This window comes from Nocardioides sp. AE5, from assembly GCF_031844485.1.
Classification (GTDB): domain Bacteria; phylum Actinomycetota; class Actinomycetes; order Propionibacteriales; family Nocardioidaceae; genus Nocardioides.
This window is the reverse complement of the sequence record NZ_JAUZVI010000013.1, coordinates 55083-109157: the sequence shown is the minus strand read 5'-3', so window position 1 is coordinate 109157 and position 54075 is coordinate 55083. Positions and strand designations below refer to the sequence as shown.

Here is a 54075-nt window from a genome sequence, read left to right as displayed (position 1 = left end):
GAGAGCACGAAGCGGTCCCGCGCCACCCAGTCGACGTCGGCCGGGTCGTGGCGCATCACCTTCTGGAAGAGCAGGTACGCCGCGGGGGCCAGGCTCATCGCCGTCCCGGGGTGGCCGTTGCCGACCTTCTGCACCGCATCCATGGCCAGGACACGGGCCGTGTCCACCGCCTTCCGGTCCAGTTCGGTCCAGTCAAGGGGGGTGGATTCGGGACTCACGTGAGGATCCTCTCGTTGCTGGCAGCGGCGGCAACGATGAGCCTACTGTCCGGTGGAGATAGACTTGACGTCGGCTCACCTGGAGCCGTACTCCAAGATCCAACTCCTGCCACTCGAGGTTTTCGTGACGTACGTCGGACATTCGACGCCTGCCCCCTCCCGGGACGGTGAGACGTCACTTCCCGAGCGTGCCGAGGGCCGGGCAGGGATCCGCGACGTTGTCGCCGCCTATGTCGGGCTGACCAAGCCCCGGGTGATCGAACTGCTGCTGCTCACCACGGTGCCGGTGATGTTCTTCGCCGCCCGCGGTGTCCCCGACCTGTGGCTCGTGGTCGCCACGGTCGTCGGTGGAACCCTCTCCGCGGGGTCCGCCTCGGCGTACAACTGTGTCTACGACCGCGACATCGACGAGCAGATGCGCCGCACCCGGCGCCGGGCGCTCCCGCGGCACATCGTCTCGCCGGCAGCTGCCCTGCTCTTCGCTACCGTCCTGGCCATCACCTCGACGCTGGTCCTGGGCTTCTTCGTGAACTGGCTCTCGGCGGGCCTCTCGCTGGGCGCCAACGCGTTCTACGTCTTCGTCTACACGATGCTGCTCAAGCGGCGGACCACCCAGAACATCGTCTGGGGTGGCCTGGCCGGGTGCTTCCCGGCGTTGATCGGCTGGACGGCGGTCACCAACGAACTGGCCTGGACGCCGGTGATCCTCTTCCTGGTGGTCTTCTTCTGGACGCCACCGCACACGTGGGCACTGGCCCTGCGCTATCGCGAGGACTACGCCAACGTCGACGTGCCGATGCTGCCCGTGGTCAAGCCGGCCGCCGAGGTCGGACGCCAGATCGTGCTCTATTCCTGGGTGATGGTGGCGACCTCGTTGCTGCTGTGGCCGGTCGCCGACACGGGCCTCTTCTACCCGATCTGCGCGGCGGTGCTCGGTGCGGTCTTCCTGGTCGAGGCGCACCGGATGTGGTCGCGGGCCAAGCAGAGTGACGTCCTCGCCGACATCAAGCCGATGCGGCTCTTCCACAACTCGAACCTCTACCTGAGCCTGCTCTTCGTCGCGGTCGCGGTCGACCCCCTGATCACGTTCGGCGGCTGAGACCCGCTGCCCAGGCGAGGAGCCGGCCGGTGTGCTGCGCGTGCGATTCGTGTGCGCGCACGGCGAACAGGACCCGGGCCATGCCGGCTGCGATCAGCCCGGCGCCGAGCATGTGCACCGCCACCAGCAGCACCGGGAGTTCGTTGAGGTACTGCACCCAGCCGACGGCACCCTGGGCGAGTTCCAGCGCCAGCAGTGCGCTGGTGACGACCGTGAGCCAGCGGTCGCCGGCCCGCACGGCCAGGACGAGGAGCACCACGGTGGCCACCACCAGGACGGCGACCGAGCCGGCATGCAGCAGGGAGGCCACTTCGGGGTCGAGGCCGTTGCGTCGCGCGTCCTCGTCGCCGGCATGCGGCCCGGCTCCGGTGACCACGGTGCCCAGGTAGAGCACCGCCCAGCCGGAGACGAAGACGACCATCGCCACGAGCCGCGAGGCTGCCGGGGCCTCCGCACGGGTCGGGCTGCGCAGGTGGTCCAGCAGGGCCAGGCAGAACATGATGATGACCATCGAGGAGAGGAAGTGCAGCGAGACGACCCACGGGTTGAGGTCGGTCAGCACGGTGATGCCGCCGATGACGGCCTGGATCGGGATGTAGAGGCCGATCAGGAACGAGAGGCGGATGGCAATCCGGTCCCGTGACGCCAGCGCGGCCAGGAAGCAGGCAATGGCGACGGCGGCCAGCACGAAGGTGAGCAGCCGGTTCCCGAACTCGATGGCACCGTGCCAACCGAGCTCGCCGTGGGGGCGGTACGACTCCTCGGTGCACTGGGGCCAGGTCGGACAGCCGAGCCCCGAGCCGGTGAGCCGGACCGCGGCTCCGGTGACCACGATCCCGATGTTCGCCAAGATGTTGCCGACGGCCAGGGGCCACAGCCACTTCGCCAGGCCGGATGGAATGGTCACTCCCACGTGAAGCTCCTGCTGGCCAGGGCGGCGGCGAGCACCGCCCACGTCGTGAGCACCACGAAGGCCGTGGCGCTCGTCGTACCGTCGATCAGTCCGTCACGCATCACGTCACCCAGCGCGGCCGACGGGAGGAACGCCAGGTAGTCCCCGGCTGCGCCGTAGCTGGACCGGGGGAGCACGATCCCGCCGCCCATCATCAGCAGCAGGTAGACGAGGTTCGCCGCGGCCAGGGTGGCCTCGGCGCGTAGCGCACCGGCCAGGGCGAGGCCGAGGGCGGCGAAGGCGAGGGTGCCGAGCAGGGCACCGGCCAGGGCAAGGAGGATGCCGGCGACACCGCCGCCGGGATTCCAACCGAGCAGGACGGCCACGGTGCAGATCACGATCCCCTGGAGGACCTGCACCCCGAGCAGGGCCAGCACCTTGCCGAACAGCAGCCCCAGCCGGGGCAGGGGCGAGGCGCCGAGCCGCTTGAGCAGGCCGTAGCGCCGCTCGAAGCCGGTGGCGATGGCCAGGGAGGTGAACGACGTGGACATCACGGCCAGCGCCAGCACACCCGGGGTGAGCACGTCGACCGCCGTCGCGTCGAAGTCCAGGCCCACCCGCTCGGCCGCGAGCACGCCACCGACCAGCGCCAGGACCGGGATCACGACCGCGAGCAGCAACTGTTCGCCGTTGCGCAGCAGCAGGCGCGCCTCCAGCGAGGCCTGGGCAAGGACTTGCCGGGCGAACGGCGCTGATCCGGGGGCGGGGGTGAGGGGGAGTGGGGTCACGGCGTGAACTCCCGACCGGTGAGTTGCAGGAAGACGTCCTCCAGGGAGCGCTGGGCGAGCACCATCGATTCGGGTAGCACGTGGTGCTCCTCGCACCACCGCGCCACGGTGGCCAGGGTGGAGGAATCGGCGCGCCCGGTGATCAGCAGGCTCTGGCCGTTCAACTCCTGGACCTCGGTCCCCTCACCGAGCGCGTGCTGGAGTGCGACCGGCGAGCCGGGTGGAAACGGCTCGGTCACCACCAGGCGGATCGTGGCCTGCTCCCGGGCGCGGGTCAGTTCGAACGGCGTACCGCTGGCGACCAGGCGTCCCCGGTCGATCACGTGGACCTGGTCGGAGAGGCGTTCGGCCTCGTCCATGTGGTGGGTGGTGAGCACGATGGTGACGCCCGCTTCCCGCAGTTCCTCGAGCAGTTCCCAGGTGGTACGCCGTGCGGCGGGGTCCATCCCGGCGGTCGGCTCGTCGACGAAGACCAGTTCCGGCCGCCCGACGATCGCCATGGCCAGGCCGAGTCGCTGCTGCTGGCCCCCGGAGAGGCGGCGGTACGGCGTACGCCCGCAGTCGCCGAGGCCGAGCCGCTCCACCAGTGGCTCGATCGGCATCGGGTGGGCGTGCAAGGAGGCGATGTGGCGCAGCATCTCGACCGCGCGTACGCCGGACCAGGCGCCACCGGACTGCAGCATGACGCCGATCCGCGGCAACATCTGGCTCCGTTGGGCATGGGGATCGAGGCCCAGGACGCGGACCGTGCCCTGCTGGGCCCGCCGGAACCCCTCGCAGGTCTCGAGCGTGGTGGTCTTGCCGGCACCGTTGGGGCCGAGCACTGAGGTGATGGTGCCGCGCTCGACGATCAGCGAGAGGTCGTCGACGGCGGTCTTCGCGCCGTACTGCATGACGAGGCCCTCGATCTCGACGGCAGCAGGAGAGGAGGGCACCGGGACAGTCTAGGAAGCCGTCTCTGCGATGGAGCAGGCAGGACCCGCAAAACCCGTCGCGCAGTGTCGGTGGTGGCGGGTAACGTCGACCACGCGCATCCCGGACCGATGATTTCCGCGGCGAGCGCTGGTCCATCTCCCCGGATCAATCCTTCCCACCCACCAGGAGCGCGCATGACTTCCCAGATGGCCCCCGGGCCCGCCATCGAGGCCGAAGGCCTCGTCAAGCATTTCGGGGAGACCGTCGCCGTCGACGGGGTCAGCTTCTCGGTGCCCGCCGGGACGGTGCTGGGCATGCTCGGCCCCAACGGAGCCGGCAAGACGACAACCGTGCGGATGATGACCACCCTGACCACGCCGACAGCTGGCACCGCCCGGGTTGCCGGCCACGACGTGGTCACCCATCCCCGCCTGGTCCGCAGCAGCATGGGCCTGACCGGTCAGGCGGCCACCGTGGACGAGCTGCTGACCGGTCGGGAGAACATCCGGCTGATCGGCGGCCTCTACGGACTCTCCTCTGCCTACCTCCGCAAGGCGGGCGACGACCTGCTGGAACGCTTCTCGCTGACCGATGCGGGCGACCGGATCGTGAAGACCTATTCGGGAGGCATGCGCCGACGACTCGACCTTGCGGTCAGCCTGATCGCGACCCCGCCGGTCCTCTTCCTCGACGAGCCCACCACCGGGCTGGACCCCCGGTCGCGTGTCGAGCTCTGGGACGTGTTGCGGGAACTGGTCAGGGACGGGACCACCCTGCTGCTGACCACGCAATACCTGGAGGAGGCTGATCAGCTGGCCGACCGGATCGTGGTGATCGACAAGGGGAGGGTGATTGCCGAGGGCACGCCGCTGCAACTCAAGGACCAGTCGGGACGAGCCGCCGTGGTGGTGACCGTCTCCAACGCCAGCGACCTGCCCGAGGCGGAACGCCTGCTGCGCAGCCAGGTCGCCGAGGTGCACGTGGAGGAACCTGCGCGCCAACTGACCGCGGCCGCTGAAGGCCTGGCCGACATGACCCGGATCGCGTCCGTCTTCGCGGAGAGCAGCATCGAACTGGATGACCTCGGCCTGAAGCGGCCGAGCCTTGACGACGTCTTCCTGAGCCTGACCGGGCACCGGGCAGAGGAACCCACCGCCCCGACCGAGGAGGAGGTCGCCGGATGACCACCCGAGACCTGGCCCGTCCCGAGATCCGCGACACCGGACTGCTGCGACAGTCCCTGGTGATCGTGCGACGCAACCTGATCCACATCAAGCGGATGCCCGAGATGCTGATGGACGTCACCATCCAGCCGGTGATGTTCGTGATGCTCTTCGCCTTCGTCTTCGGCGGTTCGATCGCCACCAATGCACCCTCCGGCTACCGGGAGTGGCTCCTGGCCGGGATCATGGGCCAGACCGTGGCGTTCGCCTCCTTCATCGTCGCCGTCGGCCTGACCGCGGACATCGAGAAGGGCATCGTGGACCGGATGCGCTCCCTGCCGATCAACCCCGCTGCCGTGCTGGTCGGCCGGAGCATCTCCAGCCTGCTCCACTCCAGCATCGGCATCGTGGTGATGTCGCTGACCGGTCTCCTGATCGGCTGGCGGATCCGTGGCAACGTGCTCGACGCGATGCTGGCCTATGTGCTCCTGCTGATGTGGGGCTTCGCGATGATCTGGATCGGGATCTGGGTCGGCTCGAAGATGCGTTCCGTCGAGGCGGTGAACGGTGTGATGTTCACCACGATGTTCCCGATCACCTTCCTGGCCAACACCTTCGCGCCGACCGAGCACATGCCGGCCTGGCTGCGCACGATCGCGGAATGGAACCCGATCTCGTCCCTGGTCCAGGCGGTGCGCGAACTGTGGGGGAATGCCGGGCCGGTGGGCAACGACGCGGCCCTGCCGTTGCACCATCCGGTGCTGACCACGCTGATCTGGACCACCGCGATCACCCTGGTCGTCGCGCCGCTGGCGATCCGGACCTTCCGGAACCGCACCCAGGACTGAATCCCGGTCCAGTGAGGGTTAGGTGACCCTTGCTTGAAGCGGCCCGAGCATTAACGTCACACTTGTGTTGTGGAATTGATCCGTGGCGCCGTCGTGTCCCCCGAGGGGGACGCTCCGACCCGTGCCCGCGTGGTCCGGATGATCCTGGAGAACGGACCGTCCACCGCTGCTGACCTGGCTGCCCGGCTCGAGTTGACGCCAGCCGCAGTCCGCCGCCACCTGGACCACCTGGTCGAGGAGGGAAGCGTCGAGTCGCGCGAGCAGCGCGTCTACGGCTCGCGGCGCCGGGGCCGACCGGCCCGGGTCTTCGCGCTCACCGACGCCGGCCGCGACGAGTTCGACCACCAGTACGACGCCCTGGCCGTGGATGCGCTCCGCTTCCTGGCCGAGCAGGGCGGCGATGAGGCCGTGACTGCCTTTGCGCAGCGCCGCGCCGCGATCATCGAGGAGGGCGTCACCGCCCTGCTCGCCGCGGAGCCCGACCTGGACCCGGTCGAGGCTGTGGCGCGGGTGCTCACCGACGGCGGCTATGCGGCAGCGGTGCGTGAGCATCCGGTGGCACAGCAGTTGTGCCAGCAGCACTGCCCGGTCTCCCAGGTGGCTGCCGAGTTCCCGCAATTGTGCGAGGCGGAGACCGAAGTCATCGGTCGACTGCTCGGCCGGCATGTCCAGCGCCTGGCCACGATCGCCCACGGCGACGGGGTCTGCACCACGAACATTCCGGACCTACCCACCCCACGAACCCAGAACCACGACAACCGCGAGGAGTCCTGATGACCGCCACCCCGAGCATCGAAGAGCTCAACCCCGAACTCAAGGGGATCGGACGCTATGAGTTCGGCTGGGCCGACAAGGACGATGCCGGCGCCAACGCGACACGCGGGCTGACGCCTGCCGTCGTCCAGGACATCTCGGAGAAGAAGAGCGAGCCGCAGTGGATGCTCGACCTGCGGATGAAGGGCCTCAAGCTCTTCGACCGCAAGCCGATGCCCAACTGGGGATCCGACCTGTCGGGGATCGACTTCGACAACATCAAGTACTTCGTCCGCTCCAGCGAGAAGCAGGCCACCAGCTGGGAGGACCTGCCCGAGGACATCAAGAACACCTACGACAAGCTCGGCATCCCGGAGGCGGAGAAGCAGCGCCTGGTCGCCGGTGTGGCCGCGCAATACGAATCCGAGGTCGTTTACCACTCGATCCGCGAGGACCTCGAGTCCCAGGGCGTGATCTTCGTTGACACCGACACCGCGCTGAAGGAGCACGAGGAACTCTTCAAGGAGTACTTCGGCACCGTGATCCCGGTCGGCGACAACAAGTTCGCCGCGCTGAACACCGCGGTCTGGTCCGGTGGCTCGTTCATCTACGTCCCCAAGGGCGTCCACGTGGACATCCCGCTGCAGGCGTACTTCCGGATCAACACCGAGAACATGGGCCAGTTCGAGCGTACCCTGATCATCGTCGACGAGGACGCCTACGTGCACTACGTCGAAGGGTGCACCGCACCGATCTACTCCTCGGACTCGCTGCACTCGGCGGTTGTCGAGATCATCATCAAGAAGGGTGGTCGCTGCCGCTACACGACGATCCAGAACTGGTCGAACAACGTGTACAACCTGGTCACCAAGCGGGCCACCTGTGAGGCCGGCGCCACGATGGAGTGGGTCGACGGCAACATCGGTTCCAAGGTCACCATGAAGTACCCGGCCGTCTACCTGATGGGCGAGCACGCCAAGGGGGAGACGCTCTCGATCGCCTTCGCCGGCGAGGGCCAGCACCAGGACGCAGGCGCCAAGATGGTCCACGCCGCGCCCAACACGTCCTCCTCGATCCTCTCCAAGTCGGTGGCGCGCGGTGGCGGCCGTTCGTCGTACCGTGGCCTGATCCAGGTCAACGAGGGTGCGCACGGATCGAAGTCGAACGTGCTCTGTGACGCCCTCCTGGTCGACCAGATCAGCCGTTCGGACACCTACCCGTACGTCGACATCCGCGAGGACGACGTCTCCATGGGCCACGAGGCGTCGGTCTCCAAGGTCTCCGAGGACCAGCTCTTCTACCTGATGAGCCGGGGGATGGCCGAGGACGAGGCAATGGCGATGATCGTGCGCGGGTTCGTCGAGCCGATCGCCAAGGAGCTCCCGATGGAGTACGCCCTGGAGCTGAACCGCCTGATCGAGCTGCAGATGGAAGGTGCCGTCGGCTGATCCAGCCCGGCACCCGACCATCGACAAGACCCAGAGACCACCAGGAAGCAAGAAGTGACTGTTACTGCTGAGAACGTGAGCGCGGCCCTCGAGGTCGACCGGGTGGAGAGCCACCTGAACCCACCGGCGTCGTACGACCTGGCCGACCACCCGCTGCCGAGCGGTCGCGAGGAGGTCTGGCGGTTCACCCCGCTCAAGCGGCTGCGCGGCATCCTCGACGGCGAGGCGTCCGACGCCTCCCTCGCCTGGGAGACCACGCTGCCCGAAGGTGTGACGCTCTCGACGATCACCGCCGCGGAAGCTCGGGAGATCGGCGAGGTCGCGCCCAACGAGCGGCCTGCGGCGCTGTCGGCGAGCCTCTCCGGCGGTGCGACGCTGGTCGACGTACCGGCGGACTTCGCCTCCGACGAGCCGATCGTGATCCGCCTCACCGGGTCCTCGGTCGACGACCTCGTGTGGGGGCAGGTCGTCTACCGCGTCGGCGCCCACGCCCGCGCCACGATCGTCCTGGTGCACACCGGTTCGGCACGCTATTCGGCGATCCAGTCCTTCCTGGTCGGCGACGGCGCGAACGTCAACGTGCTGAGCCTCCAGGACTGGGACGACGATGCCGTCCACCTCGGCCGTGACGCGATCCATGTCGGCCGCGACGCCTCGGTCAAGCACACCTCCGTCTCCTTCGGCGGTGACCTGGTCCGGATGCACGCCAACGTCGACTACGCCGGGCCGGGCGGCAACGCGGAACTGCTCGGGCTCTACTTCGCCGACGAGGGCCAGCACCTGGAGCACCGCCTCTTCGCCGACCACAACGCGCCGCACACCACGTCGAACGTGAACTACAAGGGCGCCCTGCAGGGCGATGGTGCACACACGGTGTGGATCGGCAACGTCCTGATCCGCAAGGTTGCCGAGGGCATCGAGACGTATGAGGAGAACCGCAACCTGATCCTCACCGACGGCACCCAGGCCGACTCCGTGCCCAACCTGGAGATCGAGACCGGTGAGATTGCCGGTGCCGGCCACGCCTCGGCGACCGCCCGGTTCGACGACGAGCAGCTTTTCTACCTGCGCTCGCGCGGCATCCCGGAGAAGGAGGCGCAGCGCCTGGTCGTGCACGGCTTCTTCAACGACCTGATCCGCAAGGTGGGCATCCCCTCGATCGAGGAGCAGCTGCTCGCCACCGTCGAGGCCGAGCTCGCCAAGAACGTCCTCAAGGACGCCTGATGGGATTCACCCGGGCCTGTGCAGCGGCCGACGTCCCCGGCGACGAGGCCCTCGGCGTCGTCATCGACGGGCTGGCGGTCGCCGTCGCCCGTGACGGCGACGACTTCTACGCCGTCCATGACCAGTGCTCGCACGCCAACGTCCCCCTCTCCGAGGGGGAGGTGGCGGACTGCACCATCGAATGCTGGCTGCACGGCTCGACCTTCGACCTCAAGACCGGCAAGCCGACGATCCTGCCGGCCACTGAGCCGATCGCGACCTTCGCGGTCGAGCTCCGCGGCGACGACGTGTACGTCGACACCGAGACGTCCCTCAACGGCATCCGTCCCGCCTGACCACCCGAACTTCAGCAGAAAGAGAAGAAGAGATGAGCACCCTCGAGATCAACGACCTCCACGTCACCGTGGAGACCGAAGACGGCCCCAAGGAGATCCTGAAGGGCGTCACGCTGACCATCAAGGACGGCGAGACCCACGCGATCATGGGCCCGAACGGTTCCGGCAAGTCGACGCTGGCCTATTCCATCGCCGGGCACCCGAAGTACACCGTCACCGGCGGCACCGTGAAGCTGGACGGCGAGGACGTCCTCGAGATGTCCGTCGACGAGCGGGCCCGCGCCGGCCTCTTCCTGGCCATGCAGTACCCGGTCGAGGTCCCGGGTGTCTCTGTTTCCAACTTCCTGCGCACCGCCAAGACCGCCATCGACGGCGAGGCGCCCAAGCTGCGGACCTGGGTGAAGGACGTCAACACCACCCTGGACAAGCTCGACCTGGACGCCACCTTCGCCCAGCGCTCGGTGAACGAGGGCTTCTCCGGTGGGGAGAAGAAGCGCCACGAGATCGCCCAGCTGGAGCTCCTCGACCCCAAGGTCGCCGTGCTGGACGAGACCGACTCCGGCCTGGACATCGACGCGCTCAAGGTGGTCTCCGACGGGGTGAACCGGTTCGCCGAGGCCAAGGACAAGGGCGTCCTGCTGATCACGCACTACACTCGGATCCTGCGCTACATCAAGCCCGACTTCGTCCACGTCTTCGTCGCCGGCAAGGTCGCCGAGTCCGGTGGTCCCGAGCTCGCGGACGAGCTGGAGGCGCACGGCTACGACAAGTACCTCAAGGCAGCCGTCTGATGGAGGGCCTCCTCGGCGAGCTCGAGATGATCCGGGCCGACTTCCCGATCCTCGAGCGGACCATGGTCGGCGGCCTGCCGCTGGTCTACCTCGACAGTGCCAACACGTCGCAGAAGCCGCAGGTGGTGATCGACACCATGGTCGACCACCTGGAGCGCCACAACGCGAACGTGGCCCGCGCCATGCACCAGCTCGGCGCGGAGGCCTCGGAAGCCTTCGAGACCGCACGCGACAAGGTCGCGGCCTTCATCAATGCGCCTTCGCGCGACGAGGTCATCTTCACCAAGAACGCCTCCGAGGCACTCAACCTCGTCGCCAACACCCTGGCCTGGGCCAAGGGCGACTGGAGCGACCGCGTCGGTGCCCTGGGCGAGGGCGACGAGGTGCTGATCACCGAGATGGAGCACCACTCCAACATCGTCCCGTGGCAGTTGCTCACCGAGCGCACCGGGGCCACCTTGCGCTGGATCGGGCTCACCGACTCCGGTGAACTCGACCTGTCGAACATCGACGAACTGATCAACGAGCGGACCCGTGTCGTCTCCCTGACCTGGGTCTCCAACATGCTCGGCACGATCAACCCCGTGCGGGAGATCGCGGACCGGGCACATGCGGCCGGCGCGCTGGTCGTCGTCGACGCCTCCCAGTCGGTGCCGCAGATGCCCGTCGACGTCCGCGAGTGCGGAGCCGACCTGCTCGCCTTCACCGGGCACAAGGTCGTCGGGCCCACCGGGATCGGCGTGCTCTGGGGTCGGCGCGAGGTGCTCGACCAGTTGCCGCCCTTCCTCGGCGGCGGCGAGATGATCGAGACCGTCACCATGGAGCGCAGCACCTACGCGGGGATCCCGCACAAGTTCGAGGCCGGTACGCCGCCGATCGTCGAGGCCGTCGGGCTCGGCGCTGCGGTGGAATACCTCGGCCACGTGGGCATGGCGGCGATCCGCGACCACGAGCACGCGATCACGGCGTACGCACTCGAGGGGCTGGCGACCATCAAGGGACTGACCGTCCTGGGCCCGCTGGATGCGTCCCGGCGTGGGGGAGCGATCTCCTTCGAACTCGACGGAGTGCACCCGCACGACGTCGCCCAGGTCCTCGACTCCCGCGGTGTCGCCGTCCGGGCCGGGCACCACTGCGCGAAGCCCGCGCACAAGCGCTTCGACGTACAGAGCTCGACTCGCGCCTCGTCGTACCTCTACACCACTCCGGCAGAGATCGACGCGCTCATCGAAGCCCTGAACTACACCCGCTCCTACTTCAAGCTGGGATGACCCGATGAACCAGGACCTGGACACGCTCTACCAGGAAATCATCCTCGACCACTACAAGAACCCCCTCAACGCGGGCCTGCGCGAACCGTTCGAGGCCGAGGTGCACCACGTCAACCCGAGTTGCGGCGACGAGGTGACCCTGCGGGTGCACCTGGCCGGCGACCAGGTCGCAGACATCTCCTACGACGCCGAGGGCTGCTCGATCTCGCAGGCGTCCGCCTCGGTGATGACCGACCTGCTGATCGGCAAGTCGGTGGAGGAAGCCATGTCCGTCCTGGGCACCTTCCAGGAGCTGATGCAGGGGCGCGGCACCGTCGAGCCGGACGAAGACGTCCTCGAGGACGGCATTGCCTTCGCCGGAGTGGCGAAGTTCCCGGCCCGGGTCAAGTGCGCCCTGCTCTCGTGGATGGCCTGGAAGGACGCCACCGCGCAGATCGTTTCCGTAGACTCGCAGAACACCCCCATCAAGGAGGACTCCGATGGCTGACCACAGCGACATCACCGAGGCGCCCGCTGGCGGAACGGCGGTCAGTGCCGACGACGTCACCGAAGCGATGAAGGACGTCGTCGACCCCGAACTCGGGATCAACGTCGTCGACCTCGGCCTGGTCTACGGCGTCCATGTCGATGAGTCGTCCAACGCCGTCATCGACATGACCCTCACCTCGGCAGCCTGCCCGTTGACCGACGTGATCCAGGACCAGACCACCAGCGCCTTGGAGGGCCTGGTCAACGACGTCGCGATCAACTGGGTGTGGATGCCGCCGTGGGGGCCGGACAAGATCACCGACGACGGCCGCGAGCAGTTGCGCGCGCTCGGCTTCAACGTCTGAGGATCTTCACGCTCCGATGACGTCGCTGACGGTGCCACCGACCCGGTTGCACCGTTGGGTGGAGAACTTCACCGCCCGGCACGGGGCCACCGCCCTCGCCGTGGTGGCTGGTGCGCTGACCGGCCGGGCAGAGGACGGGTCCAGTTTCACGGCCCACTTGCCGTTCGATCGCCCGTACGACGACGCACCCGAGGTGGACCTGCTGGTCGCGGCTTGTACGCCGCCGGAGCAGTGGGGTGTCCTGTTGGTGCGCAAGGGCGGATTCGCCGTCGCCCGCCTGCGTGGCGGCGACGTGGTCGAGTCCAAGGTCGGGCAGCGCCACGTCCAGGGACGCACCAAGGCGGGCGGCCAGAGCCAGCAGCGCTTCGCCCGGCGCCGCGACAACCAGGCCCGGCAGGCCTACGCCGCCGCGGCGGGGCACGCGGTGCGGATCCTGTCCGGGACGGAACTGGTGGTCACCGGTGGTGACCGGAGCGCGATCAGCGAGGTGCTCGACCACCCAGGACTGGCGCACCTGCGCCCCTGCTCCGAGGTGCTTGCCGTCGCCGATCCGCGCCGAGCAGTGCTGGAAAGCGCCATCATCGACGCGATGTCTGTCAGGATGACGGTCGTCAACACCTGAGCGCACCCCAGGGAGCCTCCATGTGGGAACCCGGACCCGGCTGGCAACGCCTCCCCGGTGGCATGGGTACGTCGACCCTCGGCGTCTGGCGCGACGGCGACCGGGTGATCAAGCGGATCCAGGCACCCCTGCCCGGCGATCCTGGTGAACTCAGTGACCCGATGCACTTCGCCTGGTGGCGCCGCGCCGCCGATGTCGCGCTTTCCGGGGTCGTGGACGGCACGACCGGACTGCGCGCCGTGGTGACCATGGCGGTGGACGAGGACGACACGGGGATCACCCTGTGCCACGAGCACGTGGAGGCATCCGCGCTGCCGGGACCGTTCCTGGCCCGCGCCCTGGGCCGCTTCGGCGACAACCCGATCCCCGACGTTGCGTGGTTGGCCCGTGACCAGCTGGCTGCCCGCCTGGCCCGGGTCGACCGGAGGGGTGGGTGGACGACCCTCGCCCGGACCACGGTTGCCGATGTCGCCGACCGGTTGTGGCAGTTGCGTGCGGTGCACCTGGAGCGGATCGCGGCGCTGCCGCTCGTGCTGCAGCACGGCGACCCGGTGCCGGGGAACCTGCTCCAACGCCGCGGGGACGACGTGGTGGCCATCGACTGGTCCACGCTGGGTGCCGGCCCGGTTGGTGCCGACCTGGGCTACCTGGCGCTGAGTGCCCGGGAGGACTTCCCGGTGCTGGCCGAGGCGTACGCCGACGGTCTGCCGGTTGGCCTGGCCACTCCCGAGCAGGTGGTGCTGGGGGCGAGCGTGAACGCGGTCTACACCGCTTTCACCCGTGCCGACTGGGCGCTGGCCAGGGTTGCCGACGGGCCGGGGGCGCTTGCCGGCAAGTATCGGCATCCCAGCGTCGCGCCATACCTGCGCAGCGTGCAGCGGCTCTTCGGCCAGGTGGAGGCACTACTCCAGGTCTAGCGCCGGGGCTTCACCAGATGTCGCACGCGGAGAAGTTGCCTGACTCGAAACCGCGCTTGAACCACTCCATCCGCTGCTGGGACGAGCCGTGGGTCCACGAACCCGTGTCGACCCGGCCGCCGGTGACCTCCTGGATGTGGTCGTCGCCGACGGTGTAGGCCGCGGAGAGCGCCTCCTGGATGTCCGCGTCATCAATCTCGGAGAAGATCGCCACCCCGGATCCGTCCTCGGTCGACTCGGCAGCCCGCGCCCACAGCCCGGCGTAGCAGTCGGCCTGCAGTTCCAGCTTCACCGCATCGCTGTCCGGTCCCTGCTGGGTCCTGACGTTCTCCATCTGGCCAGTCAGCCGCTGGATGTGGTGGCCGTATTCATGGCCCAGCACGTAGGGCTCCACGAAATCGCCGCCCTTGCCACCGAGCTGCCCCTCGAGCACCTGGTCGAAGAAGGTCGGGTCGAGGTAGATCGTCAGGTCACCGGGGCAGTAGAACGGGCCGACCGCGGAGGATGCCTGCCCGCACGCGGTGGAGACCTGCCCGGAGAAGGTGACGATCGGCGCCACCCGGAAGTTGGACACGCTGGACTCCGATGCCCAGAACGCCTCCAGGGAGAGGGCGACGGCCTTGCGGGCACAGTCCTCGTCCTTGTTGGCGTCATCCCCGGTGAGGCAGTGCTCGTACGCCGTTTCGTCGCCTGCCTGGCTGTTGCCGTCGGGCCCGCCGGGCATCACCGGGATGTTCACGCCGGCGCACTGCTGGACGAGGAAGAGCAGGATCACTGCGATGATCGCCAGGCCCCCGCCACCGGCGGCCATACCGCTGGGCATCGGCATGCGGCCACCGCCACCGCGCGAGCCACTGACCTGGCCGGAACCGATGCTGGCCTTGGGGTTGAAGCGCATGGCTCTTCCTTCCTGGTGCCACAGCGATGAACGGCAGCCGCCGTACCGCCCGTAGACTAGCGAGCGAAATGATCACCGCCCAGCAACTTGAGGTTCGTGCCGGTGCTCGCCTCCTGATGGAGGACGTCAACTTCCGCGTGGCGGCCGGTGACAAGGTCGGTCTCGTGGGACGCAACGGAGCAGGCAAGACCACCCTGACCAAGATCCTCGCCGGAGAGGCCCAGCCCGCCTCCGGCAACGTGCTGACCTCCGGCGAGGTCGGCTACTTGCCCCAGGACCCCCGCACCGGAGACCCCGAGGTCCTGGCGATGGAGCGGATCCTCTCCGCCCGCGGCCTGGACGACGTGGTCCGCAGGCTGCGCGAGGCCGAGAAGCAGATGGCCTCCGAGGACCCCGTCGTGGCCGAACGCGCGATGAAGCGCTATGCCCGCGCCGACAACGAACTCCATGCCGGGGGCGGTTATGCCGCCGAGTCGGAGGCGGCCACGATCGCCAGCAGCCTGGGCATCGAGGACCGGATCCTGCAACAGCCCCTGAAGACGCTCTCCGGTGGACAGCGACGTCGCGTCGAACTGGCGCGGATCCTCTTCTCCGGTGCCGAGACGATGCTGCTCGACGAACCGACGAACCACCTCGATGTGGACTCGATCGTGTGGCTACGCCAGTTCCTGAAGGGGTATGCCGGCGGCCTGATCGTGATCAGCCACGACAACGACCTGCTCGAGGACACCGTCAACAAGGTACTCCACCTGGACGCCAACCGGGCGACGATCGACGTCTACAACATGGGCTGGAAGCACTACCTCAAGCAGCGCGAGACCGACGAGCGCCGGCGCAAGCGTGAACGGGCCAACGCCGAGTCGAAGGCGAAGACGCTCACCGACCAGGCGAACCGGATGCGGGCCAAGGCAAGCAAGGCATCGGCTGCCCAGTCGATGCTCAAGCGGGCCGAGAAGATGATGGCGGGCGTGGAGGCCGAGCGTGCCGCCGACAAGGTGGCCAGGATCAAGTTCCCGGCACCGGCCCCGTGTGGGAAGACGCCGCTCACCGCCGAGGAACTCTCCCGCTCCTATGGCTCGCTCGAGGTGTTCACCGACGTGGACCTGGCCATCGACCGGGGGAGCCGCGTGGTGATCCTCGGCTTCAACGGTGCCGGCAAGACCACCCTGCTGCGCATCCTGGCCGGGATCGACGAACCCGACACGGGCCGGGTCGTCGCCGGCCACGGCCTCAAGGTGGGCTACTACGCCCAGGAGCACGAGACCCTCGACGTACGGCGTACGGTGCTGGAGAACATGCAGTCCGCAGCACCCCAGTTGACCGACACCGAGGCCCGCAGCGTGCTGGGTTCCTTCCTCTTCTCCGGAGATGATGCGCACAAGCCCGCCGGCGTCCTCTCCGGCGGCGAGAAGACCCGGCTGGCGCTGGCCAGCCTGGTCGTTTCCAGCGCCAACGTGCTCCTCCTCGACGAGCCCACCAACAACCTCGACCCCGCCTCGCGTGAGGAGGTGCTGGCCGCGATCCGCACCTATGAGGGCGCGATCGTGCTGGTCACCCACGACGAGGGCGCGGTGCGGGCGCTGGAACCGGATCGTGTGCTCCTGCTCCCCGACGGGGACGAGGACCTGTGGAGCGACGACTACGCCGACCTGATCTCCCTGGCCTGAGCGGGGCGGCGACATGTCGGGCATGACGGGGATGGGCGCCACCTGGCGCAACCTGCGCACGGACCGCTCCATCGCCAACCAGTCACTGGCACCGCACACCCTGCGCCGTGTGCTCGGCTTTGCCCGTCCCCACCGCAGGCTGCTCGCCGGATTCCTCGCGATCACCGTGGTCGAGTCGCTGCTCGTGGTGGTCACCCCGCTGCTGGTGCAGCGACTCGTCGACGACGGCGTCCTGGCCGGGAACACCACGGTCGTGGTCCGGATCGCCGTCGCCATGGCGGTGGCGGCACTCTTCAGCGGCGCCCTGATGGTGGTGAGCGCCTGGTTCTCCGCCCGCATCGGCGAGGGGCTCATCCTCGACCTGCGGACCCGGGTCTTCGCCCACGTCCAGCGCCAGTCGCTGGCCTTCTTCACCCGCACCCAGACCGGTGCCCTGGTCTCCCGGCTCAACAATGACGTCGTGGGTGCGCAGCGAGCCTTCACCTCCACGCTGTCCAGCACCGTGTCGAACACCATCTCGGTGGTGGTGGTCGGCATCGCGATGCTCGCGCTCAGCTGGCAGGTGACCCTGCTCTGCCTGCTCCTCTTCCCGGTGCTGCTCCTCGCGTCACGGTGGGTGGCGCACAGCCTGGCCGGGCTCACCCGCGAGCAGATGGACGGCAACGCGGACCTGGGCAACATGATGACCGAGCGGTTCAACGTTGCCGGCGCGCTGTTGCTCAAGCTCTTCGGGCGGGCCGAGGAGGAGGATGCCCGCTTCGCCGCGCGGGCCACGCGGTTGCGCGACCTGGGCGTCCGGATCTCGCTCATCACGCGCCTCTTCGCGGCCGTGATGATGACCGTCCCTGCCCTGGCCACCGCGCTGGTCTATGGCGTGGGCGGGTGGATGGCGATCCGCCAGGACCTGAGCGTCGGCACCATGCTCGCCCTGGCCACGTTGCTCCTGCGCCTCCTCGGGCCGCTGCAGGGCCTGTCCAACGTGAGGATCGACGTGATGACGGCGCTGGTCAGCTTCGAGCGCGTCTTCGAAGTCCTCGACCTGCCCCGGCAGGTCCAGGAGCGTCCCGACCCGGTGCGGCTGGAACCCGGACCGACCAGCATCGAGTTCGACGACGTCTCGTTCAGCTACCCGAGCGCCGAGGACACCTCCCTGGCCTCCCTGGAACTGCTCGCCCGCGTCCCTGCCGGCGACGGTGGCCCAGTGCTGCGCCACGTCAGCTTCACGGCGCAGCCGGGCCAGATGATCGCCCTGGTCGGCCCCTCCGGTGCCGGCAAGACGACCGTGAGCCACCTGGTCGCCCGGCTGTACGACGCCAGCGCCGGCGTGGTCCGGGTCGGAGGGCACGACGTACGGGACCTGGCCCTGGACTCACTCGAGGCCGCTGTCGGCTACGTGACGCAGGATCCACACCTGTTCCACGACACCATCCGCGCCAACCTGCTCTACGCCCGCCCCGACGCCGAGGAAGCAGACCTGTGGCGCGCCCTGGAGCAAGCCGTCGTCGCCGACCTGGTGCGGTCGCTGCCCAGCGGGCTGGACACCGTCGTCGGGGACCGCGGATATCGCCTCTCCGGCGGCGAACGCCAACGGCTGGCGATTGCCCGCCTGCTGCTCAAGGCGCCCGACATCGTGGTCCTCGACGAGGCGACCGCGCACCTGGACTCCGGCTCCGAGGCAGCCGTCCAGGAGGCGCTGGACGCTGCCCTGCAGGGGCGCACCTCGCTGGTCATCGCGCACCGGCTCTCCACGGTACGCCGCGCCGACCGGATCCTGGTCCTGGTCGACGGCCGCATCGTGGAGTCCGGCACCCACGCCGACCTGCTCGCCGCCGGCGGCACCTATGCCGGGTTGCACCGGACCCAACTGGTGGACGACTCGGCTCAGCGCACCCGCTGAGCCGGGGGACGGCGACGGCCGGGACGGGCCGGGCGCTTCTTGCCACGCACCTCGTCGATGGTGAGCCAGATGAAGCCCCCGATGGCCATCAGGCCGAAGAACCACCATTGCAGGCCGTAGAAGAAGTGCGGACCGTTACCCATCTCCGGAAGGCCTGAGTGGGCCAGGGGTGTCTCCGGCTCGGGGTCCTCGGTGTCCAGCACCACGAAGCCCTGGTGGGCCGTGAGGTCGAGTGCCTCGGCAATGTTGACGCTGTTGATCGCCCGGGTCGACTGGTCGGCAACCCGCGCCGAGTCGCCCTCGGCGTCCACGCGCACCCACCCGGTGACCGTCACCTCGCCGGCGGGCGGGTCAGGAACGGCATCGGCGGAGGTCGTGCCCCGGTTGTCGGTGGCCACCCAGCCACGGTCGACCAGCACGGCCGGTCCTGACGCGGGAACGAGTGGGACGACCACGTTCACACCAGCCACGCCGTCCCGGGTCCGGTAGCGGACGACCACGGTGCTTGCCACGTCGTAGGTGCCGGTCGCGGTGACATGCGTCCACTCGTCGGCGGCGTCCAGCGGATGCTCGGGGGAGAGCACCTCGGCCACGGGCATGGGCGCGGCATGGGCGTTGCGCTCGATGATCGCGTTGCTCTCCTGACGGTCGTCGAGTCGGTGGAACTGCCACTGGCCGAGCATCCATGCCACCCAACTGAGCAGGAGCACGGTAGCCAGGAAGAGTATCCACCGGCGGCTCAGCAGGAACGACAGCGATCTCACACCGGAAGGCTATCCGGCCACACCGACAGCGCCATGGGCGGGCGCCTACGATGGGGGCATGGAACTCGGTGACGCGTGGGGGAGGGTGGCGACCGACCTGCGGGTCTCGTTGACCGACCGCTGCAACCTGCGTTGCTCCTACTGCATGCCGGCCGAGGGATTGGCGTGGCTGCCCGGTGAGGAGGTGCTCACCGATGACGAGGTGGTGCGCCTGGTCGACATCGCCACCCGGCTCCTCGGCGTCCGTGCGGTCCGCTTCACCGGGGGAGAACCCCTGGTACGCCGCGGACTCGTCCCGATCATCGCGGCCACGTCCGCGCTGGACCAGCGTCCCGAGATCGCGATGACCACGAACGGGTTGGGCCTGGCCCGCACGGCCCCCGCCCTGGCCGCGGCCGGGCTGGACCGGATCAACGTCTCGCTGGACACCATCCGCCCGGACACCTTCGCGACGATCACGCGACGGGACCGGATCGCCGACGTACTGGAGGGGCTGCGGGCCGCGCAGCATGCCGGGATCACGCCGATCAAGGTGAACGCGGTGCTCCTGCGGGGCATCAACGACGACCAGGCCCCGGAGCTGCTGGCGTGGGCGATGGCCGAGGGCCACCAGCTCCGCTTCATCGAACAGATGCCCCTCGATGCGCAGCATGCGTGGCACCGGGAAGCAATGATCACCGCGGACGAGACGCTGACCCTGCTGGAGAAGGAACACGTCCTCACCCCGATCACCGAGGGCAGGGGAGCGGCTCCGGCCGAGGAGTTCCTGGTCGATGGCGGCCCGGCAACCGTCGGCATCATCGCCTCGGTCACCCGACCGTTCTGCGGTGCCTGCAACCGGGTGCGGCTCACCGCCGATGGCCAGGTGCGCAACTGCCTCTTCGCCCGGACCGAGTCCGACCTGCGTACGCCGCTGCGCGATGGTGCGACCGACCAGGAACTGGCCGCACTGTGGGTCCAGGCGGTGCTCCCGAAGCTGCCCGGGCACGGGATCGACGACCCGGCCTTCCTGCAGCCGGCCCGGCCGATGTCAGCGATCGGCGGCTGAGTCGACCGCCTCCACGTCGCGCAGGAACTCACGCGCGGCGAGGAAGTCGGACAGGTGCTGCCGGTGCGCCTCGCAGGCCAGCCAGGCCTTGCGACGCTCGGGGTCGTGGATCTTCGGGTTGTTCCACAGCAGCGTCCATGCGGCTGGCTCCTGGCAACCCTTCGCGGAGCAGATCAGCACCTCGTCCACGGTTCCTCCTCATCGGTTGCCGGCGCCGCCGGAAAGGCGAATGCCGGACGGCCACGGGGGGAAGCCGTCCGGCATCGCAGTTGGGCCCGAACGGGGGTGGTGGGCCCACGCCCAAGGATGTCACGGCGCGCCCCGGGAACCAACCTCAGGATCCACCCAGTTCGCGGCCGAGCCAGTCCGGGCCGCGCGGGGGCGTGTCGTCGTTGCGCGTCGGTGTCTTGCTGGCGAAGACGACAGCCAGGTACGGCAACACCACGGCGCCCACGATCAGCACCCACCGCAGCCATCCCGGGCCCACGAAGATCGCGCCGGCGAAGCATGCGGTCCTCACGGCCATCGAGATCAGGTAGCGGCGTTGCCGACCGGCGACTTCTTCCTTGCCCGACGGTGCCGCCGTGGTGATCCGGACGGCTGCCGGCTGCCGTCGGTCCTCCCGTGCGCCCATGGTCCGAGTGTACGTCGGTAGGCTCACCGGTGATTCGCCAGCCAACCCCTGCAGGAGGACTCCATGAGCAACCGCACCTACCGCGTCACCGAGATCGTCGGCACTTCTCCGGACGGGATCGACCAGGCCATCCGCAACGGCATCCAGCGGGCCACGCAGACCCTGCGCCACGTGGACTGGTTCGAGATGACCCAGGTCCGCGGGCAGGTCAAGGACGGCGAGATCGAGCACTTCCAGGTCGGCCTCAAGCTGGGCTTCCGCCTCGAGGACGACTGAGTTGCCGCCGCCGGTGTCGGGTACTGGACAGTAGCCACACCTGATTGGGACTACGCGGCAGTAATCTCTAGCGTCATCTGGCGTGAGCAGATCCGTACTCGTCACCGGCGGCAACCGCGGCATCGGCCGCGCCCTCGCCCAGGCGTTCCTCGACCAGGGCGACAAGGTTGCCGTCACCACCCGCAACGGCGGTGCGCCCGAGGGCGCCCTCGACGTCCGGTGCGACATCACCGATGCTGCCCAGGTGGACGCGGCGTTCACCGAGATCGAGGCGGCACACGGCCCGGTCGAGGTCCTGATCGCCAACGCCGGCGTCACCCGCGACACCCTCCTGCTCCGGATGAGCGACGACGACTGGGACGCGGTGATCGAGACGAACCTGACCGGGACCTTCCGGGTCACCAAGCGCGCCGCCAAGGGCATGCTGCGCCTGCGGCGCGGCCGGATCATCCTGATCTCCTCCGTGGTCGGCCTCCTCGGATCGCCGGGGCAGGTCAACTACGCCGCCTCCAAGGCAGGCCTCGTCGGCATGGCGCGTTCACTGGCCCGCGAACTCGGTTCGCGTTCCATCACCACCAACGTGGTGGCCCCCGGCTTCGTGCAGACGGACATGACCGACGTCCTGCCCGAGGAGCAGAAGGCGGCCTACCAGGCCCAGATCCCGCTCGGCCGCTTCGCGGACGTCGACGACGTGGTCGGCGCGGTGACCTGGCTGGCCAGCGACGGCGCTGCCTATGTCACCGGGGCCGTGATCCCGGTCGACGGCGGCCTCGGCATGGGCCACTGAGGCTGCAGCGGACCGACACTTTTCTTCGACACGGACAGGAAGCAGGAAGATGGGCATTCTCGAGGGCAAGCGGATTCTGGTTGCCGGGGTGACGATGGACAGTTCGATCGGATTCGCGGTCGCCAAGGTCGCCCAGGAGCAGGGCGCCACCGTCCTGATCTCCAACTTCGGCCGAGCGCTGGGCATCACCCGGAGGATCGCCAAGCGGCTCCCGGTCGAGCCCGTGGTCCTGGAACTCGACGTCACCGACGAGGAGCACCTGGCCGGCCTGGCCGACGCGGTCCGCGAGCACGTCGACGGCCTCGACGGCGTGGTCCACTCGATCGCCTATGGCAACCCCGAGACCCTGCTCGGGGGCAACTTCCTCGACGGCCCCTGGCCGGACGTTGCCCAGGCGGTTCAGGTCTCGGCGTACTCACTGAAGTCGCTCGCCACCGCCACCCGTCCGCTGATGGGGGAGGGCGGCTCGATCGTCGGCCTCACCTTCGACGCCACCGTGGCCTGGCCGGCGTACGACTGGATGGGCGTGGCCAAGGCCGGCCTGGAGTCCACCTCCCGCTACCTGGCCCGCGACCTGGGACCGGACGGCATCCGCTGCAACCTCGTCTCCGCCGGCCCGCTGCGCACCCTGGCCGCCAAGGCGATCCCCGGGTTCGGCGACCTGGAGGAGATGTGGGGGACCCGTGCCCCGCTGGGTTGGGACAACACCGACCAGGAGCCGACGGCGCGGGCAGTGGTCGCGTTGCTCTCGGACTTCTTCGGCGCGACCACGGGCGAGATCGTCCACGTCGACGGTGGCTTCCACGCCATGGGCGCCTGAGGCACCGCTTGACCCACGGTGGCACCATTCCAGCGTGAACACCGTGTCCCGTCGCCTGGTCCTCGTGCGCCACGGCCAGGCCGAACCGATGGCGGCCACCGACCATGCGCGCGCCCTGACCACCTCGGGGCGCACGGCCGCGCACCGGGTCGGCGCCTGGCTGCGTGAGCAGGGCATCGAGGCTGATGGTGCGCTGCACTCCTCGGCCACCCGCACCACCCAGACCTGGGAGGAGGTGCGCGATGCTGCCGGCTTCACCTGCCCTGCCGAGGCCAGCGATGCCGCCTATGGCGCCGAGCCGGACTCGCTCCTGGACATCCTCCGCGGCACCGGGGAAGGGGTGGGGACCCTCGTCATGGTCGGCCACAATCCGACGATCAGCTACCTCGCCCAGTGGCTCGACGGTGGCGGCGGTGACCCGGAGGCCACCCAGCAGATGCTCATCGGGTTCAACACGGCGGCCTCTGCCGTGCTGGCGTGGGACGGATCATGGCAGGACCTCGTCCCTGGCACCTGTGACGTGGTGGCGTTCCGGCCGGGTTCCTGACCCGGCGCCTCAGACCGGTGGGGCCGGCGTGATGATCCCTGCCGCCTCGTCGGCGGCCTCGACCTCTTCGCGGGAGATCCCCAGCAGGTACATGATCGTGTCGAGGTAGGGCACGTTCACCGCGGTGTCGGCCGCCTCCTGGACGACCGGCTTGGCGTTGTAGGCAATGCCCAGGCCGGCGGCGTTGAGCATGTCGAGGTCATTGGCCCCGTCACCGATAGCGATGACCGACGCCTCGCTGATCCCGACCTGGGCCGCGAAGTCGCGCAGCGCCTCCGCCTTGCCGGCGCGGTCGATGACCGGGCCGACGATCCGGCCGGTCAGCCGGCCGTCGACCACCTCGAGCTCGTTGGCGCGGGCGAAGTCGAAGCCGAGGTCGGCCGCGAGCCGGTCCGTGATCTGCGTGAACCCGCCGGAGACCATGGCGAAGCGGTAGCCGAGGCGCTTCAGGGTGCGGACCATGGTCCGGGCCCCGGGGGCGAGCAGGATGGACTCGTAGACGCTGTCGAACGCGTCGGCGTCGATCCCCTCCAGCAAGGCCACCCGCTGCCGCAGCGACGCCTCGAAGTCGAGCTCGCCCCGCATCGCCTCCTCGGTGATCCGGGCAACCTCGGCCTCGCAGCCGGCGTGGCTGGCGAGCATCTCGATCACCTCGCCCTGGACCAGGGTGGAGTCGACATCCATCACGATCAGCCGCATCCCGCGGCGGAGGAGGGATTCCGGTTGCACGGCCACGTCGATGCCCTGGCGGGCGGCCTCGCGGGCCAGGCGGCTGCGCAGCACGTCGGTCTCGACGCCGGAGACGTGGAGTTCCAGGGCGGTGACCGGATAGCGCGCCATCCGTTCGATCCGGTCGATGTTGCCGCCGGAGTCGGCGATCCGCCCGGTGATGGCGCCCAGTGCGCCTGCCTTGAGGGGCGCGCCCAGCACGGTGACGTGGCTGCGCCCGTCACGGCGCCGCTTGTTGTCGCCCGTGCCCCGGTCGACCTCGACGCTCATCCCGAGTTCCTCGGCCCGCGCCTCGACCTGGTCGCGCAACTTGCGCCAGTCCCGCGGCGCGGTGACGAGCAGGCCGAGGATGAGCCGGCGGCGCAGCACGATCTGCTCCAGGTCCAGCACCTCGACGCCGGCCCGGGCCAGCGTCTCGAGCATGCCCGACGTCACCCCGGGGCGGTCCTTGCCGGTCAGGGTGATCAGCAGCGTCTTGGGAGTCTGGTCGGGCGCGTTCATGACAGGGATGAGGTTAGTGGGCGTCGTCGTGGCGCCGCCGCCCGGACCGCCCCGTGGTCAGGCCGGCTCCGGTGGCCACACCTCGGGGGAGCAGGCGGCAACCATCGCCCGGCGACCGGCGCGGGCCAGTGGCTGCAGTGCCGCCGTGCGGGCCTGGGCCTGGCGGGCCGAGACCGCGGCACCGTCGTCGGCCAGGGCCAGGTCCACGATCGCCAATGCCTGGCTCGCCCGGCCGGCCAGGTCGACAGCACGGGACGGCGTACCGGCAGGAGCGGCGTACGACGGCGACCGGTGCAGGGACATCAACTCGTCGGCGACCTCGGGCCGCCAGCGCGCCACGTCGAGGTCGACCAGCGCATCCGCGGACGCGCTGATCGACCGGCGCAGGTTCCGGTCCGCCGTGCCCAGGTCGTCCAGGGGGCGTCGGTCAGCCGGGACGGCCTGCCACACGACGCCCGCTCCCGCCCGGTGCGGGACCAGGCCCAGCCCCGCGCCCGCCAGCACGACTGCCTCACCTGCCGCCAGGGCGAGGGCGTTGAACCCGGCCGGTCCACCGAGGCCGACCAGGTCCCCGGCGACCGGCAGCGCCAGACCCGCGGAGACGGCGCCGCTGCGACGGATCGGGCCCAGCGCCAGCAGCAGCGGTTCCGGCTCGGTGCCGCCGTCGAGGCCGGTCACATGATGCGCGGCATCCCCGTCCAGGACGGCGGCGAAGAGGTCATCGGGGGAGATCCGGCCACCCAGCCAAGCGGTCAGCCACCAGGCCATCCGCGCCGAGTCGATCGCAACGCGTCGGGACATGGCGCGAAAGCCTACGCCGGGTCGATAGGGTGCTCCCATGGCCGCCGTACTCGAGTTCGCCGAAGTGACGGTCCGCCGTGGGCAGACGACCCTGCTCGACGGGGTGAACTGGACCGTCGAGGAGGATGAGCGCTGGGTGGTGCTCGGCCCCAACGGGGCCGGCAAGACCACCCTGTTGCAGGTTGCCGCGGCCCAGATGCATCCCACCAGTGGCGTGGCGGGCATCCTGGACGAAGTGCTCGGGACCGTGGACGTCTTCGACCTCAGGCCCCGGATCGGGGTCTCCAGCGCGGCACTTGCCGAGCGCATCCCGCGCACGGAACTGGTCCGCGACGTCGTGGTCTCCGCGTCGTACGGGGTGACGGGCCGGTGGCGCGAGGAGTACGACGACCTGGACCACGAGCGTGCCGAACAGTTGCTGGTCGAACTCGGCGGGGAACGGCTGCTGGACCGGACCTTCGGCACCCTGAGCGAGGGGGAGCGCAAGCGGGTCCAGATCGCCCGGGCGCTGATGACCGACCCGGAACTGCTGCTCCTCGACGAGCCGGCTGCCGGCCTCGACCTCGGCGGGCGTGAGGACCTGGTCTCCACGCTGTCGGTCCTGGCCCATGACGAGATGGCGCCCGCCACGGTCCTGGTCTCCCACCACGTCGAGGAGATCCCGCCCGGCTTCACCCACGCCATGCTGCTGCGTGAGGGCAAGGTGGTCGCTGCCGGACCCGTTGAGCGGGTGATCACGGCCGAACTGCTGAGCACCACGTTCGCGATGCCGCTCGTGGTGCACCACGAGGACGGACGGTTCAGCGCCCGGCGCCGCAGCCGCGCCCACCTCGGCGCCGGACAGGGATAGGGTCTTCGCATGGACTGGTTGCGCGATCACGCCTGGGAGACCTGGCTCGGCCTGACCATCGTGCTCGGCGTGCTGGAGATGCTCAGCCTGGACTTCGTCCTGCTGATGCTCGCCGCCGGCGCCGCGGTCGGCATGGTTGCTGCCCTGCTCGGTGCACCGCTGATCCTGCAGGTGCTGCTCGCTGCCGGCGCTGCCGCGGCCTCCCTGGTCCTGGTCCGCCCCTCCGTGGTGAAGCGGATGCACTCGGGCCCCGAGTTGAAGACCGGCCACGCCAAGCTGGTGGGGGAGCGTGGCGTCGTGCTCAACGAGATCACCTCCACCCACGGTGGCCTGATCAAGCTCTCCGGCGAGGAGTGGACGGCCCGGCCGTACGACGAATCCCTGGTGATCGGCGTGGGCGAGGCCGTCGAGGTGCTCGAGATCCGGGGCGCGACCGCCTTCGTGCACCCCGTGCCGCGGCTGGAGTCGTGACCGGTCGCTAGGGTCGTCACCACCAGAACGTCGAAAGGAAGAACATGGGCACAGCACTCCTGGTCCTTGCAGTCCTGGTCATCTTGCTGGTGGTCGTCGCGCTCACCAAGACCATCCGGATCATCCCGCAGGCCCGCGCCGGCATCGTCGAGCGCTTCGGCAAGTACAAGGGATCCCTCCCTGCCGGGCTGAACGTGGTGGTGCCGTTCGTGGACAAGGTCCGCTACGTCATCGACCTGCGTGAGCAGGTCGTCTCGTTCCCGCCCCAGCCGGTGATCACCGAGGACAACCTGGTCGTCTCCATCGACACGGTCATCTACTTCCAGGTCACCGACCCGGTGGCCGCGACGTACGAGATCGCCAACTACATCCAGGCCGTCGAGCAACTGACCATGACCACCCTGCGCAACATCGTTGGTGGGATGGACCTCGAGGAGACCCTGACCAGCCGCGACGCGATCAACTCGCGCCTGCGCGGCGTCCTCGACGAGGCCACCGGCAAGTGGGGCATCCGGGTCAACCGCGTCGAGTTGAAGGGGATCGACCCGCCGCCCTCCATCAAGGACTCGATGGAGAAGCAGATGCGGGCCGACCGCGACAAGCGTGCCGCGATCCTCACCGCCGAGGGTGAGCGCCAGTCGGCGATCCTGACCGCCGAGGGTGCCAAGCAGTCCGCCATCCTCAACGCGGAGGGTGATCGCGAGTCGCAGATCCTCCGTGCCCAGGCCGACCGGGAGGCCGCGATCCTGCGGGCCCAGGGTGAGGGCCAGGCGATCCAGACGGTCTTCCAGGCGATCCACGACGGGCGCCCGGACCAGTCCCTGCTCGCCTACCAGTACCTGCAGATGATGCCGAAGATCGCCGAGGGTGACGCCAACAAGGTGTGGATCGTGCCCTCCGAGATCGGCAAGGCACTGGAGGGCCTGGGATCGACCATGAACAGCCTGCAGGGCATCCCGGACGACGTCGAGGGCCCCCGGGTCCGCGTCGACATGGGATCGAGCGAGCCCGCTGTGCCCGAAGCCGCGGACAGCACGCTCTCCAGCGCCCACGCGGCGGTCGAGGAGGCCATCGCCGAGGCGAAGGGCGCTGCGGTCGGCAACGACCGGGAGGCTCCGCCGCAACAGTGAGGCCACGACTGTGAGTCCGGTCGAGATGGTGGCCATCGTCCTTGCCGGACTGGCCGCCGGGACCATCAACACCGTGGTGGGGTCGGGAACGCTGGTGACGTTCCCGACCCTCCTCGCGTTCGGGGTCCCCCCGGTGACGGCAAATGTCTCGAACACCGTGGGCCTGGTCCCCGGGTCGATCTCCGGGGCGATCGGCTATCGGCGCGAACTGACCGGCCAGCGCTCCCGGATCATCTACCTCGGCATCGGGTCGCTGCTCGGGGGAGTCGTGGGTGCTGCCCTGCTCCTGGTCCTCGATCCGGGCGCGTTCGAGGCGATCGTGCCGGTGCTGATCATCCTCGGTTGCGTCGCGGTCGTGCTCCAGCCCCGCATCTCGGCCTGGGTGGCCCGCCGCCACGAGGCGACCGGCGGGTTGCCGGAGCGCGGGGCGTGGTGGGTCTGGCCGCTGGTGGCGCTCACCGGCGTCTATGGCGGCTACTTCGGCGCGGCCCAGGGCGTGCTGCTGATGGCCGTGATGGGCATCGGCATCAACGACTCACTCCAGCGACTCAACGGCACCAAGAACATCCTGGCCGCACTGGTGAACGCCGTGGCCGGCCTGGTCTTCGTCATCGTTGCCGACGTCGACTGGCTAGTGGTGGTGTTGATCGCCTGTGGCGCCATCGTCGGCGGGCAGGTCGGAGCCACCTGGGGGCGGCGGCTCCCGGCGCCGGCGCTGCGTGCGGTGATCGTGCTGGTCGGGATCGTCGCCCTGGTGGTCTTCCTGGCCTGAGCCGGGCCGGTCGAGGGCCGGTTCAGCCCTTACGGGAGAGGCCGTAGACGCCGGCCGCCACGGCCGCCAGCGCGGGAAGCGTGAGCATGGCAGCGGTCGGCTTGGAGACCGACTTGTTCGCGCCCGCGGCGATCCCGGCGACGGCGTCGGCAGCATCGACCGCGACGCCGACCAGGACCAGGTTGGTGCGACTGGTGCCGGTCGCGGAGAGCGTCACCGCCCCGACGACGACCTCCCGGGAGCCGAACATGCGCGACAGGTAGGTGAGTTGCGGCTGGTTCGCGGCGTCCAGGCGCAGCACGCGGGCGAGCAGGCGCGGGGTGAAGAAGGCGAGCACGCCGATGACGATGCGCCCGATGTTGAGGCCGGTGATGGGGTTCATGCGAGGAGACTAGCGAGGATCGACGTACGCCGTCAGCCAACGCTCCAGTTCTGCATGGACCTGCTTGAGCACGGGGGCGCGGGAGAGGACCACGTCGTGGCGGGCACCGGGCACGGCGATGCTGGTGACGTGGGTGCCGACAGAGGAGGCCCAGCGGCGGATCTGGCGCACGTCCAGGACGATGTCGCTGGAGTGGGCGTCCTCGTCGAGTTCGGTCGGGGTGGTGGTCCGGTCACTGGCCAGGACCAGGGTGGGCACGGCCAGGTCGAGGCCAGCATGAAGCCGTGCATGGCCCTCGCGGATGGCGCGCAACCATCCGACGTACACCGGGCGTGATTCGAGCGGCTTCCACTCCAGGTTGAAGTCGAACTCGCCGCCGTGGTCGCGGTGCAGGCTGCGTCCGTAGACGCCGTTGACCTCCCGGGGGATCTCCTTGCGGGGGACCCGGGGCCCGACCTGGCGGATCAACTGGGTGCCGATGGTCCGCATCCACCACGCTCCCTGCAGGTCGAACCAGGGCGCATTGAGGAACTGGCCGGCAGCGGGCACGGCGTGGTCGGCCAGCCACAGCGGGACGATCAGGCCGCCGGTCGAATGGGCGCTGAGCACCACGTGGTCATGTCCGTCGCGCTCGGTGATCCGCTGCCAGGCGGCGTCGAGTTCGGGGTAGTGCTCGGCCAGGTCCTCCACGTAGTGCGGGGTGTGGTGGGGGCGCAGGGAGCGGCCGTACTTGCGCAGGTCGAGGGCGTAGAAGTCATAGCCCCGCGCGGTCCACCATTCGGCGTACGCGGTCTGGAAGAAGTAGTCGACGAAGCCGTGGACGTGGAGCACGGCACGGCCGGCGCCGGGGCCGCCGGTGTGGCGGACCAGGGTGGCGACGACTGCGCCCTCCTCGTCGTCCGGGAGCGGGATCGTCTCGGCCGTGTAGGGACTGCCCAGGACGTCCTCGCGCACCGTTGTCATGGCCGCGATTCTCCCAGTCGCGGGCCCCTTCGCAACTAAGGGTTCCCTTTCTTGAATCGTTCCAGATTAGGTGCTTCACTGGCGTCATGCAGCAGATCGATACCCACCAGATGCTGCGCGACAAGTCGCTGAGGGTGACCAGGCCGCGCACTGCAGTCCTGCGCGCCGTGGCCGGGAACCCCCACGCCGACGCCGACACCGTGGCCCGGCATGCCCGTGCCGAGCTCGGCACGGTCTCCACCCAGGCCGTCTACGACGTCCTGCGGGTGCTCACCGAGACCGGGATCGTACGTCGCATCGAGCCGGCTGGTTCGCCTGCCCGGTTCGAGTTGCGTGTCGGCGACAACCACCACCACGTGATCTGCCGCGGGTGCGGCCGGATCGCCGACGTGGACTGCGCCGTCGGGCACACGCCGTGCCTGACCGCCTCCGATTCCCATGGCTTCGAGATCGACGAGGCAGAAGTGACCTACTGGGGCATCTGCCCCAGTTGTCGCCCTGCCTGAACCCACACCACACCAAGGAGAGAGAAAGTGCCCGTAGACATCCCGGAGAACACCAGCCCGGCCACCACCGCCGCTGGTGCTCCTGTCGTCGACAACCAGAACTCCCTGACCGCCGGCCCGCGTGGCCCGATGCTGCTGCAGGACGTCTGGTTCCTGGAGAAGCTTGCCCACTTCGACCGCGAGGTCATCCCGGAGCGCCGGATGCACGCCAAGGGCTCCGGCGCCTACGGCACCTTCACGGTCACCAACGACATCTCCGAGTACAGCTGCGCCAAGGTCTTCTCCGAGGTCGGCAAGCAGACCGAGATGTTCGCCCGCTTCTCCACTGTTGCCGGTGAGCGCGGTGCTGCCGACGCCGAGCGCGACATCCGCGGCTTCGCGGTGAAGTTCTACACCGAGGACGGCAACTGGGACATCGTCGGCAACAACACCCCGGTCTTCTTCTTCCGCGACCCGCTGCTCTTCCCGGACCTCAACCACGCCGTGAAGCGCGACCCGCGCACCAACCTGCGCTCGGCGGAGAACAACTGGGACTTCTGGACCAACCTGCCCGAGGCCCTGCACCAGGTCACCTACGTGATGGGCGACCGCGGCCTGCCGAAGTCCTACCGCCACATGCACGGCTTCGGCTCGCACACCTACTCGTTCTGGAACGCCAAGGGCGAGCGCCACTGGGTGAAGTTCCACCACGTGGTCCAGCAGGGCATCGAGAACCTGACCGACGCCGAGGCCGCTGCCGTCGTCGCCGAGGACCGCGAGTCCAGCCAGCGCGACCTCTACGAGGCCATCGAGCGCGGTGACTTCCCGAAGTGGAAGCTGATGATCCAGGTCATGCCCGAGGCCGACGCCGAGAACTACCGCTTCCACCCCTTCGACCTGACCAAGGTCTGGTCCAAGAAGGACTACCCGCTGATCGAGGTCGGCGAGTGGGAGCTCAACCGGAACCCGGAGAACTACTTCGCCGACGTCGAGCAGGCCGCGTTCAGCCCGGCCAACGTGGTGCCCGGCATCTCGTTCTCCCCGGACCGGATGCTCCAGGGTCGCCTCTTCTCCTACGGTGACGCGCAGCGCTACCGCCTGGGCGTGAACCACCACCAGATCCCGGTGAACTCGCCCAAGGGTGCCCCCCACGCCAACAGCCCGCACCGTGACGGTGCCGGTCGCGTGGACGGCAACCGTGGCGCCGTGCCGTCGATCGTGCCGAACTCCTACGGCCACTTCGGCGACCAGCTCTCGGCCAAGGAGCCGGCACTCGCCGTGGGTGACGTCGCCGACCGGTGGAACTACCGCGCCGACGACGACAACTACTTCGAGCAGCCCGGTGACCTGTTCCGGCTGATGGACGAGGCGGCCCAGAAGCGCCTCTTCGCCAACACCGCGCGCGCCATCAACGGCGCCTCGCAGGCCACCGTCGAGCGCCACATCGCCAACTGCACCCAGGCCGACCCGGCCTACGGTGCCGGCGTACGTGCCGCGATCGAGGCCCTGGCCGCGGGCACGCTGGAGGACTGACCCGGCAACAGGCCTGATTGGCGCGGGTGGACAGTGACTGTCCGCCCGCGCCGATCTGGCGTTACAGCAGGTGGGTGCGGCCGAACATCTCCGCGGCGGCGCGCGCGGTCGGCGTGCCGGCATCCAGGTCGGCGCCTGCTGCGACGAGCACGGCAACCACCTCGTCGTGCCCCTTGAAGAGCGCCCCGGCGAGCGGTGACTGGTCGTGGTTGTTGCGCAGGTCCACGTCGGCGCCGCGGTCGACGAGCGCGGAGACCGTGGCGGCATGGCCGTGGTACGCCGCCAGCATCAGCATCGTGTTCTGTGCCCGGTCGACCTGGTCGACGTCGAACCCGTGGTCGAGGAACTCGAGGATCTCGTCGGTGCGTCCCTCGCGGGCGAGGTCCATCGCGATCGCGACCACGCGCTCCACCTGCTCCGGTGTCAGTTCACCCATGGGCCCATTGTGCCCACTCGGGCGTCGGGAATAGTGGTCCGTGCAGTACGGTTGGCATAGGTGATTGCAGTTTCAACTACACCAGGAGGCCGAGATGCAGTTCGGAATCTTCACCGTCGGTGACGTGACCACGGACCCGACCACCGGCACGACCCCGACCGAGAACGAGCGGATCAAGGCCACCGTCGCCATCGCCAAGAAGGCCGAAGAGGTCGGGCTGGACGTCTTCGCCACCGGTGAGCACCACAACCCGCCCTTCGTGGCGCCGGCCAACCCGACAGTGCTCCTGGCCAACATCGCCGCCCAGACCGAGCGGATCATCCTCTCCACCTCCACGACCCTGATCACCACCAATGACCCGGTCCGGATTGCCGAGGACTACGCCTACCTGCAGCACCTCGCCGACGGCCGGATCGACCTGATGATGGGCCGCGGCAACACCGGCCCGGTCTACCCGTGGTTCGGCAAGGACATCCGCGAGGGCATCAACCTGGCGATCGAGAACTACGCGCTGCTGCACAAGCTGTGGCGCGAGGACTCGGTGGACTGGCAGGGCAAGTTCCGCACCCCACTCCAGGGCTTCACCTCGACCCCGCGCCCCCTGGATGGTGTCGCGCCGTTCGTCTGGCACGGCTCCATCCGATCGCCCGAGATCGCCGAGCAGGCGGCGTACTACGGCGACGGGTTCTTCCACAACCACATCTTCTGGCCGCCGTCGCACGCCGCGAAGATGATCCGCTACTACCGGCAGCGCTTCGCCCACTACGGCCACGGCACTGCCGAGCAGGCGATCGTCGGCCTCGGCGGGCAGGTCTTCATGCGCAAGAACAGCCAGGAGGCGATCGCCGAGTTCCGTCCCTACTTCGACAACGCACCCGTCTACGGCCACGGCCCCTCGCTGGAGGACTTCATGGCCGGCACGCCCCTGACGGTGGGCTCGCCCGACCAGGTCATCGAGCGCACCCTGGCCCTGGCCGAGGACATCGGTCCCTACCAGCGCCAGATGTGGCTGATGGACCACGCCGGGCTGCCGTTGAAGACCGTGCTGGAGCAGCTGGACCTGCTCGGCGAAGAGGTCGTTCCCGTGCTGCGCAAGGAGTTCGCCGCCCGTCGCCCCGCCGGGGTGCCGGAGGGACCGACGCACGCCGCGCTGGTTGCCGCACAATCACCCGAGGAGGTCACCGCATGACCAGGATCGCCGTCATCACTGCCGGGCTCAGCGAGCCGTCGTCGACCAGGATCCTGGCCGACAAGCTGGCGAACGCGGCGGTCGCGCACCTCGAGTCCGCCGGCCACGAGGTCACCGTCGACGTCATCGAACTCCGGCCGCTGGCCCACGATCTGGCCGACATGATGCTGACCGGCTTCGCGGCAGGCAAGGTCGGCCCGGCGCTGGAGGGCGTGGCCGCAGCCGATGCCATCATCGCGGTAAGCCCGGTCTTCACCGCCTCCTACAGCGGCCTGTTCAAGATGTTCTTCGACGCCGTGGACAAGGACGCGCTGGAGGGGATCCCGGTCCTGATCGGGGCCACCGCCGGGACGGCACGCCACTCGCTGGTGATCGAGCACGCCCTGCGTCCGCTCTTCGCCTACCTCAAGGCGGTCGTCGTACCCACCGCGGTCTTCGCGGCGAGCGAGGACTTCGGCAGCACCCACGACGGGGCACTCACCGCCCGGGTGGAGAAGGCGGCACGGCAGATGGCCGGACTGCTCGGCGGCACCACGACCCGGCGCGCGGAGCGCCCGCGGAAGGTGACCATCGACAACCCGGAGGACACGCCGGACTTCGCCTCGATGCTGGCCTTGTTGTCCAACTGAGGGCAGGCCTGCTTGGCTGGTTCGATGGAGATCATCGACATCGACCTGGCTGACCCTGCCATGCGCCGTGACTTCTTCGCGGTCGAGACCGAGGTCGTCCGTCACGACGTACCCGGGGCGTGGGAACGCAGCTACGAGTCGTTCGAGAAGTTCGCCATGCAGCCCGATGGTCGCTACAACCGGCGCTTCCGCTTCGGGGCGCTCGTCGACGGGCGCCTGGCAGGAACCGTGGAGATGTGGCACCCCCTGGAGGACAACACCCACCTGGCCGACGTCTCGATCGCGGTGCGCCCGCAGGCACGTGGTGGGGGCGTGGGAAGTGCCCTGATGGGCCGGGTGGAGCAGATCTGTGCCGCCCACGGGCGGACCACGCTGGTCGGCGAACTCGACGTGCCGGTCGGCCAGGACTTCCGCACGACGCCGGGCGGGGCCTTCGCCACCGGGCGTGGCTTCGAGAGCGTGCACACCGAGGACCAGCTGGTCCTCGACCTGCCCGCTGACACAGCTGCGCTGGCGCAGGCAGCGGCCCGGGCCACGGCCGGTTACGAGATCGTGCTGTGGGGCGATCGGTGTCCCGACGAACACGTTGCCGGCTTCTGTGCCATGCGCACCCAGATGAGCAGCGACGTGCCGACCGGCGGCATCGACGTCCAGCCCGTCGCCTTCGACGAGGAACGCCTGCGCACGGGCGAGCAGCACCGGGCCAACGGATGGACCTCGATCGTGGCCGCGGCGGTACGCCGCCACGACCGCATCATGGGCGGCTACTCCATGCTGCGCCTGCCCCATGGTGGCGACTTGGTGGCGCAGGACGACGCCCTGGTCATGCCCGAGCACCGCGGCCACCGGTTGGGCACCGCGCTCAAGCTGGCCACCCTGGACGTCGTACGCCGTGAACACCCGGAGCGCCGGGCGGTGCACACCTGGACCGAGCCCTCGAACCACGCCATGCAGCGGACCAACCGCGACTTCGGCTACCAGCCGCGGTCGGTCCTGCACAAGATGCAGCGCAAGCGCTGAGGCCTCAGTGCTGGTAGGTGCCGTGCAGGATCGCCCGGCCCAGCGTCTTGAAGGCGAGGTTGAACGAGACCACCGCGGGGGAGGCCGACGCGTCCACGCCCAGGCTCTCCTCGCCGACCGCGTGGACCACGAAGAAGTAACGGTGCACCTGGTCGCCCTGGGGCGGAGCCGCCCCCATGAACCCGGCCTCGCCGCCGTCGTGGCGGACGTGGAACGCCTTCCCGGGCAGCGCGCCCGAGGCGGCACCGGTGGCGAGTTCGGTGACATCGGCCGGGATGTCGACCAGCACCCAGTGCCAGAAGCCACTCGGGGTCGGGGCGTCCGGGTCGAAGCAGGTCACCACATAGGACTTCGTGCCCGCCGGTGCCCCGCTCCAGGACAGGTGCGGAGAGGTGTTGCCATGCGCGGCCACCTGGTCGTCCTTCAGCGGGGCGCCGTCGGTGACGTCCGTGCTGGTCACGGCGAACGACGCAGTGGCCGGGAGGAGGTCGTAGGGATTGGGACTGACGGGGCGTTCGATGCTCATGCATGCGAACCTAGCCAACACCGCCAGCGTCCGCCACGTGGATGGCGCCGACGGTGCCGACCAGGGGGATCCGGGAGAATGGTCGGGTGACCCCATCTCGTGAACGCATCGAAGCCACGCTCGCCCGGATCACCCCCCTGGACGGGACCGCTGCGGACCAGGCGCGACAGCGCCAGGCACTGCTCACCAAGCCCGCTGGCGCCCTCGGCGTCCTCGAGGACGTGTCGATCCAGTTGGCCGGCATGGCCGGCTCCTGCCCGCCGCCAGCACCGCAGCGCCCGGCGGTGGCCGTCTTCGCCGGGGACCACGGCGTACTGGCCCAGGGCGTCTCGCCCTGGCCGGCGGAGGTGACCCTCTCCATGGTGGAGAACTTCCGTGCCGGCGGGGCCGCGGTCAACGTGCTGGCCCGCAGTTGCGGTGCCACGGTCCGGGTGATCGACGTCGGTGTCGCCGGCGACGTGGCCAGCGACGCAACGGTGACCAGTCGCAAGGTACGCCGCGGCACGGCCGACCTGTCCCAGGGACCTGCGATGACCATCGACGAGGCCGAGCAGGCCATCGCCATCGGCATCGAGACCGCCGAGGAACTGATCGGTGCCGGGCACGACATCCTGCTCACCGGCGACATGGGCATCGGCAACACCACGCCGTCGGCGTGCCTGCTCGCCGCGCTGACCGGAACCGCCGCCGAGGTCGTCACCGGCCGTGGCACCGGGATCGATGACGAGACCCTGGCCCTGAAGACCCGGGTCGTTGCCGATGCAGTGGCCCGCCTGGCCGCGGACGCCGACCCGGTCACCGTCCTGGCCGAGGTCGGCGGCCTCGAGCATGCCGGCCTGGTCGGGCTGCTCCTCGGCGCTGCAGCACACCGCGTCCCGGTGATCCTCGACGGCGTCATCGCAGGCTCGGCGGCACTCGTGGCCCAGGCATTCGCCCCCGACGCGATCGCCTTCTGCCTGGCCGGCCACCGCAGTGTCGAGCCGGGCCACCGCACCGCACTGGCGCAACTCGGCCTGCGGCCACTGGTCGACCTCGACCTGCGCCTGGGCGAGGGGAGTGGCGCCGTGCTGGCCTTCCCGCTGGTCCGCTCTGCAGCCCTCGTCCTCGACGAGATGGCCACTTTCGATTCCGCCGGCGTGGCGAAGAAGGGCTGATCATGAACGACTACGTCCCCTATCCCTCCGGGCTCCGGTTGGCGGGTCGCAAGGTGCTCGTCGTCGGCGGCGGCCAGGTTGCCCAGCGGCGCGTGCCCGGACTGATCGCCAGCGGCGCGGACGTCCTGCTCGTCTCCCGCTCCGTCACCCCTGCCATCGAGGGGATGGGGGAGGAGATCCGCATCGAACTGCGCGACTTCACCGCCGAGGACCTCGACGGAGCCTGGTATGCCATTGCGGCCACCAACGACCCGGAGACCAACGCAGCGGTCGCTGCGGCCGCCGAGGAGCGACGGATCTTCTGTGTGCGCAGCGACGACGCCAGCGAGGCCACGGCCTGGACCCCGGCCAGCGGCCGGCACGGGTCACTGACCGTCGCCGTGCTCGGCGACCGTGAGCCACAACGCAGCGCGACCGTGCGCGACGAGATCCTCACCGCCCTGCGCGACGGGGTGATCGCCTCCACGCCCGACAAGACGCCCGGAGTGGTGCTGGTCGGCGGCGGCCCCGGTTCGCCGGACCTGGTCACCGTGGCGGCGCGCCAGGCCCTGGCCAGCGCGGACGTGGTGGTCGCCGACCGGCTCGCGCCGCGCGAACTGCTCGACGAGATCTCCGCGGAGACCGAACTCATCGACGTGGCCAAGCTTCCCCGCGGCCGCTCGGCCACCCAGGAATTCATCAACGAGGTGATCGTCGAGCGTGCCCGCGCCGGCAAGCGGGTGGTCCGGTTCAAGGGCGGGGACAACTTTGTCTTCGGGCGTGGGTTCGAGGAAGTGATCGCCTGCCGGGCGGCCGGGATCCCGGTCGAGGTGATCCCGGGGCTCTCCTCCTCGATCGCGGTGCCTGCGCGTGCAGGCATCCCGGTCACCCATCGCGGCGTCACCCATGACTTCACCGTGATCTCCGGGCACCTGCCGCCCGGCCACGAGGAGAGCCTGGTCAACTGGTCCGCGGTGGCCCAGTTGCAGGGCACGGTGGTGTTGATGATGGCGGTGCAGAACGCGCCCGCCATCGCCGAGGCGCTCCTCGCCGGCGGCCGCGACGCCGCCTCGCCGGTGGCGATCGTGATGGACGGGACGAGGCCCGCCGAACGGACCGTGCTGACCACCCTGGGCGAGATCGGCGCCGACATCGCAGCCCACGGCGTCCGCCCGCCGGCCATCATCGTCGTCGGAGACGTCGTGGCCGTGGCGCACCCGGAACGCTTCGGGCGTGGCTGAGTTCCACAGGATCACTGATCCGGCCGACCCGCGGCTGGCGGACTACCGCGACCTGCGCGACGTCCAGCTGCGCAAGCACCTCGAGGCCACCCATGGGCTCTTCCTGGCCGAGGGGGAGAAGGTTATACGCCGTGCCGTGGCAGGCGGCTTCACCCCGCGCTCCTTCCTGATGGCGCCGCGGTGGGTGGAGACCCTGTCCGACGTGCTCGCGACCAGCGACGCCCCTTGCTACGTGGTGGCGGAGCAACTCGCCGAGCAGGTCACCGGCTTCCACGTGCACCGCGGCGCGCTGGCCTCCCTGGAGCGCCAGCCACTGCCTGCCCTGGACACGGTGCTGGCCGGGGCCCGCTCGATCCTGGTCCTGGAGGACATCGTCGACCACACCAACGTCGGGGCGATCTTCCGATCCGGTGCCGCGCTCGACTTCGACGCGGTGTTGCTCTCGCCGCGGTGTGCGGACCCGTTCTACCGGCGGGCGATCAAGGTGGCGATGGGCGCGGTCTTCACCATGCCGTGGACCCGCCTTCCGGACTGGTACGACGCCCTGCCGCAGCTGACCAGCCGAGGCTTCACCACGGTCGCGATGACCCTGTCCGCGGATGCCACCGAACTGGAGGAGGCCGTCGCGGGCCAGGAGAAGGTGGCCCTGGTCCTGGGCTCGGAGGGCCATGGGCTCTCGAGTCGCTGGGAGCAGGCTGCTGATCGTCGTGCGATCATCCCGATGCGCGAGGGGATCGACTCGTTGAACGTGGCGGCGGCGAGTGCCGTGGCCTGCTACGTCACTGCGCGGCGCTGACCGGCCATCCCTCGGGGTAGTCCTCGGCGGCGCGGTCGTGCTGCTTGCGGAGCTTCTTGCGGTTGCGGTCGCTGACCCGGTCGCCGAAGACGGTGCCCAGGGTGTGATCGGTCTCGTGCTGCAGGCAACGGGCCAGCAGCCCGTCGCCGGAGAACTCCACGGGCTCCCCGTCCAGGCCCTGCCCGGTGGCGATGGCGTAGTCCGGGCGGGCGCACTCCACGAAGGCTCCCGGATAGGAGAGGCATCCCTCGTCGCCGTCGTCGAGGCGGCGGTCCTTGCCCTCGGGCAGGGTGACCTCCGGGTTGCACAGCACTCCAGCGGTGCGCTGTCCGCTGGCGTCGGGGCAGTCGAAGACGACCACGGCCAGGTCGACACCGATCTGGCAGGCAGCAAGGCCGACGCCGTCTGCGGCGTACATCGTGGCGACCATGTCGGCGACCAGGCTGCGCAGGTCGTCGTCGAATGCGGTGACCCGTTGCTGCGGCGCGTGCATCACCGGCGTACCCCAGCGGGTGATCGGGCGGACCGTGCCGCCCGTGGGGAGTGGGCCGTGCGGGGTGAGCAGCGGGGGTTCAGTGGCCGACATGGCTCCAGATCATAGGTCGTCCAGCGGGTCGTCGAGCAGTTGGCGGTACGCCGTACGCCGCGAGGAACGCTCGTCCTGTTCCGTGCGCTGGACGAGCCGCTGCAACCGCAGCAGGGTCTCCACGAGTTCCGCGCGTTGCAGCAGCAACTCGTCACGGAGTGCATGGTGTGCCGGTGCGTGGCCCTCGCCCGGGACCAGCCTGCCGTCGGCCTGGACCAGCCCGGCCTTGCTGGCCGGCGCCTCGGTTGCGGCCACGTCTGCGGCGCCGGCATCGACCAGGGCGAGCAGCCGGTGGATCTCACGGTCATCGCCGGCATCCACCGCCAGTGCCCCGGAATGCAGCGCCATCGCCCGGGCGGCAAGGGCCGGTGCGCCGGCAACGGTGAACCGCCGGTCAGCGCGCGAAGCACGCGGTCGCCACAGCCACCCCGACCCGAGGGCCGTCGCCACACCGACACCTGCCACGCCGAGCACCTCCAGGGCGAGCGGTCCCGATCCTGCCAGGACTGCGCTGGTCCCGATCGCTGCGGTGCCGGCGGTGAGCCACGGCGCTGCCGGGTGGACCCGCACCCGGGACCGACGCTCGACCACTTCTGGCAGGGTCTCGGGCCGGGCGAGCGCGGTGACGGTCTCGGGCCAGGAGAGCCCGAGGTGCGCCAGCGCATCGCGCTGACCGTCCGCGGTGGCCAGCACGGTGGTGGCACCGGAGCGTTCCAGATTGGCCAGGAAGGTGGCCAGGTCGACGGGCCGTCGCCGCAGCAGCCGGTTGCCGCCCTCGACCAGGGCGCCAAGCAGGTTCGCGGCGCCCTTGCCGCCGCTTCGCCGTCTCGCCACTGTCGTCCCCTCGTGCCTGCTGGGTGGTCCTCGTCGAGGATACCTGTCGGGCGGCTGTGACGTGCCCCACGAAAGATGGTGTAGACGATTGTGTAACTCGGAGTTACATTTCATGCATGTCCCTGATCAAAGCAACCAAGAACGCGGTGTCCCCAGGCGGGAAGCACGGCCTCGGCAACAGCGAGTCCCGTGACCCGATCGGCTACGCCGTCCTCGCCCTGAACAAGCTCGCCCAGAGCGAGTTCATCGACAAGCTCGGCCTGCGCAAGCAGACCGAGAAGGGTGTCTTCACCGTCACCCGCAGCGGCTTCAAGGTCGCCGGCACCGCCGGTCGCGCCTTCGCCAAGAAGGGCAAGAAGGGCGCCGCCGGCGTCCGGGTGCCCGCGGCGAACCCGACCGGCGTCTTCGACCTGACCCCGACCGAGGACGAGCAGATGCTCGTCGACGTCGTTGGTGAGTTCGCCGAAGAGATGCTCCGGCCCGCCGCAGCAGACGCCAACGAGGCCTGCGCCGCACCCGAGGAGTTGCTCAAGGCCAGCCTCGAGATCGGCCTGCCGATCCTGGGCGTCCCGGAGAAGCTCGGCGGCATCTCCGAGGAGCGCTCCGCGATGGCCGGTGCCCTGGTCGCCGAGGCGCTCGCCAAGGGCGACATGGGCCTGGCCGTTGCCGCACTGGCACCGGGCGCAGTCGCCACGGCAATCTCGCTGTGGGGCACCGAGCAGCAGCAGGAGACCTACCTGCCGGCCTTCACCGGCGAGGACGTCCCCGCTGCCGCGCTGGCGCTGAACGAGTCCCGTCCGCTCTTCGACGTCCTTGCTCCGCAGACCCGGGCCACCAAGGCCGACGGCGGCTACGTCATCAACGGCGTCAAGACGCTGGTGCCCCGCGGCGCCGACGCGGAACTCTTCGTGGTCGGTGCAGAGCTCGACGGCAAGAACGTCCTCTTCCTGGTCGAGTCCGGCACCGAGGGCATCGAGATCGAGGGCGACCCGGCCATGGGCGTGCGCGCGGCGAGCCTGACCAAGCTGACCCTGACCGACGTCAAGGTCGACAGCGACGCGATCCTCGGCGCGACCGACGGTACGACGTACCTCGAGGCCGTCCGGCTCTCCCGCCTGGCCTGGTGCGCCCTGGCCATCGGCACCGGCCAGGCCGTCCTCGACTATGTGAAGACCTATGTCAACGAGCGCGAGGCGTTCGGCGAGCCGATCAGTCACCGCCAGTCGGTCGCCTTCATGGTCGCCAACATCGCCATCGAACTGCAGGCGATGCGCCTGATCACCTACAAGGCGGCATCCCGCGCTGCCCAGGGCAAGGACTTCGCCCGCGAGGTCGCCCTGGCCCGCAAGATCTGCGCCGACAAGGGGATGCAGATCGGCCTGGACGGCGTGCAGCTGCTCGGCGGCCACGGCTTCGTCAAGGAACACCCCGTTGAGCGCTGGTACCGCGACCTGCGGGCCGTCGGCCTCGTGGAAGGAGGCGTCCTGGTCTGATTCCCCCGGGAATCGACAGGCGAAGAAATCATGATCAATCTCGAAACCCCCAAGAAGCACCGCCAGCTCATCGACCAGGCCCACCAGGTCGCGATGAACATGCTGCGGCCGATCTCCCGCAAGTACGACCTCGCCGAGCACGAGTATCCCAAGGAGCTCGACATGCTCGCCGCGATGATCGACGGGCTCTCCGAATCCGGCGCGTCCGAGGGCGCCGGCGCCACCGGCGTACGTCGCGACGAGTCCGGTGACGACAAGGTCGTCAAGAACGGCGCCAACCTGGCTTCGGTGCTCTCCGTCGCCGAGATGTGCTGGGGCGACACCGGGCTCACCCTCTCCATGCCCCGCCAGGGCCTGGGCAACTCCGCCATCGCCTCGGTCGCCAACGACGAGCAGCTGAAGCGGTTCGAGGGCACCTGGGCCGCGATGGCGATCACCGAGCCGGCCTTCGGCTCGGACTCCGCCCAGGTCTCGACGACGGCCAAGCTCGACGGCGACCACTACGTGATCAACGGCGAGAAGATCTTCGTCACCTCCGGCGAGCGTGCCGACAGCGTGGTGGTCTGGGCGACCCTGGACAAGTCCCTGGGCCGTGCCGCGATCAAGTCGTTCGTGGTCACCAAGGGCACGCCGGGCATGAAGGTGGAACGGCTCGAGCACAAGCTCGGCATCCGTGCCTCCGACACCGCGGTGATCACCTTCACCGACTGCCGGGTCCCGGCGGAGAACCTGCTCGGTTCGCCCGAGGTGGACGTGAAGCAGGGCTTCGCCGGTGCGATGGCGACCTTCGACAACACGCGTCCGCTGGTGGCGGCGATGGCGATCGGTTGTGCCCGCGCGTCGCTGGACCTGACCCGCTCCCTGCTCGAGGACGCAGGCGTCGAGATCGACTACGACCGCCCGGCGTACACCCAGTCCGCTGCGGCGGCGAAGTTCCTCCAGATGGAGGCCGACCTCGAGGGTGCCCAGCTGCTCACCATGCAGGCAGCCTGGATGGCCGACAACCGCAAGCCCAACTCGCTGGAGGCCTCGATGGCCAAGGCGAAGGCCGGCCGGGTCGGTTCGGACATCACGCTGAGCTGTGTCGAGCTGGCCGCCGGTGTGGGCTACAGCGAGACCGAGCTCCTGGAGAAGTGGTCGCGCGACTCGAAGATCCTCGACATCTTCGAGGGCACCCAGCAGATCCAGCAGCTGATCGTCGCCCGCCGGCTCCTGGGCCTCTCCAGCGCCGAGCTGAAGTGATCAGCCCCCAAGGCCTGTTGCACTGAGCACAGGGACAGGCAGGACCCCCGTACGCCGTCGGCGTACGGGGGTCTTGTTCGTTGCGGCATGGTTCCGCCTGAGACCGGCGATGTGGTCGGATGTGCCCCATGGTCCTGTACGCCGCCCAGCGGCCCCGTCGTGCCAGGCAGTTCGCTGCCGACCTCTTCGTCGCGCTCTGGATCTGCCTGTGGGCGTGGCAGGGGTGGGCGACATGGTCCTCGCTGCACTCGCTGACCGAACCGGCCCAGAAGACCGAGTCAGCAGCGACCGGCATCGCCGAGAGCATGAACCGGGCCGGCGACGTGCTGGGCGCGGTCCCGTTGCTCGGTGAGACGGTGGCCGAGCCGTTCCGCGCGGCCGCCGGGCATGCCGAACGCCTGGCCAGCGGCGCGGCCGGCTCGGAGGAGTCGCTCACCACGCTGGCCTGGAAGCTCGGGCTCGGCCTCGCCCTGGCCCCCAGCGCCGTGCTGCTGGCCTTCCACCTCCCGGTCCGGATCAGGTTCGCCAGGCGGGCCGCAGCAACGCGCGCCTACCTCGCAGCCGACGGCGGCCCCGACCTGCTGGCCCTGCGTGCGCTCGCCCACCAACGCCCGGACGTGCTCCGCCGCGTGGCCCCGGACCCGGCCGCCGCCTGGCGTGCAGGGGAGCCCGCAGTGGTCCGTACGCTCGCTGCGCTGGAGCTGCACCGAGCCGGGCTCGAGGTGCCCGAGGGGATCGATGTGAGAGTTTACCTCGACGGGTAGATTGGGCAACCGTGCGCTTCCTCAATGACGCGGCCCCGCCGCACGACCTGACCTACGACGACGTCTTCATGGTGCCCCGGCACTCCGCCATCGCCAGCCGCTACGACGTCGACCTCTCCACCACCGACGGCACCGGCACCACCCTGCCCCTGGTGGTGGCGAACATGACCGCCATCGCCGGCAAGCGGATGGCCGAGACGGTGGCCCGGCGAGGCGCCCTGACCGTCATCCCGCAGGACATCCCGATCCCTGTGGTCGCCGACGTGATCCGCTTCGTGAAGTCGCGTCACCTGGTCTTCGACACCCCGATCGAACTGCGCGGCGACCAGACCGTCTCTGAGGCGCTGGCCCTGATCCCCAAGCGTGCCCACAAGGCCGCGGTCGTCGTCGAGGACGGACGCCCGGTCGGCGTCGTCAGCGAGGCCGACTGCGCCGGCGTGGACCGGTTCGCCCAGTGCCGCGACGTGATGAACCCCTCCTTCGTCCGCCTCTCCGACGACAGCGACCCCCGGGACGCATTCGAAGCGATCGACGCCGCCAAGGCACCGATCGCCGTCGCGGTGGACGCCGACGGCAACCTGGTCGGCGTACTGACCCGCCTCGGCGCGTTGCGCGCCACCCTCTATGCACCTGCCGTGGACGCCTCCGGCGGCCTACGCATCGCCGCGGCAATCGGCGTCAACGGCGATGTCGCCACCAAGGCAAAGGAACTGATCGCGGCAGGCGTCGACTGCCTGGTCGTCGACACCGCCCACGGCCACCAGGACCGGATGATCGAGGCGCTGCGCGCCGTGCGGGCCATCGACCCGTCCGTTCCGATCGCGGCCGGCAACGTCGTCGACGCGGCCGGCACCCGGGCGCTGATCGAGGCAGGTGCGGACATCGTCAAGGTAGGCGTCGGTCCCGGCGCCATGTGCACCACCCGGATGATGACCGGCGTCGGCCGGCCCCAGTTCTCCGCAGTGCTCGAGTGCGCCGCCACCGCCCGGGAACTCGGCAAGCACGTCTGGGCCGACGGGGGAGTGCGCCACCCCCGCGACGTCGCCCTGGCCCTGGCTGCCGGCGCCTCCTCGGTGATGATCGGGTCCTGGTTCGCCGGCACCCACGAGTCGCCCGGCGACCTCCTCGCCGACGCCGACGGACGCGCCTTCAAGGTCTCCTTCGGGATGGCGTCGGCGCGCGCGGTGGCCAACCGCACCTCGACCGAATCCGCCTATGACCGTGCCCGGAAGGGTCTCTACGAGGAGGGCATCTCCTCCTCGCGGATGTACCTGGACCCCGAACGCCCGGGCGTCGAGGACCTGATCGACCAGATCTGCTCCGGCGTCCGTTCCGCCTGCACCTATGCCGGGGCGACCTCCCTGGAGGGCTTCCACGAGCGCGCCCTGGTCGGGGTCCAGTCGACGGCCGGCTTCCACGAGGGCCGGCCCCTGTCGACGAGCTGGTGAGGATGGCGCCGCTGCTGATCGTCGCCGCCACCCGGGCGGAGGCGGCGTACGTGCCGGACGGGGTCGACGTGGTGATCACCGGCATCGGCAAGGTGCCCGCGGCGGTGGCCACCACCCGTGCCCTTGCTGCGCGCAACGACCTTGCGGACCTGGTGCTGGTGAACCTGGGTACCGCAGGCGCGCTGCGCAACGGCCTCGAGGGACTCTTCGAGCCAGGGGTCGTGGTCAACCACGACATCAACGCCGACGCGATCCGGGCACTGGACCACGACCCGCAGGAACGGCTCGTGGTCGGCCCGGGCGATGTCGTGCTGGCCAGCGGTGACCTCTTCGTCACCGATCCGGCGGAGCGGGTCCGGCTCGCGCAGACGGCCCACCTGGTCGACATGGAGGCCTACGCGGTGGCCTGGGCCGCCCGCCAGTTCGGCGTGGGGACGCGGCTGGTCAAGCACGTCTCGGACAACGCCGACGAGGGCGCCATGGAGTGGCTGGACCTGGTCGACGCCAGCGCCCGGGTCCTGGGTGCGTGGGTCGAGGAGTTCCTCGCCGGTCGCTGACCCCTGCGCGTCACCGCCTGCCGCGGCGCTGCCTGGAGCCCTTGCGCGCCGGTGCGCGCTTCGGCGCTGCCTTGGGAGCGGGCTCCCTGGTCGCGGGCGCCTGGCCTCGGCTGCTGTTCGCCGTCCGGCCGCGCACGATCCCGACGAACTCCTGGAGGCGGTCGTCCTCGACCGCCCGGGGCCAGGCCAGCCCGACCGGATGCCCGGGCAGGTCGGTGACCACCCGGTGGACGGCATCCTTGCGGTGGTGCAGCCGGGCCAGTGACATCGGCACCACCACGATCCCGGTGCCCGAGGCGGCCACCTCGATCGCTTGCCTGGTGGACATCGGCGGGAAGTCGAGCGGGCTGGTGGTGCGGATCGATTCCCAGTCGGGGATCTCGCCGAGGACGAGTTGTTCGTCCACCAGGTCGGCGACCGTGACCTCGTCGTACGCCGCGAGGGGGTGCTCGACCTCCACCACGACGACCGACAGTTCCTCATAGAGCCTGACCAGGTGCAGCCCCTCGGTGTCGATCGGCAGGCGAAGGAAGCACATGTCGACGGCGCCGTCGGTGACGGCAGCGCGGGCGTCCGTCTCCTCGTCGAGCGGCACCGGCTCGATGGGGGAGTCCGGATGGCGCTCGCGCCAGGTCCGGATCCACTTGTCCGGCATCACGCCGGGCACGAATCCGATGCGCAGGGGAGAGTCCACCCGGGCAGCCTAGTCGGCGACGTGTCGCGCGATGGGCAAGACTGCTCCCATGAGCCTCTCCCTCCTCGACGACCCCGCCTTCCTCGCCTTCTGGGCCGACCGCCACCTGTGCACCGTGAGCACTCCACGACCCGACGGGACCCTGCACGTGACCCCGATGGGGATCGTGCTCGACGCGCCCCAGCGCGAGGCGTGGGGCGTGACGATGGGCCATTCGGTGAAGGCGAAGAACATTCGCGCGGGCGAGGCCGTGCCGATCGCGGTCTGCCAGCTGGCCGGTCCCTACTGGGCCTCGCTGGAGGGCACCGCGGAGATCCTGACTGATCCCGACGACGTACGCCGTGCCGAACAGTTCTATGCCTCCCGCTATCGCCAGCCCCAGCCGAACCCGGAGCGGGTCGCACTGCGGATCTCCCTGGCCCGGGCGCTGGGACGGGTGCCCGAGATCAGTTGAGGACAGGCTCGGAGAGCATCCCGTCGCGGCAGGAGACCACCCGGTCACCGGCACGCAGGTGGCCCACGTCGTGGGTGACCACGACGGTGCCGACGCCGCGCTCACCGGTCACCGTGCGGAGCAGTTCCATCACTTCGGCGCCGCGGTCGTGATCGAGTGCCGACGTGGGCTCGTCGACCAGCAACAACGCCGGCTCACCGACCAGGGCGCGGGCGATGTTGACCCGTTGCCGCTGACCACCGGAGAGCTGTGCCGGGCGCCGGTGGGCCTGGTCGGCCAGGCCCACCGCATCGAGCAGCGCGAGGGCGTCCGCCTGCGCTGCTCGGCGTGAACCGCCGCCCAGCGTTGCGGCGACCGTCAACTGCTCGAGGGCACCAGGGCCCTGCGCGCACTGCCGGAGGCGCCCCAGGTCGTGGTGCTCACGACGTACGACGTGGAGAGCGACGTGCTCGCCGCGGTCGAGGCAGGTGCGGTGGGCTACCTGCTCAAGGACGCCGGCCCCGAGGAGCTTGCCCGGGGCGTCCGCGACGCCGCGGCGGTACGGTCCGTCCTGGCACCCGCGATCGCACAGCGACTGGTCCGTCGCACGCTGACCCCGTCGTCGACCCTGACCCCCAGGGAGGTGGAGGTGCTCGGACTGGTCGCCGACGGGCTGTCCAACGAGCAGATCGGCACGGAGCTCTTCCTCAGCCAGGCGACGGTGAAGACGCACCTGGTCCGGGCGTTCGGCAAGCTCGGCGTGGATTCGCGCACAGCGGCCGTGGCGCAGGCCCGCCGGGACGGGCTGATCCGCTGACAGGTGTGCCAAACCTTGCCAAGATGTGCCACGCCTTCGGTGAAATTCCGCGGTGATCGGCCTACTGTTTTCCGCATGGAACTCAACGACAAGCTCGTAGCCGCCTTCAACGACCAGATCACCCTGGAGTTCGAGGCCTCGCTCGTTTACCGCCAGCTCGCCATCGAGCTGGACCTGCGTGACCTCCCGGGCATGGCGGCGTGGCTGCGCCACCAGGCCGACGAGGAGATCGTGCACGCCAACAAGTTCATCGACCACGTCGCCGACCGTGGCAACCGGCCGGTGATCGGTGCCCTCAACGCACCCGAGGTGAAGGCCAGCACGGTGCTGGAGGTCTTCGAGGCTGCCTACGCACACGAGCAGCGGGTCTCGGAGTCGATCCGGAACCTCTACCGCCTCACCGAGGCCGAGGGCGACCTGGATGCCCGCCCGCTGCTCAACTGGTTCCTCGAGGAGCAGATCGAGGAGGAGGCCACGGTCAGCGAGATCGTCGGCCGCGTGGAACTGATCAACGATGACGGCCCGGGCCTGCTCCGCCTCGACGCCGAGCTCGGTGCCCGCCCGACCGGGACCACCGAAGCGCCCTGAGGCACGTCCCTGCGACACGCAAGAAGCGCCCCGTTCCGCCAGGAACGGGGCGCTTCTTCGTGGTGTCCGAGGGGGGACTTGAACCCCCACGCCCTAATACGGGCACTAGCACCTCAAGCTAGCGCGTCTGCCAATTCCGCCACCCGGACGAGTGCTGGAGAACTGTAGCAAGACCCGCGGGAAATCTTCACATCGGCCCCACTGGTGATCAATGCAAGACTGGGGCCATGCCTGACTCGGTGCAGACCCAGCCCTATGACCCCGCCGCGGAAGTGGTCGACATCTGTCGTGACCTGCTCCGCATCGACACCTCCAACTACGGCGACGACAGCGGACCGGGGGAGCGGAAGGCGGCCGAACACGTGGCCGCCCTGCTCGACGAGGTCGGCATCGAGTCGACCCTGACCGAGGCCGCGCCGGGACGTACGTCGCTGGTCGCCCGATGGGGGGAGGGCGATGGTGACCCGCTGCTGATCCATGGCCACCTGGACGTCGTACCGGCCGCTGCCGAGGACTGGCAGGTCGACCCGTTCGCCGGGGAGATCGAGGACGGCTACCTGTGGGGCCGCGGCACCGTCGACATGAAGGACTTCGACGCCATGGTGCTCTCCATCGTCCGGGCCCGGACCCGTGCCGGCGCGCTGCCGCAACGCCCGATCGTGCTCAGCTTCACCGCTGACGAGGAGGCCGGTGGCCACCTGGGCGCCCAGCACCTCGTAGACAACCACGCCGACCTGCTCGCCGACTGCACCGAGGCGGTCGGCGAGGTCGGTGGCTTCACCACCACGGTGCGCGGCAAGCGGATCTACCTCATCGAGGCCGCCGAGAAGGGGATGGCCTGGATGCGGCTCACCGCCCGCGGTCGCGCCGGCCACGGGTCGATGATCAACCACGACAACGCCGTCACCACGCTGGCCGCCGCGGTCGCCCGGATCGGCAGCCACGACTGGCCGGTCCGGCTCACCCCGGCGATGGAGGTCCTCCTGGCCTCCGTGGCCGACATCGCCGGCACCGAGGCGACCCCGGAGAACGCCGAGGCGCTGGTCGAGGAGTTCGAGAGCTCGGCACGGATGCTGGGCGCGGTCATCCGCAACACCGCCAACCCGACGATGCTGGACGCCGGATACAAGGTGAACGTGATCCCGACCGAGGCGAGTGCCCATGTCGACGGTCGCTTCCTGCCCGGCTACGAGGACGAGTTCTTCGCCACCCTGGCCGAGCTCTGCGGCGAGGACGTGACGTGGGACTTCGTCTCCAAGCAGCAGCCGTGGGACTCGCCGTTCGAAGGCCGGCTGATGGACGCGATGACCAAGTCGATCCTGGCCGAGGACCCGGACGGCATCGTCGCTCCGTACCTGATGAGCGGCGGCACCGACGCCAAGCACTTCCGCCGCCTCGGGATGGAGTCGTACGGCTTCGCGCCGCTGCGGCTGCCCCCGGACCTGGACTTCGGCTCCCTCTTCCACGGCGTGGACGAGCGGGTGCCAGTCGATGCGCTCGAGTTCGGCGCCCGGGTCTTCGACCGGTTCCTGGATCAGGCGTAGACGAGCAGCGGGCGCGGCTGCCGGATGATCTTCCGGCGCAGCACCACCCGCCGTACGCCGTCGTTCCCGATCTGGACGCTGCGCAACTCCCAGCCGCCCTGTTCGGCGCGCTCGACCAGCATCCTGCGGACCACGTTGCGGCTCAGGTCGCGCGGCAACGCGATCCGCTCGTATTCCCACTCGACGTTCCGGCGCCGGGCCGGAGGTGCGACCGGAGTCATCATTCGCCCCCGGAGACGTCGTCCAGCGCGTCGATGATCTCCTGCGGAAGGGTGAGTTCGTCGATGCCGAGGGCCGCCTGCAACTGGGCGGCCGTGCGCGCCCCGACGATGGGCGCGGTCACGCCGGGCCGGTCGCGCACCCAGACCAGGGCGACCTCGATCGGGGACCAGTCCAGCCCCTCGGCCGCGCGGACGACGGCCTCCACGACCCGCTGGTGGTGATCGCCCAGGTAGGCACCCACGAAGTTGGCGAAGTGCGGCGAGGCGGCCCGGGAGTCGGCCGGTGTCCCGTGGCGGTACTTCCCGGTGAGCACGCCGCGCCCCAGTGGAGACCACGGGAGCACACCGAGGCCCAGTGCCTGGGCAGCGGGGAGCACCTCGTGCTCCACGGAACGATTGAGCAACGAGTACTCGACCTGGGTGGAGGCGATCCGGGCCCGGCCGGGGACGGCGGACTGCCAGGTCGCGGCCTGCGCGGTCTGCCACCCGGCGTAGTTGGAGATGCCGACGTACGCCGTCCGCCCACTGCTCACCGCATGGTCCAGCGCGCCGAGGGTCTCGTCCAGGGGCGTGCCGTCGACCCAGGTGTGCACCTGCCACAGGTCGACATGGTCGACACCCAGCCGGGCCAGCGACTGGTCCAGGGCGCGGAGGAGCCCACCGCGGGAGACGTTGGTGACCCGTTCGCCGCTGCGGCGCGAGATCCCCGCCTTGGTCGCCAGCACCACGTCATCGCGCGCGACCACGTCGCCGAGCAGGCTCCCGATCAGTTCCTCGGAGGCACCGTCGCCATAGCCGGCAGCCGTGTCGAGCAGGGTCCCGCCGGCCTCGACGAAGGCGATCAACTGGTCGCGTGCCTCGTGGGCGTCGGTGTCGCGCCCCCAGGTCAAGGTGCCGAGACCGAGCCGGGAGACGAGCAGGCCGGTTGATCCCAGGGCGCGTTGTTGCATGGGCGCAAGGCTAGCCAGCCAGGCTCACGCTGGTTGCTCGGCACGCCGTACAGTGCTCCCGTGCTGGACTTCTTCAAGGCAATCTTCCTCGGCATGCTGCAGGGACTCACCGAGTTCCTGCCCATCTCGAGCAGTGCCCACCTGCGGATCTTCCCCGAGTTCTTCGGCTGGGGCGACCCGGGCGCGGCCTTCACCGCGGTGGTCCAGATCGGCACCGAGGTGGCAGTGCTGCTCTACTTCCGCAAGGACATCTGGCGGATCGCCTCGGCCTGGCTCAGTTCACTGGTCCGCCCGGAGAAGCGCGGCACCGTCGATGCCCGGATGGGGTGGTACATCATCATCGGCTCACTGCCGATCGTGGTGCTCGGCATCACCCTGAAGGACGTCATCGAGAAGGACTTCCGCAACCTGTGGATCATCGGCACCACCCTGATCGTGCTCGGTGTGATCCTGGGCATCGCGGACCGGATCGGCTCCAGCGACCGCACGATCAAGCAGATGGGCGTCCGGCACGCGGTGCTCCTCGGCCTCGCCCAGGCGTGCGCGCTGATCCCCGGCGTCTCCCGCTCCGGTGCGACGATCTCGATGGGCCGCTTCCTGGGCTATGACCGCGAGGCGGCGACCCGGTTCGCGTTCCTGCTCGCGATCCCGGCCGTGGTCGGGGCCGGACTCTTCGAGCTCAAGGAGATCCCGCACGGGGAGAACAGCCTCGGCTGGGGCCCGACCATCACCGCCACCATCGTCTCCTTCGTCGTTGGGTACGCCGCGATCGCCTGGTTGCTGCGCTATGTCACGACCAAGTCCTACCTGCCGTTCGTGATCTACCGGATCGGCCTCGGCGCCCTGGTCCTCGGCCTGCTCTCCTTCGGAGTGATCGCGGCCTGAGGGTCGCCCCACTAGGGTGCAGGCATGGCAACCGTGGTGCTCGTGCGACATGGCCGGAGCACGGCCAACACCGGGGGAGTGCTGGCCGGCCGCACACCCGGCGTCGACCTCGACGAGACCGGCCGGGAGCAGGCGCGCCTGGCCGCCGAGCGACTCGCACCAGTGCCGGTGGCCCGGATCGTCTCCAGTCCCCTGGAGCGGTGTCGCCAGACGGCCGAGGCCCTCGTGGCCGCCCAGCCACAGGTCACGGTCGACATCGAGCCCGGCCTGCTGGAATGCGACTACGGCGACTGGAGCGGCCGGACGATCAGCGACCTGCTCAAGGAGCCGCTGTGGAAGACGGTGCAGCACCAGCCTTCCGCCGCGGGATTCCCGGGCGGGGAGACGCTGTCGGCGATGATGGCCCGCGCGGTCGCCGCCGTACGCCGCATCGACGCCGAGGTGGAGGCCAGCCACGGGGAGTCCGCCGTCTGGGTGGCGGTCAGCCACGGCGACATCATCAAGGCGATCCTGGCCGACGCGCTGGGCATGCACCTGGACCTCTTCCAGCGCCTCCACGTCGACCCGGCCTCCATGTCGATCATCCGGCACACCCGGCGCCATCCCTTCGTGCTGGCCCAGAACACCCATGCCGGTGACCTCGGCTGGCTCACACCGCCGGCCGGGGCCGAGGCGGGTGAGGCCCCGTCGGGCGACGCGGTGGTCGGCGGCGGCGCCGGACCCGCATAGGCTGGGACCCATGCCTCCCGTCGTGCACTCCTTCGACCCGCCGGACCGCTTCGTGGTGGGCACCATCGGCGAGCCCGGGGCACGGACGTTCTTCCTCCAGGCCCGTCAGGGCGCGCGGATGGTCAGCGTTTCCCTGGAGAAGCAGCAGGTGGCCGTCCTGGCCGAGCGGATGGACAACCTGCTGGACGAACTCATGGTCGATGAGGCGACCCGGGCACTGATCCCGGCCGTCGCGCCACTGGACCTGGAGGACTCCCGCCCGCTCGACCAGCCGATCGAGGAGGAGTTCCGGGCCGGCACGATGACCCTCTCGTGGGAGTCGAGCGACGAGCGCGTGGTGGTCGAGGTCTTCCCGTTCAACGAGGCTGCGATCATCACCCCGGACCAGGTCGAGGAGGAGTTCACCGAACCGGAGCCCGAGGAGGTCTTCCTGGTCCGGATCACCGCCGCCCACGCCCGGGCCTTCGTGCAGCGCGCCGGCGCCGTGGTGGAGGCCGGGCGGCCGAGTTGCCCCTTCTGCGGCGGACCGATCGACCCCGACGGACACCTGTGCGTGCGCGCCAACGGGTTCCGCCGACGCCAGTGAGTCCTCGGTGATCGACGTCGCCGTCGCTGGCATCGCCACCGGCGAGATCAGCCTGGTCGGCCGGGTGATGCCGGCCTCGAACGCCACCTTCGTCGGCACGATCGGCGAGGTCCAGGTGGTCTACAAGCCGGTGCGCGGCGAGCGGCCGCTGTGGGACTTCCCCGACGGCACCCTCGCCCAGCGCGAGGTCGCGGCGTACGCCGTCTCCGAGGCGCTGGGCTGGCAGGTGGTCCCGCCCACGGTGTTGCGCGACGGGCCTCACGGGCCGGGCATGGTGCAGGCCTGGGCCGAGCCCGACCCTCAGCAGGCTCCCGTCGACGTCGTGGCCCGCGGGCACCTGCCCGACGGCTTCCGCCACGTCTTCGATGCGCTGGACGGCGACGAGCAGCCGGTGGCGCTGGTCCACGAGGATTCCGCGCCGCTGCGGCGGATGGCTGTCTTCGACGTCCTGGTCAACAACGGCGACCGCAAGGGTGGCCATGTGCTGGCCATGGCCGACGGGCACCGCTACGGCGTGGACCACGGGGTCTCCTTCCACGTGGAGGAGAAGTTGCGCACCGTGCTGTGGGGATGGGTCGGTGAGCCGCTCAGCGACGCCGAACGCGACGCCGTCCGACGGGTCCACGACGACGCCGACCTGCTACGCCGCCTCTCGGACCTGG

65 protein-coding genes and 1 tRNA gene (2 of these 66 running past the window's edge) are annotated in these 54075 nt (G+C 69.7%); 45 read left to right on the top strand and 21 right to left on the bottom strand.

Annotated elements, in window-relative coordinates:
* Positions 1-218: the 5' end (the start) of a transketolase gene (gene tkt, locus Q9R27_RS16910; RefSeq protein ID WP_311253576.1), read on the bottom strand. The gene continues 1885 nt to the left of window position 1, outside the view; the window shows 218 of its 2103 coding nt (coding positions 1-218); the start codon lies at positions 216-218; its stop codon lies off the left edge, out of view.
* A gap of 124 nt (positions 219-342) precedes the next feature.
* Between tkt and Q9R27_RS16905 the strand changes: the two genes are divergently transcribed.
* The gene (locus Q9R27_RS16905) at positions 343-1317 is read left to right on the top strand and encodes a heme o synthase (protein WP_397220003.1); all 975 of its coding nucleotides are present in this window, start codon (positions 343-345) and stop codon (positions 1315-1317) included.
* On the opposite strand, the gene Q9R27_RS16900 is transcribed toward Q9R27_RS16905, so the two are convergent.
* The 3 genes from Q9R27_RS16900 to Q9R27_RS16890 are packed head-to-tail and all read right to left on the bottom strand — an operon-like array spanning position 1301 to position 3932.
* On the bottom strand, positions 1301-2230 hold the full coding sequence (locus tag Q9R27_RS16900) for a COX15/CtaA family protein (protein WP_311253575.1): 930 nt from the start codon (positions 2228-2230) through the stop codon (positions 1301-1303). The two genes, Q9R27_RS16905 and Q9R27_RS16900, sit on opposite strands and share 17 nt — an antisense overlap.
* Positions 2221-2997, bottom strand: coding sequence for an ABC transporter permease (locus tag Q9R27_RS16895; protein WP_311253574.1), 777 nt, complete (start codon positions 2995-2997; stop codon positions 2221-2223). The genes Q9R27_RS16900 and Q9R27_RS16895 overlap by 10 nt, the downstream gene beginning before the upstream one ends.
* Positions 2994-3932 carry an ABC transporter ATP-binding protein gene (locus Q9R27_RS16890; protein WP_311253573.1) on the bottom strand — a complete coding sequence of 313 codons (939 nt, stop codon included), beginning with the start codon at positions 3930-3932 and terminating at the stop codon, positions 2994-2996. The genes Q9R27_RS16895 and Q9R27_RS16890 overlap by 4 nt, the downstream gene beginning before the upstream one ends.
* Positions 3933-4106: 174 nt before the next feature.
* Between Q9R27_RS16890 and Q9R27_RS16885 the strand changes: the two genes are divergently transcribed.
* From Q9R27_RS16885 to Q9R27_RS16830, 12 genes are all read left to right on the top strand, one after another.
* Positions 4107-5096 (top strand): ATP-binding cassette domain-containing protein, encoded by a 990-nt coding sequence (locus Q9R27_RS16885; protein ID WP_311253572.1) that lies wholly within the window; start codon positions 4107-4109, stop codon positions 5094-5096.
* The gene (locus Q9R27_RS16880) at positions 5093-5923 is read left to right on the top strand and encodes an ABC transporter permease (RefSeq protein ID WP_311253571.1); all 831 of its coding nucleotides are present in this window, start codon (positions 5093-5095) and stop codon (positions 5921-5923) included. Before Q9R27_RS16885 ends, Q9R27_RS16880 begins: the two co-directional genes overlap by 4 nt.
* A 69-nt stretch (positions 5924-5992) precedes the next feature.
* Positions 5993-6697: a metalloregulator ArsR/SmtB family transcription factor gene (locus Q9R27_RS16875; RefSeq protein ID WP_311253570.1), complete on the top strand. Its 705-nt coding sequence runs from the start codon at positions 5993-5995 to the stop codon at positions 6695-6697.
* On the top strand, positions 6697-8124 hold the full coding sequence (sufB, locus tag Q9R27_RS16870; protein ID WP_311253569.1) for a Fe-S cluster assembly protein SufB: 1428 nt from the start codon (positions 6697-6699) through the stop codon (positions 8122-8124). Before Q9R27_RS16875 ends, sufB begins: the two co-directional genes overlap by 1 nt.
* A 54-nt stretch (positions 8125-8178) precedes the next feature.
* A complete protein-coding gene (sufD, locus tag Q9R27_RS16865) occupies positions 8179-9348 on the top strand; it encodes a Fe-S cluster assembly protein SufD (protein WP_311253568.1) in 1170 nt (389 codons plus the stop codon).
* Positions 9348-9683 carry a non-heme iron oxygenase ferredoxin subunit gene (locus Q9R27_RS16860; protein WP_311253567.1) on the top strand — a complete coding sequence of 112 codons (336 nt, stop codon included), beginning with the start codon at positions 9348-9350 and terminating at the stop codon, positions 9681-9683. The genes sufD and Q9R27_RS16860 overlap by 1 nt, the downstream gene beginning before the upstream one ends.
* 32 nt (positions 9684-9715) lie before the next feature.
* Positions 9716-10474, top strand: coding sequence for a Fe-S cluster assembly ATPase SufC (sufC, locus tag Q9R27_RS16855; protein WP_311253566.1), 759 nt, complete (start codon positions 9716-9718; stop codon positions 10472-10474).
* On the top strand, positions 10474-11745 hold the full coding sequence (locus Q9R27_RS16850; RefSeq protein WP_311253565.1) for a cysteine desulfurase: 1272 nt from the start codon (positions 10474-10476) through the stop codon (positions 11743-11745). The genes sufC and Q9R27_RS16850 overlap by 1 nt, the downstream gene beginning before the upstream one ends.
* Positions 11746-11749: 4 nt before the next feature.
* A complete protein-coding gene (gene sufU / locus Q9R27_RS16845) occupies positions 11750-12232 on the top strand; it encodes a Fe-S cluster assembly sulfur transfer protein SufU (RefSeq protein WP_311253564.1) in 483 nt (160 codons plus the stop codon).
* Positions 12225-12578, top strand: a complete 354-nt coding sequence (locus tag Q9R27_RS16840) for a metal-sulfur cluster assembly factor (RefSeq protein ID WP_311253563.1) — start codon at positions 12225-12227, stop codon at positions 12576-12578. The genes sufU and Q9R27_RS16840 overlap by 8 nt, the downstream gene beginning before the upstream one ends.
* Before the next feature lie 16 nt (positions 12579-12594).
* Positions 12595-13200 carry an acVLRF1 family peptidyl-tRNA hydrolase gene (locus tag Q9R27_RS16835; RefSeq protein ID WP_311253562.1) on the top strand — a complete coding sequence of 202 codons (606 nt, stop codon included), beginning with the start codon at positions 12595-12597 and terminating at the stop codon, positions 13198-13200.
* Positions 13201-13220: 20 nt separating this feature from the next.
* The gene (locus tag Q9R27_RS16830; RefSeq protein WP_311253561.1) at positions 13221-14117 is read left to right on the top strand and encodes a phosphotransferase; all 897 of its coding nucleotides are present in this window, start codon (positions 13221-13223) and stop codon (positions 14115-14117) included.
* 10 nt (positions 14118-14127) lie between these two features.
* Here the strand turns inward: Q9R27_RS16830 and Q9R27_RS16825 are convergent, their stop codons facing one another.
* Positions 14128-15015 (bottom strand): neutral zinc metallopeptidase, encoded by an 888-nt coding sequence (locus Q9R27_RS16825; RefSeq protein WP_311253560.1) that lies wholly within the window; start codon positions 15013-15015, stop codon positions 14128-14130.
* Positions 15016-15083: 68 nt separating this feature from the next.
* On the opposite strand from Q9R27_RS16825, the gene abc-f reads away from it, so the two are divergent.
* Positions 15084-16682 (top strand): ribosomal protection-like ABC-F family protein, encoded by a 1599-nt coding sequence (gene abc-f / locus Q9R27_RS16820; RefSeq protein ID WP_311253559.1) that lies wholly within the window; start codon positions 15084-15086, stop codon positions 16680-16682.
* Positions 16683-16695: 13 nt separating this feature from the next.
* Positions 16696-18579 carry an ABC transporter ATP-binding protein gene (locus Q9R27_RS16815; protein ID WP_311253558.1) on the top strand — a complete coding sequence of 628 codons (1884 nt, stop codon included), beginning with the start codon at positions 16696-16698 and terminating at the stop codon, positions 18577-18579.
* On the opposite strand, the gene Q9R27_RS16810 is transcribed toward Q9R27_RS16815, so the two are convergent.
* Positions 18564-19343: an SURF1 family protein gene (locus tag Q9R27_RS16810; protein ID WP_311253557.1), complete on the bottom strand. Its 780-nt coding sequence runs from the start codon at positions 19341-19343 to the stop codon at positions 18564-18566. The two genes, Q9R27_RS16815 and Q9R27_RS16810, sit on opposite strands and share 16 nt — an antisense overlap.
* Positions 19344-19401: 58 nt before the next feature.
* Between Q9R27_RS16810 and moaA the strand changes: the two genes are divergently transcribed.
* Positions 19402-20391 (top strand): GTP 3',8-cyclase MoaA, encoded by a 990-nt coding sequence (gene moaA, locus Q9R27_RS16805; RefSeq protein WP_311253556.1) that lies wholly within the window; start codon positions 19402-19404, stop codon positions 20389-20391.
* On the opposite strand, the gene Q9R27_RS16800 is transcribed toward moaA, so the two are convergent.
* A complete protein-coding gene (locus Q9R27_RS16800; protein ID WP_311253555.1) occupies positions 20374-20580 on the bottom strand; it encodes an acetone carboxylase in 207 nt (68 codons plus the stop codon). The genes moaA and Q9R27_RS16800 overlap by 18 nt on opposite strands.
* Before the next feature lie 145 nt (positions 20581-20725).
* Positions 20726-21025 (bottom strand): DUF3099 domain-containing protein, encoded by a 300-nt coding sequence (locus tag Q9R27_RS16795; RefSeq protein WP_311253554.1) that lies wholly within the window; start codon positions 21023-21025, stop codon positions 20726-20728.
* Between the two features lie 63 nt (positions 21026-21088).
* On the opposite strand from Q9R27_RS16795, the gene Q9R27_RS16790 reads away from it, so the two are divergent.
* The 4 genes from Q9R27_RS16790 to sixA all read left to right on the top strand — a co-directional run bounded on the left by Q9R27_RS16790 (position 21089) and on the right by sixA (position 23455).
* Complete coding sequence (locus Q9R27_RS16790) at positions 21089-21301, top strand: dodecin (RefSeq protein WP_311253553.1); 213 nt, start codon at positions 21089-21091, stop codon at positions 21299-21301.
* Positions 21302-21383: 82 nt separating this feature from the next.
* Positions 21384-22088 carry a 3-oxoacyl-[acyl-carrier-protein] reductase gene (fabG, locus tag Q9R27_RS16785; protein ID WP_311253552.1) on the top strand — a complete coding sequence of 235 codons (705 nt, stop codon included), beginning with the start codon at positions 21384-21386 and terminating at the stop codon, positions 22086-22088.
* A 49-nt stretch (positions 22089-22137) separates the two neighbouring features.
* Entirely contained in the window at positions 22138-22908 is a 771-nt protein-coding gene (gene fabI, locus Q9R27_RS16780) for an enoyl-ACP reductase FabI (protein ID WP_311253551.1), read from the top strand.
* Between the two features lie 34 nt (positions 22909-22942).
* Positions 22943-23455, top strand: a complete 513-nt coding sequence (gene sixA, locus Q9R27_RS16775) for a phosphohistidine phosphatase SixA (RefSeq protein WP_311253550.1) — start codon at positions 22943-22945, stop codon at positions 23453-23455.
* A 9-nt stretch (positions 23456-23464) separates the two neighbouring features.
* On the opposite strand, the gene serB is transcribed toward sixA, so the two are convergent.
* Positions 23465-24685, bottom strand: coding sequence for a phosphoserine phosphatase SerB (serB, locus tag Q9R27_RS16770; protein WP_311253549.1), 1221 nt, complete (start codon positions 24683-24685; stop codon positions 23465-23467).
* A 57-nt stretch (positions 24686-24742) separates the two neighbouring features.
* Positions 24743-25486, bottom strand: coding sequence for a hypothetical protein (locus Q9R27_RS16765; protein ID WP_311253548.1), 744 nt, complete (start codon positions 25484-25486; stop codon positions 24743-24745).
* Between the two features lie 37 nt (positions 25487-25523).
* On the opposite strand from Q9R27_RS16765, the gene Q9R27_RS16760 reads away from it, so the two are divergent.
* The 4 genes from Q9R27_RS16760 to Q9R27_RS16745 are packed head-to-tail and all read left to right on the top strand — an operon-like array spanning position 25524 to position 28709.
* On the top strand, positions 25524-26336 hold the full coding sequence (locus Q9R27_RS16760; protein WP_311253547.1) for an ABC transporter ATP-binding protein: 813 nt from the start codon (positions 25524-25526) through the stop codon (positions 26334-26336).
* 9 nt (positions 26337-26345) lie between these two features.
* Entirely contained in the window at positions 26346-26807 is a 462-nt protein-coding gene (locus tag Q9R27_RS16755) for an NfeD family protein (RefSeq protein WP_311253546.1), read from the top strand.
* Between the two features lie 44 nt (positions 26808-26851).
* Positions 26852-27937, top strand: coding sequence for an SPFH domain-containing protein (locus Q9R27_RS16750; protein WP_311253545.1), 1086 nt, complete (start codon positions 26852-26854; stop codon positions 27935-27937).
* A gap of 10 nt (positions 27938-27947) precedes the next feature.
* The gene (locus tag Q9R27_RS16745) at positions 27948-28709 is read left to right on the top strand and encodes a sulfite exporter TauE/SafE family protein (RefSeq protein WP_311253544.1); all 762 of its coding nucleotides are present in this window, start codon (positions 27948-27950) and stop codon (positions 28707-28709) included.
* Positions 28710-28731: 22 nt separating this feature from the next.
* Here Q9R27_RS16745 and Q9R27_RS16740 read toward each other — a convergent pair whose 3' ends face one another.
* The gene (locus Q9R27_RS16740; protein WP_311253543.1) at positions 28732-29091 is read right to left on the bottom strand and encodes a hypothetical protein; all 360 of its coding nucleotides are present in this window, start codon (positions 29089-29091) and stop codon (positions 28732-28734) included.
* A 9-nt stretch (positions 29092-29100) separates the two neighbouring features.
* The gene (locus tag Q9R27_RS16735; protein ID WP_311253542.1) at positions 29101-30054 is read right to left on the bottom strand and encodes an alpha/beta hydrolase; all 954 of its coding nucleotides are present in this window, start codon (positions 30052-30054) and stop codon (positions 29101-29103) included.
* Positions 30055-30140: 86 nt separating this feature from the next.
* Between Q9R27_RS16735 and Q9R27_RS16730 the strand changes: the two genes are divergently transcribed.
* Together Q9R27_RS16730 and Q9R27_RS16725 are read left to right on the top strand one after the other, a co-directional pair.
* Positions 30141-30560, top strand: coding sequence for a Fur family transcriptional regulator (locus Q9R27_RS16730; protein ID WP_311253541.1), 420 nt, complete (start codon positions 30141-30143; stop codon positions 30558-30560).
* Positions 30561-30587: 27 nt separating this feature from the next.
* Positions 30588-32072, top strand: coding sequence for a catalase (locus tag Q9R27_RS16725; RefSeq protein ID WP_311253540.1), 1485 nt, complete (start codon positions 30588-30590; stop codon positions 32070-32072).
* A 61-nt stretch (positions 32073-32133) separates the two neighbouring features.
* Here the strand turns inward: Q9R27_RS16725 and Q9R27_RS16720 are convergent, their stop codons facing one another.
* Complete coding sequence (locus Q9R27_RS16720) at positions 32134-32508, bottom strand: ankyrin repeat domain-containing protein (protein ID WP_311253539.1); 375 nt, start codon at positions 32506-32508, stop codon at positions 32134-32136.
* Positions 32509-32602: 94 nt separating this feature from the next.
* On the opposite strand from Q9R27_RS16720, the gene Q9R27_RS16715 reads away from it, so the two are divergent.
* From Q9R27_RS16715 to Q9R27_RS16705, 3 genes are read left to right on the top strand one after another with little or no spacing between them, the layout of a single operon-like run.
* Positions 32603-33697 (top strand): LLM class flavin-dependent oxidoreductase, encoded by a 1095-nt coding sequence (locus Q9R27_RS16715; protein ID WP_311253538.1) that lies wholly within the window; start codon positions 32603-32605, stop codon positions 33695-33697.
* On the top strand, positions 33694-34326 hold the full coding sequence (locus Q9R27_RS16710) for an FMN reductase (RefSeq protein WP_311253537.1): 633 nt from the start codon (positions 33694-33696) through the stop codon (positions 34324-34326). The genes Q9R27_RS16715 and Q9R27_RS16710 overlap by 4 nt, the downstream gene beginning before the upstream one ends.
* 24 nt (positions 34327-34350) lie before the next feature.
* Complete coding sequence (locus Q9R27_RS16705; protein ID WP_311253536.1) at positions 34351-35346, top strand: GNAT family N-acetyltransferase; 996 nt, start codon at positions 34351-34353, stop codon at positions 35344-35346.
* A 4-nt stretch (positions 35347-35350) separates the two neighbouring features.
* Here Q9R27_RS16705 and Q9R27_RS16700 read toward each other — a convergent pair whose 3' ends face one another.
* A complete protein-coding gene (locus tag Q9R27_RS16700) occupies positions 35351-35872 on the bottom strand; it encodes a YbhB/YbcL family Raf kinase inhibitor-like protein (RefSeq protein ID WP_311253535.1) in 522 nt (173 codons plus the stop codon).
* Positions 35873-35958: 86 nt separating this feature from the next.
* Between Q9R27_RS16700 and cobT the strand changes: the two genes are divergently transcribed.
* The 3 genes from cobT to Q9R27_RS16685 are packed head-to-tail and all read left to right on the top strand — an operon-like array spanning position 35959 to position 39042.
* The gene (gene cobT, locus Q9R27_RS16695) at positions 35959-37026 is read left to right on the top strand and encodes a nicotinate-nucleotide--dimethylbenzimidazole phosphoribosyltransferase (protein WP_311253534.1); all 1068 of its coding nucleotides are present in this window, start codon (positions 35959-35961) and stop codon (positions 37024-37026) included.
* 2 nt (positions 37027-37028) lie between these two features.
* The gene (cobA, locus tag Q9R27_RS16690) at positions 37029-38246 is read left to right on the top strand and encodes a uroporphyrinogen-III C-methyltransferase (protein WP_311253533.1); all 1218 of its coding nucleotides are present in this window, start codon (positions 37029-37031) and stop codon (positions 38244-38246) included.
* Positions 38239-39042: an RNA methyltransferase gene (locus Q9R27_RS16685; protein ID WP_311253532.1), complete on the top strand. Its 804-nt coding sequence runs from the start codon at positions 38239-38241 to the stop codon at positions 39040-39042. Before cobA ends, Q9R27_RS16685 begins: the two co-directional genes overlap by 8 nt.
* On the opposite strand, the gene def is transcribed toward Q9R27_RS16685, so the two are convergent.
* The gene (def, locus tag Q9R27_RS16680) at positions 39026-39628 is read right to left on the bottom strand and encodes a peptide deformylase (RefSeq protein ID WP_311253531.1); all 603 of its coding nucleotides are present in this window, start codon (positions 39626-39628) and stop codon (positions 39026-39028) included. The two genes, Q9R27_RS16685 and def, sit on opposite strands and share 17 nt — an antisense overlap.
* A gap of 9 nt (positions 39629-39637) precedes the next feature.
* Complete coding sequence (locus tag Q9R27_RS16675; protein ID WP_311253530.1) at positions 39638-40462, bottom strand: hypothetical protein; 825 nt, start codon at positions 40460-40462, stop codon at positions 39638-39640.
* Positions 40463-40578: 116 nt separating this feature from the next.
* Here Q9R27_RS16675 and Q9R27_RS16670 point away from each other — a divergent pair, with 116 nt between their 5' ends.
* The 5 genes from Q9R27_RS16670 (at position 40579) to Q9R27_RS16650 (ending at position 45966) form a co-directional block, all read left to right on the top strand.
* The gene (locus Q9R27_RS16670) at positions 40579-41955 is read left to right on the top strand and encodes an acyl-CoA dehydrogenase family protein (RefSeq protein WP_311253529.1); all 1377 of its coding nucleotides are present in this window, start codon (positions 40579-40581) and stop codon (positions 41953-41955) included.
* 30 nt (positions 41956-41985) lie between these two features.
* Positions 41986-43197: an acyl-CoA dehydrogenase family protein gene (locus tag Q9R27_RS16665; RefSeq protein WP_311253528.1), complete on the top strand. Its 1212-nt coding sequence runs from the start codon at positions 41986-41988 to the stop codon at positions 43195-43197.
* Between the two features lie 128 nt (positions 43198-43325).
* On the top strand, positions 43326-43961 hold the full coding sequence (locus tag Q9R27_RS16660; protein WP_311253527.1) for a hypothetical protein: 636 nt from the start codon (positions 43326-43328) through the stop codon (positions 43959-43961).
* Between the two features lie 11 nt (positions 43962-43972).
* On the top strand, positions 43973-45409 hold the full coding sequence (locus Q9R27_RS16655) for a GuaB1 family IMP dehydrogenase-related protein (protein WP_311253526.1): 1437 nt from the start codon (positions 43973-43975) through the stop codon (positions 45407-45409).
* 2 nt (positions 45410-45411) lie between these two features.
* Positions 45412-45966, top strand: a complete 555-nt coding sequence (locus tag Q9R27_RS16650) for a nucleosidase (protein ID WP_311253525.1) — start codon at positions 45412-45414, stop codon at positions 45964-45966.
* 10 nt (positions 45967-45976) lie between these two features.
* Here the strand turns inward: Q9R27_RS16650 and Q9R27_RS16645 are convergent, their stop codons facing one another.
* The gene (locus Q9R27_RS16645) at positions 45977-46660 is read right to left on the bottom strand and encodes a LysR substrate-binding domain-containing protein (protein WP_311253524.1); all 684 of its coding nucleotides are present in this window, start codon (positions 46658-46660) and stop codon (positions 45977-45979) included.
* Between the two features lie 49 nt (positions 46661-46709).
* On the opposite strand from Q9R27_RS16645, the gene Q9R27_RS16640 reads away from it, so the two are divergent.
* Positions 46710-47114: a pyridoxamine 5'-phosphate oxidase family protein gene (locus Q9R27_RS16640; RefSeq protein WP_311253523.1), complete on the top strand. Its 405-nt coding sequence runs from the start codon at positions 46710-46712 to the stop codon at positions 47112-47114.
* Here the strand turns inward: Q9R27_RS16640 and Q9R27_RS16635 are convergent.
* Complete coding sequence (locus Q9R27_RS16635) at positions 47107-47475, bottom strand: ATP-binding cassette domain-containing protein (protein WP_311253522.1); 369 nt, start codon at positions 47473-47475, stop codon at positions 47107-47109. The two genes, Q9R27_RS16640 and Q9R27_RS16635, sit on opposite strands and share 8 nt — an antisense overlap.
* A gap of 51 nt (positions 47476-47526) precedes the next feature.
* On the opposite strand from Q9R27_RS16635, the gene Q9R27_RS16630 reads away from it, so the two are divergent.
* Positions 47527-47910 (top strand): response regulator transcription factor, encoded by a 384-nt coding sequence (locus Q9R27_RS16630; protein WP_311253521.1) that lies wholly within the window; start codon positions 47527-47529, stop codon positions 47908-47910.
* A 75-nt stretch (positions 47911-47985) separates the two neighbouring features.
* Positions 47986-48498 (top strand): ferritin, encoded by a 513-nt coding sequence (locus tag Q9R27_RS16625; RefSeq protein ID WP_311253520.1) that lies wholly within the window; start codon positions 47986-47988, stop codon positions 48496-48498.
* A 60-nt stretch (positions 48499-48558) separates the two neighbouring features.
* Here the strand turns inward: Q9R27_RS16625 and Q9R27_RS16620 are convergent.
* Positions 48559-48647 (bottom strand) — tRNA-Leu (locus Q9R27_RS16620).
* Positions 48648-48725: 78 nt separating this feature from the next.
* On the opposite strand from Q9R27_RS16620, the gene Q9R27_RS16615 reads away from it, so the two are divergent.
* Positions 48726-50042, top strand: coding sequence for a M20/M25/M40 family metallo-hydrolase (locus Q9R27_RS16615; RefSeq protein WP_311253519.1), 1317 nt, complete (start codon positions 48726-48728; stop codon positions 50040-50042).
* On the opposite strand, the gene Q9R27_RS16610 is transcribed toward Q9R27_RS16615, so the two are convergent.
* The gene (locus Q9R27_RS16610; RefSeq protein ID WP_311253518.1) at positions 50033-50263 is read right to left on the bottom strand and encodes a DUF5703 family protein; all 231 of its coding nucleotides are present in this window, start codon (positions 50261-50263) and stop codon (positions 50033-50035) included. The genes Q9R27_RS16615 and Q9R27_RS16610 overlap by 10 nt on opposite strands.
* Complete coding sequence (locus tag Q9R27_RS16605; RefSeq protein WP_311253517.1) at positions 50263-51213, bottom strand: aldo/keto reductase; 951 nt, start codon at positions 51211-51213, stop codon at positions 50263-50265. The genes Q9R27_RS16610 and Q9R27_RS16605 overlap by 1 nt, the downstream gene beginning before the upstream one ends.
* A gap of 60 nt (positions 51214-51273) precedes the next feature.
* On the opposite strand from Q9R27_RS16605, the gene Q9R27_RS16600 reads away from it, so the two are divergent.
* The 4 genes in view from Q9R27_RS16600 to Q9R27_RS16585 are tightly spaced (at most 24 nt apart) and all read left to right on the top strand, a layout consistent with a single transcriptional unit that may run on beyond the window.
* On the top strand, positions 51274-52098 hold the full coding sequence (locus tag Q9R27_RS16600) for an undecaprenyl-diphosphate phosphatase (RefSeq protein ID WP_311253516.1): 825 nt from the start codon (positions 51274-51276) through the stop codon (positions 52096-52098).
* A gap of 24 nt (positions 52099-52122) precedes the next feature.
* Positions 52123-52827, top strand: a complete 705-nt coding sequence (locus Q9R27_RS16595) for an MSMEG_4193 family putative phosphomutase (protein ID WP_311253515.1) — start codon at positions 52123-52125, stop codon at positions 52825-52827.
* A gap of 10 nt (positions 52828-52837) precedes the next feature.
* Positions 52838-53413: a DUF3090 family protein gene (locus tag Q9R27_RS16590; protein WP_311253514.1), complete on the top strand. Its 576-nt coding sequence runs from the start codon at positions 52838-52840 to the stop codon at positions 53411-53413.
* A 7-nt stretch (positions 53414-53420) separates the two neighbouring features.
* Positions 53421-54075 carry the 5' portion of an SCO1664 family protein gene (locus Q9R27_RS16585; protein ID WP_311253513.1) on the top strand. 113 nt of this gene lie beyond the right edge of the window, so 655 of the gene's 768 nt are visible here — the first part of the coding sequence; its start codon is at positions 53421-53423; its stop codon lies off the right edge, out of view.

Excerpts from the sequence above, each read along its gene's own strand:
- Q9R27_RS16885 (WP_311253572.1), top strand. The coding sequence starts at position 4,107 with ATGACTTCCCAGATGGCCCCCGGGCCCGCCATCGAGGCCGAAGGCCTC.
- Q9R27_RS16880 (WP_311253571.1), top strand. The coding sequence starts at position 5,093 with ATGACCACCCGAGACCTGGCCCGTCCCGAGATCCGCGACACCGGACTG.
- sufB (WP_311253569.1), top strand. The coding sequence starts at position 6,697 with ATGACCGCCACCCCGAGCATCGAAGAGCTCAACCCCGAACTCAAGGGG.
- Q9R27_RS16860 (WP_311253567.1), top strand. The coding sequence starts at position 9,348 with ATGGGATTCACCCGGGCCTGTGCAGCGGCCGACGTCCCCGGCGACGAG.
- sufC (WP_311253566.1), top strand. The coding sequence starts at position 9,716 with ATGAGCACCCTCGAGATCAACGACCTCCACGTCACCGTGGAGACCGAA.
- Q9R27_RS16850 (WP_311253565.1), top strand. The coding sequence starts at position 10,474 with ATGGAGGGCCTCCTCGGCGAGCTCGAGATGATCCGGGCCGACTTCCCG.
- sufU (WP_311253564.1), top strand. The coding sequence starts at position 11,750 with ATGAACCAGGACCTGGACACGCTCTACCAGGAAATCATCCTCGACCAC.
- Q9R27_RS16840 (WP_311253563.1), top strand. The coding sequence starts at position 12,225 with ATGGCTGACCACAGCGACATCACCGAGGCGCCCGCTGGCGGAACGGCG.
- Q9R27_RS16835 (WP_311253562.1), top strand. The coding sequence starts at position 12,595 with ATGACGTCGCTGACGGTGCCACCGACCCGGTTGCACCGTTGGGTGGAG.
- Q9R27_RS16830 (WP_311253561.1), top strand. The coding sequence starts at position 13,221 with ATGTGGGAACCCGGACCCGGCTGGCAACGCCTCCCCGGTGGCATGGGT.
- Q9R27_RS16825 (WP_311253560.1), bottom strand. The coding sequence starts at position 15,015 with ATGCGCTTCAACCCCAAGGCCAGCATCGGTTCCGGCCAGGTCAGTGGC.
- abc-f (WP_311253559.1), top strand. The coding sequence starts at position 15,084 with ATGATCACCGCCCAGCAACTTGAGGTTCGTGCCGGTGCTCGCCTCCTG.
- Q9R27_RS16815 (WP_311253558.1), top strand. The coding sequence starts at position 16,696 with ATGTCGGGCATGACGGGGATGGGCGCCACCTGGCGCAACCTGCGCACG.
- moaA (WP_311253556.1), top strand. The coding sequence starts at position 19,402 with ATGGAACTCGGTGACGCGTGGGGGAGGGTGGCGACCGACCTGCGGGTC.
- Q9R27_RS16795 (WP_311253554.1), bottom strand. The coding sequence starts at position 21,025 with ATGGGCGCACGGGAGGACCGACGGCAGCCGGCAGCCGTCCGGATCACC.
- Q9R27_RS16790 (WP_311253553.1), top strand. The coding sequence starts at position 21,089 with ATGAGCAACCGCACCTACCGCGTCACCGAGATCGTCGGCACTTCTCCG.
- fabI (WP_311253551.1), top strand. The coding sequence starts at position 22,138 with ATGGGCATTCTCGAGGGCAAGCGGATTCTGGTTGCCGGGGTGACGATG.
- serB (WP_311253549.1), bottom strand. The coding sequence starts at position 24,685 with ATGAACGCGCCCGACCAGACTCCCAAGACGCTGCTGATCACCCTGACC.
- Q9R27_RS16765 (WP_311253548.1), bottom strand. The coding sequence starts at position 25,486 with ATGTCCCGACGCGTTGCGATCGACTCGGCGCGGATGGCCTGGTGGCTG.
- Q9R27_RS16760 (WP_311253547.1), top strand. The coding sequence starts at position 25,524 with ATGGCCGCCGTACTCGAGTTCGCCGAAGTGACGGTCCGCCGTGGGCAG.
- Q9R27_RS16755 (WP_311253546.1), top strand. The coding sequence starts at position 26,346 with ATGGACTGGTTGCGCGATCACGCCTGGGAGACCTGGCTCGGCCTGACC.
- Q9R27_RS16750 (WP_311253545.1), top strand. The coding sequence starts at position 26,852 with ATGGGCACAGCACTCCTGGTCCTTGCAGTCCTGGTCATCTTGCTGGTG.
- Q9R27_RS16740 (WP_311253543.1), bottom strand. The coding sequence starts at position 29,091 with ATGAACCCCATCACCGGCCTCAACATCGGGCGCATCGTCATCGGCGTG.
- Q9R27_RS16735 (WP_311253542.1), bottom strand. The coding sequence starts at position 30,054 with ATGACAACGGTGCGCGAGGACGTCCTGGGCAGTCCCTACACGGCCGAG.
- Q9R27_RS16730 (WP_311253541.1), top strand. The coding sequence starts at position 30,141 with ATGCAGCAGATCGATACCCACCAGATGCTGCGCGACAAGTCGCTGAGG.
- Q9R27_RS16720 (WP_311253539.1), bottom strand. The coding sequence starts at position 32,508 with ATGGGTGAACTGACACCGGAGCAGGTGGAGCGCGTGGTCGCGATCGCG.
- Q9R27_RS16715 (WP_311253538.1), top strand. The coding sequence starts at position 32,603 with ATGCAGTTCGGAATCTTCACCGTCGGTGACGTGACCACGGACCCGACC.
- Q9R27_RS16710 (WP_311253537.1), top strand. The coding sequence starts at position 33,694 with ATGACCAGGATCGCCGTCATCACTGCCGGGCTCAGCGAGCCGTCGTCG.
- Q9R27_RS16705 (WP_311253536.1), top strand. The coding sequence starts at position 34,351 with ATGGAGATCATCGACATCGACCTGGCTGACCCTGCCATGCGCCGTGAC.
- Q9R27_RS16700 (WP_311253535.1), bottom strand. The coding sequence starts at position 35,872 with ATGAGCATCGAACGCCCCGTCAGTCCCAATCCCTACGACCTCCTCCCG.
- cobA (WP_311253533.1), top strand. The coding sequence starts at position 37,029 with ATGAACGACTACGTCCCCTATCCCTCCGGGCTCCGGTTGGCGGGTCGC.
- def (WP_311253531.1), bottom strand. The coding sequence starts at position 39,628 with ATGTCGGCCACTGAACCCCCGCTGCTCACCCCGCACGGCCCACTCCCC.
- Q9R27_RS16670 (WP_311253529.1), top strand. The coding sequence starts at position 40,579 with ATGTCCCTGATCAAAGCAACCAAGAACGCGGTGTCCCCAGGCGGGAAG.
- Q9R27_RS16665 (WP_311253528.1), top strand. The coding sequence starts at position 41,986 with ATGATCAATCTCGAAACCCCCAAGAAGCACCGCCAGCTCATCGACCAG.
- Q9R27_RS16660 (WP_311253527.1), top strand. The coding sequence starts at position 43,326 with ATGGTCCTGTACGCCGCCCAGCGGCCCCGTCGTGCCAGGCAGTTCGCT.
- Q9R27_RS16650 (WP_311253525.1), top strand. The coding sequence starts at position 45,412 with ATGGCGCCGCTGCTGATCGTCGCCGCCACCCGGGCGGAGGCGGCGTAC.
- Q9R27_RS16640 (WP_311253523.1), top strand. The coding sequence starts at position 46,710 with ATGAGCCTCTCCCTCCTCGACGACCCCGCCTTCCTCGCCTTCTGGGCC.
- Q9R27_RS16625 (WP_311253520.1), top strand. The coding sequence starts at position 47,986 with ATGGAACTCAACGACAAGCTCGTAGCCGCCTTCAACGACCAGATCACC.
- Q9R27_RS16615 (WP_311253519.1), top strand. The coding sequence starts at position 48,726 with ATGCCTGACTCGGTGCAGACCCAGCCCTATGACCCCGCCGCGGAAGTG.
- Q9R27_RS16610 (WP_311253518.1), bottom strand. The coding sequence starts at position 50,263 with ATGACTCCGGTCGCACCTCCGGCCCGGCGCCGGAACGTCGAGTGGGAA.
- Q9R27_RS16605 (WP_311253517.1), bottom strand. The coding sequence starts at position 51,213 with ATGCAACAACGCGCCCTGGGATCAACCGGCCTGCTCGTCTCCCGGCTC.
- Q9R27_RS16595 (WP_311253515.1), top strand. The coding sequence starts at position 52,123 with ATGGCAACCGTGGTGCTCGTGCGACATGGCCGGAGCACGGCCAACACC.
- Q9R27_RS16590 (WP_311253514.1), top strand. The coding sequence starts at position 52,838 with ATGCCTCCCGTCGTGCACTCCTTCGACCCGCCGGACCGCTTCGTGGTG.